Here is a 54,330-nt window from a genome sequence, read left to right as displayed (position 1 = left end):
CACGGCGCCCGAGACGACGGTGAACAGGGCGAAGGCGAACAGGGCCACGAAGAAGGCGAGCAGGTTGAATTTGAGGAAGCCGTGCGGCTCCGTTTCGTCATGGATCAGATTAAGTCCAGCCAGCAGCGCCTTGAATCCACGGTGGGCCGCGTATCCGCCGATGATCAGGGCGAAGGCGCTCTGGGCCGAGACGGTGCGCGCCGACGCGTGCGCCAGGCGGTCGATCTCGGTCATGAAGATGGCCCGCGCCGCGTGCGGCATGACATCGGCCAGCGCCGCGGCCTGCTCGCTGACCTGCCCGATCGACAGCACCGCCTTGTAGAAGCCGATCAGGATGGCGATGGCCGGAAACACCGCCAGCAGGGCGAAGAAGGACACGCCGCCCGTATAGAGCATGACGTCACGACCCCAGCTGCGGGTGAACGCCCGGACGGCCAGCCGCCCCCACAGCGACGGCGTCGCCCAGCGGGCCGCCTGCTCAATATCCGTCCTGGCCTGCAAACCTGTATCCCGTCCCGCCCCTGATGCGCTTCCCTTTAACCCAATTCGCGGCTGGGGAAAGGATGGCCGCGCCGGTTGCCTCGCCCCGGCGACCCTCGCTATGGTCCGCCCGCTTGAGAGCGCGGCCCGGGTGGGGGGCTGCTGGAGACGCCGTCTTGACTTCCGATCCGCGCATTCTGGTCGTCGCGCCCGATGACGACCTGATCGGGTCCCTGTGCCAGGGGCTGGATGCGCTGGGCTGGCGCACCGTCACCGCCCGCTCCCTGGCTGGAGCCGTCCAGGTTCTGATCGACTGGCCGCTCGAGACCGTGATTCTGGACGCCCGCATGCCGGAGGCCGCCGAAGGCGTCGCCGCCCTGCGCCAGACGGTTTCGCCGCGCCGCCTTCCGGTGATGGCCATTGGTCCGGAGGCGGTCGCCTGGGCGCCCGGCGTCGCCGACATCGCCATGTCCGGCCCGCCGCACGCCGCGCAGGCCGCCCTGCGCCTGGAGAACCTCGTCCGCGCCGCCATCGCCGAGGAAGAGGTCACCCTGCGTGAGGCGACCTTCGCGGCCCGGGGCGAGCCCCTGCCGGTCGCCGAGGAGCACGCCAGCCCGCTACGCGTCCTGGCCGCCGGCAAGCCCGACCGCCATTTCCTCGGCCTGTCCAACGCGCTGATCGCGCTCGGATGCGAGGTCGTGGCCGCGCCGACGCCCTACACCGCCTTCGACTACCTGCACGAGCGGCCGTTCGACGCGGCGGTGCTGTGGGGCGCCGAGGATCACGCGCCCGCACTGTCGATCGCCTCGGGCATGAAGCGGAACACCCGCCTCTACCACATCCCGGCGGTGCTCTATCTGCGCGGTTCGGGCGAGATCAACCTGTCGGAGCTGTACAACCGCGGCTTCGCGGACGTCGCGGCCGCCGACACGCCGGAGGAAGAGACCGCCGAGCGGATCGTCGCACTGGCGCGCCATCACCGCCGGCACGTCGCCATTCGCAAGGCGCTGGAGAGCGCCCGCGGCTCCGGCCTGACCGACGCCACGACCGGCCTGTTTACGCCCGAGCTGTTCGCCAGCCATCTCGCCCGCGTCGCCGAAGGGGCGCGCCTGCGCCGCCGGCCGCTGTCGGTCGTCGTGCTGCGGGTCGCCGAGACCCCCGCCGTGGCCGAGGCCCGCGCCGGCGGCTGGCTCGATCGCGCCCTGCCCCAGATCGGGGCCATGGTGTCGCGGCTGATCCGCACCGAGGACACCGCCGCCCGCCTGTCCGCCGATGTCTTCGCCCTCGCCCTGCCCGCCACGCGCGGCCCGTCCGGACGGGTCGCCGCCGACCGGATCGCGGCGGTGATCGGCTGCACCGCCTTCGACGCCGGCCCGGACCGCTCGCCCTTCGTGGTCGAGTTCGAGGTCGGGGTGGCCGAGGTCGGCCCCGGAGAATCGCCCGCGGCGGTTCTGGAGCGGGCCTCCGCAGACATCCGCGCCAGGGCGGACTGACTAGAGCGAGCCGATGACCGACGCCGACAAGCCGCTGCAAGATCACGTCCTCGTCGAGGTCGCCGTCCCTGCCCCCGCCGACGCCGTCTGGGCGGCCCTGCGCGATCCGGAGAAGATCAGGGACTGGTTCGGCTGGGAGACCGACGGCCTCAAGGACGAGATCGACTTCATCTTCGTCACCCACGCCGAGGCGGACGAGGCCCGCGGGGTCGTCAACTTCGTCGGCGTCAATGACCGGTACGAGGTCGAGCCGCGCGGCGATGTCAGCCTCGTCCGGGTGGTTCGCTCCGCCCCGGCCGGAGAGTGGTCCGAGGCCTTCGACGGCATGATCGAGGGCTGGATCTCCTTCACCTGGCAGCTGGCCTTCGCCTTCGCCCGCCATCCCGGCCAGCGCCGCCGCACCCTCTTCTTCTCAGGCCCGCCGCGCGAGGACCGCCTCGCCCGCTCCCTGCTCGGTCTCGACGCGGCGCCGGCCGCCGGCGAGCCCTGGTCCATGCCTCTCGGGCCCGAGGGTGACGCCTCCGGGCAGGTCTGGTTCACCGCCCGCCACCAGATCGGCGTCTCCGTGGACGCCTGGGGCGACGGCCTCCTGGTCGTGGTCGATCAGCCGCCGACCGAGAACAAGCCTCGCGGCTCCACCATGCTGACCCTGACCACCTACGGCCTGTCGGACGCGGCCCTCGCCGACCTGCAGGCGCGCTGGCAAGCCTGGTGGGACGAGCGTTTCGAGACCGTCGCGCCGGGCTGCTAGGCCGCCCCCGCGACCCGCGCCAGATCGGCGGTGATGCGCTCGGCGACCTTCAGCCGGTCCTCCGGCGTGTCCCAGTCGCCCTTGACCACGATCTTCTGGTCCGGCCGGATCTTCCAGAAGGCGTGGTTCTTCTGGATCAGGCCGACCAGCCCCATCGGATTGGGGAACTCGTTGTTGCGCAGGGTCAGCACCGCCCCCTTGGGCCCGATGTCGATCCGCTCGATACAGGCCGTCTTGCAGTTGGCCTTGATGCCGACGATGCGCAGCAGCTGTTTCGCCTCATCCGGGAGCGGCCCGAACCGGTCGATCAGCTCGGCGGCCAGCGCCTCGCGGGTCTCGTTGTTCTCCGCGTCCGACAGGCGGCGATAGAGACTCAGGCGGACATTCAGGTCCGGCACATAGTCTTCCGGGATCAGCACCGCCGCGCCGACGTTGATGGCCGGCGACCAGCCGCGGTCGACCACGCCTCCGCCCTCGCCCGCCTGACGCAGCTCGGCGACCGCGTCCTCCAGCATCTGCTGGTACAGCTCGACCCCGACCTCGCGGATATGGCCCGACTGTTCGTCGCCCAGCAGGTTGCCGCCGCCGCGCTGGTCCAGGTCGTGGCTGGCCAGCTGGAAGCCGGCCCCCAGGTTGTCCAGCGACTGCAGCACCTGCAGACGCCGCTCGGCCGACAGGCTCATCGGCTTCTCGGGCGGGGTGGTCAGATAGGCGAAGGCCCGCGCCTTGGCCCGTCCGATCCGCCCCCGAATCTGGTGCAGCTGCGCCAGGCCGAACATGTCCGCCTTGTGCACGATCAAGGTGTTGGCGGTCGGAACATCAAGTCCCGACTCAACGATGGTGGTCGACAGCAGCAGGTCGTAGCTGCCGTCGTAGAAGGCGCTCATCACGTCTTCCAGCTGGGTGGGCGACATCTGGCCGTGGCCGACGACAAATTTGATCTCTGGGACCTGCTCGCGGAGGAATTTCTCGATGTCCGGAAGGTCGCTGAGGCGCGGCACGACGTAATAGGCCTGACCGCCGCGGTATTTCTCGCGCAGCAGGGCCTCGCGGACCAGCACCGGGTCCCACGGCGTGACATAGGTCCGCACCGCCAGCCGGTCGACCGGCGGGGTGGCGATGATCGACATCTCGCGGATGCCCGACAGCGCCATCTGCAGCGTCCGCGGGATCGGCGTCGCCGTCAGGGTCAGCAGGTGCACGTCGGCCCGAAGGGACTTCAGCTTCTCCTTGTGCTTGACCCCGAAATGCTGCTCCTCGTCGACGATCACCAGGCCGAGGTCCTTGAACCCGACCTGTTCGCTGAGCACCGCATGGGTGCCGACGACGATCTCGAAACTGCCGTCCTTCAGCCCCGCCCGCGTCTCCGCCGCATCCTTGGCCGTCACCATCCGCGACAGGTGCCGCACCTTGATCGGCCAGCCGGCGAACCGCTCGCTGAAGGTCTTGAAATGCTGCCGCGCCAGCAGGGTTGTCGGGCACACGACCGCCACCTGCTGACCGCTCATCGCCACCACGAACGCCGCCCGCAGCGCCACCTCGGTCTTGCCGAAGCCGACGTCGCCGCAGATCAGCCGGTCCATCGGCGTGCCCTTGCCGAGGTCCTCCAGCACGTCGCCGATCGCGGCCAGCTGGTCATCGGTCTCGTCATAGGGGAAGCGGGCGCAGAACTCGTCGAAAAGGCCCTGTGGCGGGGTGATCGCGTCCGAGGTCCGCAGCGAGCGCTTGGCCGCGAGCGCGATCAACCCCTCGGCCATGGCGCGCAGCCGCTCCTTCGCCTTCGCCTTGCGGGCCTGCCAGCCGGCGCCGCCCAGCCGGTCCAGCTGCACGCCGTCGGCCTCGCTGCCATAGCGGGTCAGCAGGTCGATGTTCTCGACCGGCAGGTACAGCTTGGAGTCGCCGGCATAGAGCAGTTCCAAGCAGTCGTGCGGCGCCTCCTGGATCTCCAGCGTCTTCAGCCCCTCGTAGCGCCCGATGCCGTGGTCCAGGTGCACCACCAGATCGCCGGTGGTCAGGGCCGAGGCCTCGGCGAGGAAGTTCGACGCCCGTCGCTTCTTCTTCGGCCGCGCCAGCCGGTCGCCGAGTATGTCGGTCTCGGAGATGACCGCGATGTCGTCAGTCTCGAAGCCGTGCTCCACCGGCAGCACGCCGCGCAGATACAGGTCCTTCGGCGCCTTCTGGACGTCGGCCCAGTCCCGCACCGCCACCACATGCTCCAGCCCGTGGTCGGCCAGCATCGAGGCCAGCCGCTCGGACGAGCCCTCCGTCCATGAGGCGAAGAGCACCCGCTTGCCGGCCGCCTTGATCGCCTCGGCGTGGCGCGCCACCGCCTCGAACAGATTGACGCTGTCCTGCGCCCGCTCGGCCGCGAAGCTGCGCCCCAGCCGTCCGCCCGCGTCCTCTCCCGGGCCCGTGAAGGGGGAAAGCCGCCGCACCCAGCGGCCCGCCAGGGCGCTGTTCCAATCGCTCTCGGGCAGATACAGCCGCTCCGGCGGCAGGGCCCGGTAGGCGGCCCCGCCCTTGCCCATGGCCGCGTCACGCCGGGCGTCATAGGCGTCCTTGGTCAGGGTCCAGCGCTCGGCCCGCGCCGCCTCGACCTGGTTGTCGAGGAACAGCTTCGCGTCGTCGGGCAGATAGTCGAACAGCGTCTCCAGCCGCTCGTAGAACAGCGGGAGCCAGTGCTCCATGCCCTGCCGCCGCGCGCCCTCGCTGATCGCCGTATAGAGCGGATCGTCGCCCGCCGCCCCGAACAGTTCCAGATAGCCGGTCCGGAACCGCGAAATGCTCTCTGGATCAAGCAGCGCCTCGGACACGGGGGCCAGCGACACGTCGCGCAGTTGCCCCGTCGACCGCTGCGTCGCCGGATCGAAGGTGCGGATCGACTCCAGCTCCGAACCGAACATGTCCAGCCGCACCGGCTCCTCGAAACCCGGCGGATAGACGTCGATGACCCCGCCGCGCACCGCGAACTCGCCGCGCTCCGACACCGTCGAGGCCCGCATATAGCCGTTGGCTGCGAAATACCGCTCCAGCGCCGCCGTATCGAGATCGAGACCCACGGTGGTCTCGAACCCGGCCCCGCAGGTCACTTCCCGCGGCGGCGTCCGCTGCATCGCCGCGCCAACGGTCGTCACCAGCAGCAGGGGCTTGGTTTCGTCGGGGGCCCGCTGCGCCAACCGCGTCAGCGCCGCCATCCGCTCGGCCGACACCGACGAGGTCGGGCTCAGCCTGTCATAGGGCAGGCAGTCCCACGCCGGAAACTCCACCACGTCAATGTCGTTGGCGAAGAAACGGAAGGCCTGCACGAACTCGCCCATGCGGGCGTAGTCGCGGGCCACGAAGGCCCCGACGCCGCCATCGGCCCGCAGGCGTTCGGCGACCGTCAGGGCGTCCAGCCCCTCGGGCGCCCCACCCAACTCCTGATCGCTGCGTTTCGAGACCTGCGCGTCCATCAGCCGGCGCCCTCCGCCACCGCCGCGGCGACATGGTCGGCCATGAAGGTCCGGATCTTCGCCATCACCGATGTCTCGTGCGTCGCCGGCGTCGGCTCCGTGCCGATGATCCAGGCGTAGAGTTGGTGGTCGTCGTCCTGCGCCAGCAGAGCCTCCAGGGAATCCAGTTCAGCCTCGGTCAGGCTCGGCCCGACCCGATCCACGAACGGCCCCAGCACGAGGTCCGCCTCGCGGAACCCCCGCCGCCACGCCCGGAAAGCGATGCGGCCCAATCTCTCTTTCAGACGTGCGTCGGTATCGGCCACAAGCTTCCTTGCCCGGTCGGTTCGGGTCGACCGCCGCCCGGAGGGACGGCTCTCGACAATGAGTGCGGTGAGATAGCGTTCCAGACCGGCTTTCGCCAGCTATGCTGTCGCCGATGCGGCCGCCGAGTCTCTTTCCCCTGTTCGCCGAGGTCTCCACCCTGAAAGGCGTGGGGCCGAAAATCCTGCCGCTCGTCCAGAAGCTGGCCGGGCCGCTGGTGCGCGACCTGCTGTTCCTGTCTCCCTCGGGCCTCATCGTCCGCCGGCCCATGACGGCTGTCAGCGCGGTGGAGGGGCTGGTCGGGGTGTTCGAGGTCGTCATCGACCGGCTGATCGTGCCCGGCAAGCCCGGCGCGCCGATCAAGGTCCGGGCTGTCGACGACACCGGCTTCGTCCACCTGATCTGGTTCGGCGGCTCGGCCCAGCACATCGACCGCCTGCTGCCCAAGGGCCAGCGCCGCCTCGTCTCGGGCAAGGTCGAGAGCTTCAACAACGAGGTCCAGATCGTCCATCCGGACATCTTCACCCCCGCCCAGGCCGACAACATCGCCGCCGTCGAACCGGTCTATCCGGCGACCCATGGCCTGACCTCGCGCGTGACCCGCAAACTGGTGCAGGCGGCTCTCGAGCACGCACCGGATTTGCCGGAATGGCAGGACCCCGCCTGGCTCGCCAAACGCCGCTGGCCCGGCTGGCGCGCGGCCCTGGCCGCCCTCCACGCCCCGGCCGCCGAGCCCGACCTCCTGCCCGACGCGCCCGCCCGCCAGCGCCTCGCCTATGACGAGCTGCTGGCCCACCAGCTGGCCCTCGCCCGCCGCCGCCGCGCCCGCCAGATCACCCCCGCTCCAATCATCACCCCCGGAGACGCTTCCGAACGGGTGCTCGCCGCCCTGCCCTTCACCCTGACCGGCGCCCAGACGCAGGCGATCGCCGAAATCCGCCGCGACCTCGCCTTGGGCGAACAGATGGGCCGGCTGTTGCAGGGCGATGTCGGCTCGGGCAAGACCGCCGTCGCGGCCCTGGCGCTCGCCGACGCCGCCGCCTCCGGCTTCCAGTCCGCCCTGATGGCCCCCACCGAAATCCTCGCCCGGCAGCATTGGCAGCGTCTCGCGCCGATGCTGGAGGCCGCCGGCGTTCCCACCGTCCTGCTGACCGGCCGCGACACCCCCGCCGAGCGCCGCGCCCGCCTCGCCGCCCTCGCCTCCGGAGAGGCCAAGGTCGCCATCGGCACCCACGCCCTGTTCCAGGACGCCGTCCGCTTCGACCGGCTGGCGCTGGCCGTGATCGACGAACAGCACCGCTTCGGCGTCAACGAGCGCCAGCGGCTCCAGGCCAAGGGCGACCCGCGCACTGGCGGCGTACACCTGCTGACCATGTCGGCGACCCCTATCCCCCGCACGCTGGAGCTGACGCAATACGGCGAGCTCGAGGTTTCCCGCCTGACCGAGAAGCCGCCGGGCCGCACCCCGGTGACCACGGCCGTCGTGCCCCAGGCCCGCATCGGCGAGGTCGCCAAACGGCTCAAGGCCGCGCTCGACAGCGGCGCCCAGGCCTACTGGATCTGCCCGCTGGTGGCCGAGAGCGAGGCTTCCGACCTCGCCGCCGCCGAGGCACGCGCCGCCGACCTGCGCCGCATCCTGGGTGTCGAGGTCGGTCTCGCCCATGGCCAGATGCCCGGAGCCGAGCGGGAGGCGGTCATGGCCGACTTCGCCGACGGCCGCACGCCCCTGCTGGTCGCCACGACCGTGGTCGAGGTCGGCGTCGACGTGCCCAACGCCTCGATCATGGTCATCGAGCACGCCGACCGCTTCGGCCTGGCCCAACTGCACCAGCTGCGCGGCCGGGTCGGACGCGGCACGGCGGCCAGCACCTGCCTGCTGCTCTACGGCGGCGGCGGCGACAGGCTTGGCGAGACCGCCCGGATCCGCCTCGAAACCCTTCGCCGCACCGAGGACGGCTTCGAGATCGCCGAGGAGGATTTCCGCCTGCGCGGCGGCGGCGACCCGCTGGGCCTGAAGCAGAGCGGCTTCCCCGCCTACCGTTTCGCCGATCCGATCCGCCACCGCGAACTGCTGCTGGCCGCCGCCGACGACGCGCGGCTGGTGCTCGGCCGCGACCCGGACCTGACCTCGGCGCGCGGCGAGGCTGTGAAGGTGCTGGAGGCCCTGTTCGACTGGCGCAACGACCGGCCGGGCGTCGACTAGGACGCCCGCTGCGCCCGCCATGCCGCCAGTCGGGCCTGAGCGTCGGCTTCAATATCGCCGTAGAACAGATTGTACGGACGCGATTTTCGGCGATCCGCCCAGCTGCCGGTCTGGCGGAAGGACTCCGACTCCGGCTCGGTGTGGCGCAGCAGGCCGTCGCGGCACTGGGTGGCGATCTCCCGCGCCAGCAGGGCCGGGTGCGCACCCCATTCCAGTCCGGTGGCGTTGGTGGCGCCGCGGTTCTGGCGCGCGTCGACCGGGTCGGTCGAAGTCGTTCCTGTGACCGGGTTGACGCACAGGGCCTGCCGGTCGCCCAGTTCCACCAGCCGCCCCCGCGCATCCCAGACCAGGGCCCGCCGCAACCGCCGGCGTGCGGCCCCGTCGTTGCCCTCGCCTACCGGGGAGAAGCCCACCACGCAGCCGACCTGCTTTCGGGTCTCGCAGGCGGGGACCAGGGACGACAGACCGTCGGCCGGGGTCACCACGTCCATCAGATAGGCGCCCACCAGCCGCGCCCGCAGCGCCGGATCGGCGGCCACCCGCTCGCGCAGCAGCCGCTCGACCAGTTCGCCGCCCTGCTCCACCCCGGCCAGCACGATCGGACCCTCCGGGTGGCGTTCGAGCCAGCTGTCGAAGGCGGCGGCGACGTCGCCGTAGGCGAAGGCCCGCGCCTCACGCGCGTCGTCCCGCAGCGTCAGGCGGGTGTAGAGGCTGCCCTGCCGGTATCGCGGCGCGCTGACCGTCCCCAGCCGGGCGAACGGTCCGGCGTAGTTGGGCAGCACCACCCGGCGCAGATAGGCGTCGGCCTTGGGCTCGCCGATCGGGCCGTTCCAGTCGCGTCCGCCGTCGAAGGTGGTCGAATGGACGAAGAACACTGCGGCCGGGCCGGCGTCCGGCGCCCGCGCGTCCCGCAGCGCCCAGGCGTCCGGCCGCCCATAGTCGGGTGCAGGCGGCGGCTGATAGGTCTGGAACGGCGCCTGCGGGTCGAGCCCGGCCCTGAGAATGTCGCCGCGCCAGACCGCCAGCGCCGCGGTCAGCAGGAAGACCAGCGCGAAGCCGATCCAGCCGGTCCACTGCCGGGCGGTCAGCTTCGGCCCCTTCATCGATACGGGTCCGCCGTGGCCAGGAAGTCCTGCACATAACGCCGGACGCCCTCTTCCAGCGGCGTCGACTGGCCGCCGAAACCGGCCGCGCGCAGTCGCTCCATCCGGGCCTCGGTGAAATACTGGTATTTGTCGCGGATGCTCTCGGGCGTGTCGACGTATTCGACCCGCGCCTCCTTGCCCGCCGCCGCGAAGGTGGCCTCGGCCAGGTCGAGGAAGGACCGCGCCTGTCCGGAGCCCGCATTGAACACGCCCGACACCGCCGGCGTGTCCAGCAGCCAGTCGACGATGTCGACCACGTCGTCCACGAACACGAAGTCGCGCAGCTGGCCGCCGTCGGCGTAGTTGGGATTGTGCGAGCGGAACAGGGTCACCGGCTCGCCGGCCGCGACCTTGGGCCAGATCTGCGCCACGACCGACTTCATCCCGCCCTTGTGGTACTCGTTCGGCCCATAGACGTTGAAGAATTTCAGCCCCGCCCACTGGCTCGGCGACTGGCCCCGGTCGGACTGCCGCGCCGCATACTGGTCGAACAGCATTTTCGAATAGCCATAGGCGTTTAACGGTCTCAGCGAAGCCAGTCCCTCAAGACTGTCGTCATCCTCGAACCCCTGTTCGCCGTCGCCGTAGGTCGCCGCCGATGACGCATAGACCATCCGGGCGTCCCGCAGGGCGCACCAGTCCCAGATGTCCCGCGACAGGGTGAAATTGGTGCGGATGATCAGGTCGGCGTCCGCTTCGGTCGTCGACGAGATCGCGCCCATGTGCACCACGGCCTCGATCCGCTCGGCATGCCGCTCCAGCTGTTCGAACAGCTCCCCCGGCTGCCAGAAGTCGGCGATCGGGTGTTTGGCGATGTTCTTCCACTTGCCGAGGGCCGCGTCTTCCAGCCGGTCGCAGACGACCACGTCGCGCCGGTCCTCGGCGCACAGCCGCGCCACGATGTTCGAGCCGATGAAGCCGGCCCCGCCGGTGACCACGATCATCCGCCGGCTCATCGCTCGTCCTTCATCTTCTCGATCGTCTTCGTGGTGGAATAGCCGTCTTCGAACGTCGCCAGCCGCACCTCGCCGCCCCAGCTCTCGACCAGGTCGCCGCCGACCACGCCCTCGCGGGTGTAGTCCGCGCCCTTGATCAGCACATCCGGCCGCAGCCGCTCGATCAGCCCCAGCGGCGTCGGCTCGTCGAAGCTCGTCACCCGGTCCACGCTCTGCAGCCCGCCGATGACCACGGCCCGGCTGTCCAGGTCGTTGATCGGCCGCCCCTCGCCCTTCAGCCGCCGCACCGAGGCATCGGTGTTCAGCGCCACCACCAGCCGGTCGCACCAGCTGCGCGCCTGGGCCAGATAGGCCACGTGGCCCCGGTGCAGGATGTCGAAACAGCCGTTGGTGAAGCCGACCTTCAGCCCCTGCCGCCTCCAGCCCTCGACCACATGCGCCAGCTCCTCCAGCGGCATGACCTTGGCGTGGGCCCCAGCCGCGTGCTGGCTCATCTCGGCGTCGATCAGCTCCGCCGGCGTGACCACGGCCGTGCCCGCCTTGCCGACCACCACGCCCGAGGCGAGGATGGCGAACTCCACCGCCGTCTCCAGCGAGGCGCCCGCCCCCAGCGCCAGCCCCAGGGCCGCCAGGCCGGTGTCCCCGGCCCCGGAAACGTCGAACACCTCGCGCGCCCGGCCCGGGAAATGCTTCACGGCCTCGCCGCGCCGCATCAGGCTCATGCCCTTGCCGGCCCGCGTCACCACCACGGCCTTGGCCGTCGTGGCCTGCAGCAGCGCCCTCAGCGCCGCCTCGACCTCCGCGTCGTTATCGACAGGCAGGCCCGTGGCCCCGGCCAGCTCGCTGGCGTTCGGCTTGATCAGGTCGACGGCGCCGTAGCGGGCGAAGTCGCGTCCCTTTGGGTCGACCACGACCGGCGCGCCGCTGTCCTGCGCCGCCTTCAGCGCCTGGCCGATGACCAGATCGCTGACCACGCCCTTGGCGTAGTCCGACAGCAGGTAGACCGAAGCCCCGGTAAATGCGCCGCTTTCCTCGCCCATCAGGGCGGCGGCCTCCTCGTCCAGCCGCAGCAGCTGCTGCCCGGCGGCGACGAAGCGCGTCTTGACGATGGTCGCCACCCCCGCGCGCCGCTCCACCGCATCCTCGATGCCGTCCTCCGCCGCGATCAGCGCCGCCAGTTCGTCTCCGGCTGCGTCCTGTCCGGCCACGGCGCCCAGCCGCGCCACGCCGCCCAGCGCCGCCACGTTGCGCGCCACATTGCCGACCCCGCCCGGCATGGCCGTGGTCCGCCGCGTCCGCAGCACGGGAATCGGCGCTTCCGGCGAGATCCGGCTGACCTCGCCATAGACGTAGCGGTCCAGCATCAGGTCGCCGACGCACGCCACCTTCAGCCCGCGCACGCGCTCCAGCAGCGCCTGCAATCCGCCGAGATCGAGTGTCCGTTCAGCCATCCCCTTGGCCTATCGGATTCACGCGGCCTTCGCCATCCGCGCCTTGGTCAGGTCGTCATAGGCGATCAGGTCCGCGCACAGCGCCTCGAACTGGTCCAGCGGCACCATGTTCGGCCCGTCGGAGGGGGCGTGGTCAGGATCCTGGTGGGTTTCCATGAACACCGCATCGACGCCCACGGCCACGGCCGCCCGCGCCAGCACCGGCACGAACTCGCGCTGGCCGCCCGAGGAGGTGCCCTGCCCGCCCGGCTGCTGCACGCTGTGGGTGGCGTCGAACACCACGGGGCAGCCGATGTCGCGCAGCACGGGCAGGGCGCGCATGTCGCTGACCAGGGTGTTGTAGCCGAAGCTGGCCCCGCGCTCGCAGGCCATGACGTTCGGATTGCCCGCCCCGACCACCTTGGCGATGACGTTCTTCATGTCCCAGGGCGCGAGGAACTGGCCCTTCTTGATGTTGACCACCTTGCCGGTCGCCGCCGCGGCCAGCAGCAGGTCGGTCTGGCGCGACAGGAAGGCCGGGATCTGCAGCACGTCCACGGCTTGCGCCGCCTCGGCGCACTGCGCCTCATTGTGCACGTCGGTCAGCACCGGCAGGCCGACGCTCTCGCGGATTTCGGCGAAGATCGGCAGCGACCCGGCCAGCCCCAGCCCCCGCGCCGCATTGGCGCTGGTCCTGTTGGCCTTGTCGAAACTGGTCTTGTAGATGATGCCGGCGTTCAGCCGCTCGCCGATCTCCTTCAGCGCATGCGCCATCTCCAGCGCGTGCTGGCGGCTCTCCAGTTGGCACGGTCCGGCGATGAAGACGATGCGCTGCCCGCCGCCGATGCTGACCGGGCGCTTCAGCCCGTCCTTGATGTCGATGATGGCGTTCGGCTTGGACACGGCGTTGTTCCCGGACTGAATGGCTTGGCGACGCGCTCCCTGAGCCGCGTTCAAGGCGATCAGGTGGCGTTCGACGGTCGGCTTGGCAAGCTACACGGCGGCCGCGCGCAAGGCCACCGGCCAGCTTCGCCGGGGGGATTGACGATCCGGGCCTTCCGACCCCACCTTTGCCTCCATGACGACGGTGACCGTCGACCGCCAGCAGGCCGCCGCCCGCACGCCGCGCGGGTTCGGCCTGCTGTTGCGCCTGCTGGCCTCCAACTGGACCGTCGGCCGCCTGACCGTGCTGCTTCCCGGCGGCGCCAGCCACATCCTCGAGGGACGTGACCCCGGGCCCTCCGCCACGCTCGACATCCGCGACTACCGATTCGCCGGCCGCGTCCTCGCCTCGGGCGATATCGGTTTCGCCGAGGGCTATATGGCCGGCGAGTGGGAAACGCCGCATCTCGCCCATCTGCTTGAGGCGCTGGCCCGCAACGGCGAACACATCCGCCGCCTGATGGTCGGCAACCGGGTCATGAAGACCCTCCACTGGCTGTCCCACCGGATGAACCGCAACAGCCGCTCTGGCTCGCGCAAGAACATCCACGCCCACTACGACATCGGCAACGCCTTCTACGCCGCCTGGCTCGACCCCTCGATGACCTATTCGTCGGCCCGGTTCACCCGCGCCGGAATGGCGCTGGAGTCGGCGCAGCGCGAGAAATACGCCGCCCTCGCCCGCACCATGGACCTGCAGCCCGGCCAGTCGGTGCTCGAGATCGGCTGCGGCTGGGGCGGATTCGCCGAGTTCGCGGCGAAGGAGATCGGGGCCCGCGTCACCGGCATCACCATCTCGCGCGAACAGTTCGACTTCGCTCGGCGGCGGATGTTCAACGCCGGCCTGTCCGACCGGGCCGACATCCAGCTGATCGACTACCGCGACGTGCAGGGCCGCTTCGACCGCGTCGCCTCCATCGAGATGTTCGAGGCCGTCGGCGAGGAGTACTGGCCCGCCTATTTCGGCAAGATCCACGATGCGCTCGAGCCCGGCGGCCGGGCCGGGCTGCAGATCATCACCATCGAGGATTCCGCCTTCGCCCGCTACCGGACGCGCACGGACTTCATCCAGAAATACATCTTCCCCGGCGGCATGCTGCCGTCCGAGGCGGCCCTCAAGCCTGTGGTCGCCGCCGCGGGGCTCGACTGGCGCGGCCTCGACCGCTTCGGCCAGGACTACGCTGAGACCCTGCGCCTGTGGGACGAGCGCTTCCAGGCCGCCTGGGACGACATCCGCCGCCTCGGCGGCTTCGACGAGCGCTTCCGCCGCCTGTGGCGCTTCTACCTGGCCTACTGCGAGGCCGGTTTCCGCACAGGGCGGACGAATGTGGTCCAGCTCGGCCTGTCCCGCGACTGAGCCGGACCTGCTAGACTGGGCCCATGCCCGACCTGCCGCCGCTGATCTCCACCGCCGACCTCGCCGCCTGCCTCGGAGAGCCGGACCTGCGTCTGGTCGACGCCAGCTGGCATCTCGACGGGCGCGACGGCCGCCACGATTTCGAGGCCGCGCGACTGCCCGGGGCGGTGTTCTTCGATCTGGAGGCCAGCTCCGACCCCGACAGCGATCTGCCGCACATGCTGCCCTCGCCCGCGGCCTTCGAAGAGCGCATGGGGTCGCTGGGCCTGAGAGAGACCGATCATGTCGTCGTCTACGACACCGTCGGCATCCGCTCCTCCGCCCGCGCCTGGTGGATGTTCCGCGTCATGGGCGCGCCGCGGGTGCAGGTCCTCGACGGCGGCCTGCCGAAATGGCTCGCCGAGGGGCGGCCGGTGGAGTCCGGACCGCCGGCCCCGGTGCGCCCCGCCGCCTTCGCCGCCCGGCTGGTCCCGGAGTTACTGGCCGACAGCGAGGCCGTTCGGGCCGCCCTGGCCGGCCAGGCCCAGCTGGTCGACGCCCGCGCCGCCGACCGCTTCCACGGCCGCGCCCCGGAGCCCCGGCCCGGCCTGCGCCCCGGCCACATGCCCGGCGCCCTGAACCTGCCCTTCCCGCGCATCCTCAGCTCCGACGGGACCATGAAGCCGTCCGGCGAACTGGAGGCCGCCTTCCGCGCCGCCGGCGTCGATCCCGATCGGCCGATCGTCACCAGCTGCGGCTCCGGCGTCACCGCCGCCATCCTCAGCCTCGGCCTCGCCGCCCTCGGCCGCCCGTCCCGTGTCTACGACGGCAGCTGGGCCGAATGGGGCGGGCGAACCGATACGCCGGTCGTCGCGGACTAGGACACGACAGCCGGGCTTGTCAGGGGAGGCGTTCCTCTCCAGCCTGCCTTGACCCGCGCAGACATCGGAGACGGCCATGAAGGTCATTGCGATCGCAGCCTGCATCGGCCTGTTGGGTCAGGTCGGAGGCGCGCCGGACGACGGGACCGGATCGAACGGCGTCGGACCGGGTGCGGCGCGGATCATCGCCGCGGACACCATCGAGGTGGAGGGTGCGCGCATCCGGCTGTGGGGTGTGAGCGTGGCCCGGTCAGCCGGCCCCTGCCCGGACTACGGTCCCGGCATGGACTGCATCGCCGGCGCCCTGTGGGAGCTCGAGAACCTGATCAAGGACTATGATGTCCGCTGCGACCGGATGGGTCCCGAAGAGCCGGACGGCCGCAGGGCCGGGCGCTGCGAAGTGGGCTACGACGAATGTTACGGCGTCACCTGCCAGATCCGGTGGCGCGACGTTTCGGAGGAACTCGTCGCCGTCGCCGTCGTGGTCCAGGACCGGACCGAGAGCGGCGGGCGCTACGACGAGGTCGAGCAAACCGCCCGATATGACGGCGGCGGCGTCTGGACCGGGGACGACAGCGCCGGCCAGTCGCGGCGTCGGCGAGACTAGGCTCCGGCGGCGACGGCGTCGCCGCTGCGATCCCGGGCCTCGGCGCTCAGCCGCTCCACCACGGCCGTCACGAAGCCGCGTTCCTCCGCCGGCTCCGCGAAATGGCGCGCGGGCGACAGCACCCAATAGGGATCGACTGGGAATGTCTCCGTCACCGCCGCCAAGCGGGTACCTGCATCGCCCTAGGCTTTCGGGGCGACGGGCTCGGCCAGTCCGGGCGGCACGATTTCGTCGCTCTCGCCGCGCGACACCACGGTCGCCGCCACCAGGTCGCCGGTGACGTTCAGGGTGGTCCGGCACATGTCGAGGAAGCGGTCGACGCCGAGGATCAGGCCGATGCCTTCGGCCGGCACCCCGACCATCACCAGGATCATCGCCACGACCGGCAGCGATCCGGCCGGCACGCCCGCCGTGCCGATGCCGCCGAGGATGCAGACCAGCATCACGATCACCTGCTGCCACAGGGTCAGGTCGATGTTGAAGAACTGGGCCAGGAACAGCACCGTCACGCCTTCGAACAGGGCGGTGCCGTTCTGGTTGGCCGTGGCGCCGACGGTCAGCACGAAGCGGGCGATCTTGCGCGGCAGCTTGAGCTCGAACTCGGCGGCGCGCAGCGACACCGGCAGGCTGGCGTTGGACGAGGCGGTCGAGAAGGCGACCACCATAGGCTCCCGGATGGCCTTGAAGAAGCCCAGCGGCGAGCGGCCGCCCAGGGTCCAGACGGCGATCGGATAGACCACGAACATGTGGATCAGCATCGCCCCGACGGCGACGCCGACATAGGCCGCGAGACGCACCAGCAGGTCCCAGCCGAACAGGGCGGCGAGGTTGAACATCAGGGCGGCGATGGCGAACGGGGCCAGTTTGATCACCAGGTTGATCAGCTTCATGGTGATCTCGAACAGGCCCAGCACCACCTCCTGCAGCCGGTCGGTCGCCGGGCTGCGCGCCATCACCAGACCGATGCCGAACAGCAGGGCGAACACCATCACCGGCAGGATCTGGTTCTCGGCCGCCGCCGTGAAGACGTTGGACGGGATCAGGTCGAGGAAGAACTGGCCCAGATTGATGGTCTCGGGCGCATTGCCGACGATGGAGGCGGCCCCGGCCCGGCCCTGCTCCAGAAGCGCCTGGGCGAGATCCGGGTTCACACCGTCGCCCGGCCGGAACACATTGACCATGATCAGGCCGATCAGCACGGCCACGGCCGAGATCAGCACGGTGAAGGCCAGGGTCTTCCACCCGGCCCGGCCCAGCGCCTTCAGGTCGCCCATCTCGGCCACGCCGATGACAAGGGCCGAGAACAGCAGCGGAATGACCAGCATGAACAGCAGGCGCAGGAAGATCTGCCCGGCCGGTCCGGTGATGTTCGACGTCAGCCACACCACCCACGGCGCATCGGCGCCGACCGCTAGGTTGACGAACAGCCCGCCGGCCAGGCCGACGATGAAGCCGATCAGCATCAGCCAATGCAGGGCGATCCCGCCGCGTTTCGTCGTTTCCATGCGTCCCCCCGGCCCTCGGCCGTGTCGTTAGCGGATCGGCAGGGCGTAGATCAGGCCGCCCGGCCGAGCGTTCCATTGTGCGTTAAGGCCCCGCGCCAGGTCGAGAGATGAATCGGGTCCGATGTTGCGGTTGAAGATTTCACCATAGTTGCCCGTGGCTTCAATGGCGTTCTTCGCCCATTCCTTTGACAGACCCATCGTCGGGCCGAGATCACCCTCGACGCCGAGCAGCCGTCGAATCTGCGGATCGCGCGAATCTTCGGCGAGGGCGTCGGCGTTGCCCGCCGTCACCCCCAATTCCTCCGCCAGAATCAGGGCGTTGAGGGTCCAGCGCACGATCGACGTCCACGACTCGTCGCCGCGCTTCACCGCCGGTCCCAACGGCTCCTTGGAGATGACATCCGGCAGGATGGCGTGCTGCTCGGGGTTGGACAGCAGGGTCCGCGCCGCGGCCAGGGCCGAGATGTCGGCGCTGAACGCGTCGCAGTCCTCGCGGGCATAGGCGTTGCGCGCCGCCTCCTCGTTGGCCGTCACGACGGCGCGGTAGGCGATGCCGCGGGCCCGGAAGAAGTCGGCGACGTTCAGCTCGGAGGTCGTCGCCCGCTGCACGCAGATGCGCGCCCCGTTCAGCTCCGCCGCGCTGGCCAGGTCCAGCGAGCGCCGCACCAGGAAACCCTGACCGTCGTAATAGTTGACGCCGGCGAAGCGGACGCCTTCCGACAGCTCCCGCGACAGCGTCCAGGACGTGGCGCGCCACAACACGTCGATCCGGCCGCCGCGCAGGGCGTCGAAGCGCTGGCTCGAGGTCAGGGGCACGAAGCGAACGGCGTTGGGATCGCCCAGGACGGCGGCGGCCAGGGCCCGGCAGAAGTCGGCGTCGAAGCCGCGCCACTCCCCCCGGTTGTCGGTATAGGCGAAGCCGACCAGCCCCTCGTGCACGCCGCAGTTCAACCGGCCGCGCCGCTTGATCGCCTGCAGGGTCGGACTGGTGAATTCCGGGGCCTTGGTGGCGGCGACGACAGGGGGACTGTCGGTTTCGGTCTTGCGATCGCCGCCGCCGCACGCCGCAGCGGTCAGGGCGAGCAGCAGGGCCACGCCCGCCGCACCGGCTCTCCGAATCCCCTCTGTCCGCATCCTGTTCCTCGCCCCGGCGATTCCAGACCTTGCGCCCCCGGCAGCTTTAGAGGCTTTTGAGCCGCGAACCGCAACCCTCGACCGGCCGCCGACCGCCTCATGCCCGACCGTTCCGATCGTACCCGCCTGATCGCCTCCGCCACCCGGCGCGGGGCGGGTCGCCGTCCTGTCAGCCCGCCGGTGGAGCGGGCCTCGACCCTGCTCAACGATGCGCCGGGCGCGATGCGCGACGAGGCCGCGGGTCCCGTCTACGGCATTGAGGATCTGACCGCCGCCCGCGAGCTGCGCGCCGCCCTCGCCGATCTGGAAGGCGCGACGGACGCCTGGCTGGTTCCCTCCGGCCTCGCCGCCGTCACCGTGCCTCTCACCGCCCTGCTCCGCCCCGGCGATCATGTCCTGGCCAGCGACGCGCTCTACGGCCCCAGCCGCCGCTTCCTGAACCGCCATCTGAAAGCGCGCGGCATCGCGCCGGCCTTCCACGCGCCGGACGCCTCCGTCGCCGAAATCCTCGCGGCCATGACGGACCGCACCCGCCTGCTGCTGATCGAATCCCCCGCGTCCCTGACCTTCGAGCTCGTCGACGTGTCGGCGCTCGCCGTCGCATGCCGTGAGCGGGGCGTGATCACCGTCATGGACAACACCTGGGCCGCGGGCCTCGCCTTCCGCCCCCTCGCCCACGGCGTCGACGTCAGCGTCCAGGCCGTGACCAAATACGTCGGCGGCCACTCCGACCTGCTGATGGACTCCATCGCCGTCTCCCGGCCCGCCATAGCCCGCCCGATCGCCGAAACCATCGAGGACCTCGGCTGGCGCGTCTCGCCCGACGACGCCTGGCTGGCGCTGCGCGGCCTGCGCACCCTGCCGCTGCGCTACGCCGAACAGGCCCGCTCCGCTCTCGCGGTCGCCCAATGGCTGCGGACCCGCCCCGAGGTCGCCCGGGTCCTCTACCCCGCCCTTCCCGGCGCCCCCGGCCACGACCTGTGGGCCCGCGACTACACAGGAGCCGCCTCCATCTTCGGCGTCGTCATGACCGGCGGATCCGAGACCGCCGCCCACGCCCTGATGTCGGCGCTGGAGCTGTTCGGCCTCGGCTATTCGTGGGGCGGCTTCGAAAGCCTGATCACCCACGAGACCGGCCAGCTCGCCTTCCGCAAGACCGCACCCGCGCTCGCCGGCGAACTGCTGCGCCTCCACATCGGCCTCGAGGACCCGACCGACCTGATCGCCGACCTCGAAACCGGCCTCGCCGCCTGGAACCGGGCCCGCTAGCCATGCCTCGCCCCGTCCACTCCGCCTGGATCACGGATCAGGCGTCGGGCGCGTCCGCCGGGGCCTTCACCTCTCTCTTCCCGTGGTGGAGCTTCACCAAGACGGTCCTCGCCGTCGCGGCCCTGCGCCTCGTCGAAGCCGGCGAACTGGACCTGGACGTCCCGCGCCCCGGCCGCGCCTACACCCTGCGCCAGCTGCTGGCCCACCGCGCGGGGGTGCCGAACTACGGCGGCCTGCCCGCGTACAGCGAGGCCGTCGCGCGCAACGAGGACGCCTGGAGTCGCCGGCAGCTGCTGGATGCCGCCGGCGCCGATCGTCTCCTGTTCCAGCCCGGGACTGGCTGGGCCTACAGCAACATCGGCTACCTGTTTGTCCGCGAGGCCATCGAGGAAGCGACCGGGCGACCGCTGGCCGCGGCCCTGCGCGATCTGGTGCTGGACCCGCTCGGCCTGAAGTCCGCACGGCTGGCCGTCACCCGGTCGGACTTCCGACAGGTTCAGTGGCCCGCCCCCGGTTCCTACGACCCGGCCTGGGTCTATCACGGCTGCCTGATCGGTTCGGCGCCCGATGCGGCCGGGCTGCTGCACGCTGTCTTGGGCGGCGCCTTGCTGGAGTCGCCCTCCGTCCTGCTGGAGCGCCGCACGTCGCTGGACACCGCGTCGCGGGCCGGTCCGTGGACCGAGTGCGGCTATGCCCTCGGCCTGATGATCGGGCGCATGGGCGAGGCGGGCCGCGCCATCGGCCATTCCGGCGCCGGGCCGGGCGGCACGGCCGCCGTCTATCACTTCCCCGACCTCGATCGGCCGGTGACGGTCGCGGCCTTCACGGACGACCCGGACGAGGGCGTCGCCGAAGCCGAAGCGCTCGCCGTCGCTGTCCTCGCCCAGGCCTGAGCCCCGCCTCAGTCCAGCTTCGCCCGCGCCGCCTTCAGCTTGGCCTTCAGATCGTCCCGCGCCTTGCGCTGCCGCTTCGCCAGCTCCCGCGCCCGCCGCTCCAGCGCCTCCCGCTCGGCCTCCAGCGCCGCCGTCTGCTCCGCCTGCGCCTCGTCCAGGGCGTCGAGCTCCGCCTCCAGCGCCGCGACCTTCGCCCGCGCCTTTTCGTCCGATTTCGCCCTCTCCGGCTTCGGTTTCGCCTTGGGAGCCCGGGTCCGCTCCACCTGGCCGATATCGACCGACAGCCCGCGCTCGATCAGCTCCCCCGGCGAGGCCAGCGCCGCCGCCTTGTCCGGTCCGACGTCGATCTCCCGCGCCGAGCCGTCCTTGAACAGGTCCCGCTTGACGCCCCAGGCCTCCAGCGCCTTGGCCCGCGACGGCGCCGCCACGGTCCACGAATGGAAGCCGTCGGAATAGCAGAACACCTTCAGCTTGCGCGCCATGGCTCAGTCCAGTTCGATCCACGCCGGGGCATGGTCGCTGGCCCGCTCGCGCCCGCGCACCGCCTTGTCGACCCCGGCGTCGGTCAGCCGCGCCGCCGCCGCCGGGCTCAGCAGCAGGTGGTCGATGCGCAGCCCCGCGTCCCGCTCCCACGCCTGCCGGAAATACTGCCAGAAGGTCCATGGCGGCGGGTCCTCCGGGTATCGCTCGCGCAGCGCGTCGGTCCAGCCCTGCTCCAGCAGCCGCGCGAACGCCGCCCGGCTCTCCGGCTGCAGCAGGGCGTCCTTCTTCCACGAACGGCTGTTGTAGATGTCGGCCTCGGTCGGCACGACGTTGTAGTCCCCCGCCAGCACCACGGGCGCGCCGCTCTCCAGCAGCGTCGCCGCATGGGCGTTCAGCCGCGCCATCCAGGCCAGCTTGTAGTCGAATTTCGGCCCCGGCTGCGGATTGCCGTTGGGCAGGTACAGCGACGCCACCAGCACCCCGTCGACCGCCGCCTCCAGATAACGGCTCTGCAGGTCCTTCGGGTCGCCGGGCAGGCCGCGGCGCGTGACCACGGGCTCCGCGTCCCGCGCCAGGATCGCCACCCCGTTCCAGCGATGCTCGCCCAGCCAGACCGCGTGGTAGCCCAGCGCCCGGATGGCGGCGGCGGGAAACTGCGCATCGGTCGCCTTCAGCTCCTGCAGGCAGGCCACGTCGGCCCGCGCCGCCTCCAGCCATTCCAGCAGGTTGGCCAGCCGGGTGTTGACCCCGTTGATGTTGAAGGTGGCGATCTTCACCCGTCCTCAACGGCGCCGCTCGCCGTCGGTTGCCGGCGCTCCGCCCGGGCTGGACGGAGCGCCGGCCGGGGCTCAGTCGCTTTCGCTGTCGTCCTCGGTCACTTCGGAGAAGATGAGGAAGCTGGCGACGGTGACGGCGGCGAACACCAGGCCTGCGGGAATTCCGCCGGCCAGTTCGTCGCTCGCCCCCGCAGCCGGTCCGACGCGGTCGGCGACGCGGGGTGCGGCGTCGGCCTGTGCGAACGCCTGGGTCGCGGCGAGGCTCAGGCCGACCGCCGCGGCGATCAGGGTCTTCTTCATGAAGGGCTCCGGTCTGGCCCCCGCAGCCCTCAGGAAACCGGTCCGACGCGACATGGTTGCGGAACAGCGCTCGGCGAAGGCCGCTGGCAGGCGTCGGTTTCCGTCGCCTGCGAAGTGGCGCGCCCAGCAGGACTCGAACCTGCAACCGTCCGCTTAGAAGGCGGGTGCTCTATCCGGTTGAGCTATGGGCGCCCGGTCAGGGCAAGTAGCGCGGCCCGGCGCTGGCGCAAAGCCTGCGGCTCAAGCAGCGGGCGTCCGCGGCGCGAGCGATAGCCGCGCCTACGACCTCAGTGCGTCCAGGAGACCTTGCGGTTGGTGGCGAAATTATCGGCGTAGGCCTTGATGATCACCGGCGGCTCCTGCGGCTCGTGCAGGCGGAACGGGATGCCGTAGCGCTCGGCGTAGGCGATCGCCTCTTCCCTGGAGTCGAAGTCCAGCCGCACCTGGCCGTTCATGTCCGCCGAACTGGTCCAGCCCATCAGCGGATCGATCGTCCGCGCCGACGCCGGCTCGAACTCCAGCCGCCACTGTCTGGTCTTGGCCTTGCCCGACTGCATGGCGGTTTTGGCGGGGCGGAAGATGCGGGCGAGCATGCGAAACCTCTTCGAACCGGCCGTCGCCGGGACGTCCGGCTCTAGAAGCCTTCAGTCCGCCGATCAAGACTCAGGCCTCTCGACCCCGACGACGCCAGTGTGGCCGGGCACGAAATCCGTCCGGTCCCGAACACAGGAACCATCCCGGTGATCATGCTCTTTGCAGGCGGGTCGGGAGGACAGCCTGTGATTGTAAACGAGTACAAGGGCGGCGGCCGCCAGGCTCGCCTGGCCGCGCGGACCGGCAAGGGCGGTCTGCTCTACCGCCTGTTCATGAGGTGGTTCGGCGCGTCGAAATTCCGCGCCTAAGCGTTCCCCTACTGGTCGGGGCGAGAGGATTCGAACCTCCGACCCTCTGCTCCCAAAGCAGATGCGCTACCAGGCTGCGCTACACCCCGATCCAGAGCGGCGCTCTTTGCCACGCGCCGACCCGGGCCGCAATGTCGGTGGCGGCCGATGGCTGGCGCTAGCCACTAGCGACGAGCCACTCGTCACCTCACTCCGACGCGAAGAAGGGATGCCGCACCCGGTCGCCGGCCCTGGCGCCGATCTCGTCGGCGCGGCCGCCGCGGATTTCCAGCACCCCCGCCGCCGGCCCGTTCGAGGGAATCACCGCGTCCGAGTTGGGCGTGGCGTTGCGGGCGATCGAGACGATGCGGCCGTAGGAGTCGATGTAGATGATGTCCAGCGGGCTGGGCGTGTTGTGCATCCAGAAGCCGCGCTCGGCCACGTCCGGGAACTGGAACAGCATGCCGCGGTCGTCAGCCAGGGGCTCCCGGTGCATCAGGCCGCGCTGGCGCTCCATGTCGTCGTCGGCGATCTCGACCATGAAGGCGTGCTCGCCGGTCGAGGTGACGACGGTCAGCGCCTCGAGCGGTTCGCCGTTGGGACCCTGTCCCGATCCCGCGCCCGCGCAGCCGGCCAGCAGAACCAGACCGGCGAGGCCGGCCAGAAAGCTACGACGAAGCAACATCATTCCACCCTCGAAATCGTTCCGCTGGGGATTTGCGCCGATCATCGCGGCCGCGGCAAGTCCCGGCGTCACCGCGGTCTACCGCCGGAACGCGCGGGGCGGGATACCGGTCAGGCGCTCGGGCGGATTTCCGCGACCACCAGCCCCTTGGGGCCCTCGGCGAAGCGCACCGCCACCGCCTCGCCCGGCAGCAGGTCGTCCAGGCCGCAGCGCCGCAGCGTCTCGACGTGGACGAAGATATCTCCGGGCTGGCCGTCCCGGACCACGAAGCCGTAGCCCTTGGTGCGGTTGAACCATTTGACCACGGCCGTCTCCATGACGCCGCCGCCGTCCTCGAGGGGGGGATGGGCCCGGCTGTCCCGCTTCAGGCCGTCATAACCGCCCCGCCGCGGCGCGCTGACCGCGTCGGGATCCCCTTCGCCGAGGTCGTGAATCTCGGTCGCCTGCCAGCCCTTCGGCCGGCGCGCGCAGTCGCAGCTGATGGGCGCGCCTTCCGCCGCCGTGTCGCGGCCGCTGTCGCGCAGGCTCGAGATGTGCAGCAGCACATCCTTCATGTCGGTCAGACTCGGGTCATCGGGCACGATGAAGCCGTATCCCTTGCCGGGATCGAACCATTTCACCCGGCCGGCGATACGCACCGTCTCGACCGTCTCAACGCCCTCGTAGTCGGACACAGCCTTCCCCCAGCCCGCGCGCGTTGCGGACAGGCTTGTTTAACACGGTTCTGCGAAGCCCGGAAAAGGCAAAAACACGGGTTTCGGGCCAAAGCCGAACATTTTTTTCTACTGATGCCAAAAACCGCCTCGACCTGCGTGCCGCCGGCCTTGAGATCGCTACCGCAGAGGTGGGATCGTGCCGCAAGGGCTCCGCGGCGGACGTGCGGCGCCGCGCAGACGCGCTTCCCGCCGGGAGGGCGGCCTGCGCAGGCTGGCGATATGAGGGAAGGCCCCGCGTGGCAGTCCCTAGGGGAGTCGAACCCCTCTTTTCAGGTTGAAAACCTGACGTCCTAACCGATAGACGAAGGGACCGCGGCGCGGGGAAGCGGCGATATAGCCGCCGATTCCGCGGGGTGCAAGCGGCTTTGCCGTAGAAAATGGTCGCGGCGACCGGCCTTTACGCCATGCGCGGATCGGCGATGTCCTCGATCTCGAACTGGACCCCCCGGCGGCCGTTCCAGTCGTCCGCCTTCAGGCGGCCCGCGACGCTCAAACCGCCCTGCCCGGCCAGCAGCGCCTTGCCCGAGGGCAGGTCGGCGCAGCGCCAGGCGATGGCCTTCACCGCCGCGCCGTCGGCCCCGACCAGCCGGCAGCGCACATGGCCGCCATTCATGGCCACGGGCTCGCGTACGGCGACATGTTCCAGCGCGAACAGCGGCTCGGGATTGGCGGGTCCGAACGGCGCCAGCTGCTCGAACTGTTCGAACAGGGCCCGCGTCGCCGCGCCCGGATCGATCAGGGCGTCGATCTCGACCCCGTCCAGCGCCTCCGCCGCCGCCTGTTCGCCCGCCATTCGCTCGTTGAGGAAGTCGCGCAGCCGGCCGATCCCGTCCGCCCTGACCGTCAGCCCGGCCGCCATGGCGTGGCCGCCGCCGGCCATCAGCACCCCGGCCTCCCAGGCGGCCTGCACCGCCCGGCCCAGGTTCATGCCCGGCTGCGACCGGCCCGAGCCCTTGCCGACGCCGTTGATCGCATCGACCCCGATCACCACCACGGGCTTGCGCCAGCGCTCACGCAGCCGCCCGGCCACGATCCCGACCACGCCGGGGTGCCATTCATCGCCCTCGATCACCACCACGGCCGAGCCGTCCGCATGGGCGCCCGAGGCCTCGACCATCCGCGTGGCCTGCTCCGTCACCTGCCGCTCGACTTCGCGCCGGGCGATGTTCAGCGCGTCCAGCTCCTGCGCCAGAGCCATCGCCTCCTCCGGGTCGTCCGTCGACAGCAGCCGCGCCCCCAGGTCCGACTTGCCGATCCGGCCGCCGGCGTTGATGCGCGGTCCCAGAATGAAGCCGGCATGATTGCTCTTGGCCGGGCCGGCTTCGCTCCCCGCCGCCGCCAGCAGCGCCCGCAGTCCCGGATTGCCCCACGCCGACATCCGCCTCAGCCCGAGGCTGGTCAGGGCCCGGTTGAACCCGGTCAGGCCGGTGACGTCGCAGATCGCCCCCATGGCCGCCAGATCCAGCCACTGGCGAATATCCGGCTCCTTGCGGTCCCCGAACATCTCCCGCCGGCGCGCCTCGCGATTCAGCGCCGCGAGCAGGACGAACACCACGCCCGCCGCCGCCAGATTGCCCTGCCCCGAGTTGCAGCCCGGCCGGTTCGGATTGACCACGGCGGCGCAGACCGGCGGATGCTCGCGCATCATGTGGTGGTCGATGACCACGACCTTCAGCCCGATCGCCGCCGCATGGGCCACCGCCTCATTGGCCGCCGCGCCGCAGTCGACGGTGATGACCAGCTCGGCGCCCGACGCCTTCAGCGTGTCGAAGGCCTTCGGGCTCGGCCCATAGCCCTCGGTAACCCGGTCGGGCACATAGATCGGCAGGTCTGCGCCCATGGCCCGGAACCAGCGCACCAGCAGGGCCGCGCTCGACGCCCCGTCGACGTCATAGTCGGCGAACACATGGATCGCGGCCTGCGCCTGCAATACGTCGAGGATCGCCTCCGCCGCCGCATCCATGTCCATGAAGCTCGACGGGTCGGGAAACAGCGCCTTCAGCGTCGGCTGCAGGAAGTCCGCGCCCTGGTCGGCCCGCACCCCGCGCGCCGCCAGCGCCCGCGCCAGCGGCTCGTCGAGGTCCAGCGCCTGCATATGGGCGCGGATCAGCCCCGCCTCGGCCGGCCTCTGCCGCCAGGCGCGCCCGGACAGCGAGCGGGAAACCCCCAGAAACGCGGGCAGGCCTCCCCCGTCGGCCATCAGAACGGCCGTCGTGTATGGATGCGCTGGATGGTCCGGGTCGAGGAATCCATCACCAGCGTATGGGTCGTGACGAAGCCGTCGCGGACCTGCACCCCGTCCAGCATCGCGCCCTTGGTGACGCCCGTGGCCGCGAACACCGCATCCTTCGAGACCAGTTCGTGCAGGTCGTATTTGCGATCGAAATCCTTCACGCCCGTGCGCTCGGCCCGGGCCCGCTCGTCGTCGTTGCGGAAGATCAGCCGGCCCTGGAAATGCCCGCCGACGCATTTCAGCGCCGACGCGGCCAGCACGCCCTCCGGCGCCCCGCCGGATCCCAGATACAGGTCGATTCCCGTCTCCGGTTCGGCGGTGTGGATCACGCCGGCCACGTCGCCGTCCGTAATCAGCAGCACCTTGGCCCCGACCTCGCGCAGGGCCGCGATCAATTCAGCGTGGCGCGGCCGGTCCATGACGCAGACGGTGATGTCGCGCGGATCGACGCCCTTGGCCGAGGCCAGCGAGCGCACATTCTCCTGCGGCTTCATATCCAGGTCGACTGTGCCCGGCGCGTAGCCCGGCCCGATGGCGATCTTGTCCATATAGGTGTCGGGGGCGTGCAGCATGCCGCCGCTCGCCGACATCGACAGCACGCACAGGGCGTTGGCCATGGCCTTGGCCGTCAGGGTCGTGCCTTCCAGTGGGTCCAGGGCGATGTCGATCGCCGGGCCCTTTCCGGTCCCCACCTTCTCGCCGATGTACAGCATCGGCGCCTCGTCGCGCTCTCCCTCGCCGATGACGATCTTGCCGTCGATATCGAGCTTGTTCAGCGCCGTGCGCATGGCGTCGACGGCCAGTTGGTCGGCCTGCTTCTCGTCGCCGCGGCCGATCTGGGCGTAGCTGGCGATGGCCGCTAGTTCGGTGACCCGGGCGGCGTCGGCGGCCAGCGTGGAAGCGTAGGGGGCCGGTCCGGCCATGGGCGTTCTCCTGAGACGATGATCCCGGGATTCTGTCGTCCCGGCGACCGTTAGTGGGAATTAGCGGCGATCGACCGGCGGCGGGGCGCGACCGCGCTCGCGGGCCTGGCGGGCGAAGGCCTCGATCTCGGCGGCGGTTTCCTGCGTCACCGGCGCCACCTGCACCGCCTCGACCCGCGCCTGCACGGCCTGGGCCCACTCGGCCGGATTGCCCGTCAGGGTCCACTCGAGCCGGGCGGCGTCCTCGGCCAGGGCGCCGCTCGCCCGGTTCAGCGTCGTCACCCGCGCCGCGATCTGCGCCGGCGCCGGCTCCGGCTCCAGCGACCGGGGGAAGTCGGCCCAGCGCGGATACTCGCGATTCGCATCGACCAGCGCCTGCACCCGCGCCGCCACCGGCGAGGTCGGGTCCGTTTGCGGATCGAACGCCCCCGCGCAGCCCGTCAGAGCGGCCGTGGCGACGGCGGCGGCCAGGACCGCTGCGAATTTCCGGATCGGCGCGTTCATGTCAGGGGCGGTCATATGCCATGATCATCCCCGGCGGAAGGGCGACGGCCGCCCCTACGACCGATCCTGACGTCTCCCGGAGCCTTTTCGCGCATGGCCAAGCGTCCGCCCTCCCCGCCCGCTCCCGCCGCCGCGGCGGCGCGTCCGCCCCGCAAGCCCGGCCGCCCGACCTCGGCCAAGCCGCCCCGCCCCCGCGCCAGGCCGGCCGCCGCCGCTGAAGAGCCCCTGCCCGAGCCGCCCCAGGCCGCGCCGGAACCGCCCTTCGCCTTCCCCGGCGAGGACCAGCGCCAGATGATCGAGACCCTGTCGCTGAACCTGGCCCGCGCCGCCATGACCGCCCAGTCGGCCATCGCCGAGGCCGCCCTCGCCCAGGCCGACCGCCCCGCCGCCCTGTCCCCCGACCCGTTCAACGTCGGCCCCGCCATGACCCAGGTGATGAGCGGCCTCGCCTCCCGCCCGGACAAGCTGTTCGCCGCCCAGGCCGACCTGTTCAACCGCTACATGGACCTGTGGGCCTCCACGACCCGCCGCGCCGCCGGCGAGGAGCCCGCCGCCCCGTCGAAGGACAAGCGCTTCAGGGACCCGGCCTGGTCCGAGAACCCCATGTTCGACGTCATGCGCCAGTCCTATCTGGCGACCGCCGACTGGATGAACGGCCTCGTCTCCAGCGTCGAGGACATCGACCCGCGCACCAAACGCCGCGCCGAATTCTTCACCAGACTGCTGACCGACGCCTTCTCCCCCGCCAACTTCCTCGCCTCCAACCCGGCGGCCCTCAAGGCTCTCGCCGAGACCAACGGCGAGTCGCTGGTCAGGGGCATGCAGAATTTCGCCGCCGACCTGGAGCGCGGCCACGGCAAGCTGAAGATCAGCCAGGCCGACTACGGCCGCTTCGAGGTCGGCAGGAACGTCGCCACCGCCCCAGGCCAGGTGGTCTGGCGCGACGAGCTGTTCGAACTGATCCAGTTCGACCCCGCCACCGACGAACAGCGCCAGATCCCGCTGCTGATCTTCCCGCCGTGGATCAACAAATACTACATCCTCGACCTCCAGCCCGAGAACTCGATGATCCGCTGGCTGTCCGGCCAGGGCTTCACCGTCTTCGTCTGCTCCTGGGTCAATCCTGACGTCGACAAGGCCGGCTACGGCTTCGACGACTACCTGCAAAAGGGCATCTACCGCGCCGTCGAAAAGGCGCTGGAACAGTCGCAGGCCGACCACATCAACACCGTCGGCTACTGCATCGGCGGCACCCTGATGGGCGCGGCCCTGGCCCATATGGCCGAGCACGGCGACGACCGGATCACCGCCAACACCTTCTTCGCCGCCCAGCACGACTTCGCCGAGGCCGGCGACCTGCTGCTGTTCACCGACGACCACTGGCTCAACGAGGTCGAGCAGCAGATGGACGCGGCCGGCGGCGTCCTGCCCGGCGCGGCCATGGCCGAGACCTTCAACGCACTGCGCGCCAACGACCTGATCTGGTCCTTCTTCGTCAGCAACTATCTGATGGGCAAGGACCCGCCCGCCTTCGACCTGCTGTTCTGGAACGCCGACCAGACCCGCATGCCGAAGAAGCTCCACCTCGACTACCTGCGCTCGATGTACGGCAAGAATGCTCTGTCAAAGGGCGAGTTCGAGATCGGCGGCGTCCGCGCCGACCTGTCGAAGGTGCGCATCCCCCTCTATTTCCAGGCCAGCCGCGAGGACCACATCGCGCCGATGAACTCGGTCTACCGCTCGGCCCGCGCCTTCTCCAACGCCGACGTCACCCTGACCCTGGCCGGCTCGGGCCACATCGCCGGCGTGGTCAATCCGCCGGCCGCGAAGAAATACCAGCACTGGATCAACCCCGCCCTGCCCGCCTCCCTCGCGGAATGGCAGGCGGGCGCGCAGGAGCATCCCGGCAGCTGGTGGAACCACTGGGCCGACTGGCTCCACGCCCGCTCCGGCGGCTGGGTCCCCGCCCGCAATCCGAAAAAGGGCCCGCTGCCGCCGATCGAGCCGGCCCCGGGATCCTATGTGAAGGTGAAGTCGTGAAGCGTTTCGAACCCAACCTGCTGCTGGCCCTGTCGACCGGCCTGGCGCTCGTCCTCGTGGTGGTGACCACCAGCTTCTACGGCGCCTCGGCCCAGCTGGCCCGCAACCTGCTCCTGGCCGGGGTCTGCTCGATCGGCTTCGTCCTGCTCAACCCGGTCCTGCAGCGGCGCATGAAGCTGCCGAAGCGCCCGCCGATGATCCATGCCGACAGCCCCGGCACGGCCGCCTGGGCCGGCCTGTTCCCGATGGCTGTGATCTGCGCCGCCGCCGTGCCGATCTTCTGGCCCGGCCATGACTACGGCCTGCTGGTGATCATCGCCGCCGTCTGGTTCGGCGTCACCCTCGAGTCGGCGATCAAGGCCTCCCGCGCCGGCTAGGCCGGCGTAAATCTCAGCGCCACGCCGTTGTTGCAGTAGCGCTTGCCCGTCGGCCGCGGCCCGTCGTCGAAGACATGCCCCTGATGCCCCAGGCAGCGGGCGCAGTGGTATTCGGTACGCGGAAAGCCGATCTCATAGTCCGTCTTCGTGCCGATGTTGGCCGCGATCACGTCATGGAAGCTCGGCCAGCCGGTGCCGCTGTCGTATTTCCACTGCGAGCGGAACAGCGGCAGGTCGCAGCCGCGGCACACGAAGGTCCCACGCCGGTGCTCCCCGTTCAGCGCGCTGCTCCCCGGCCGCTCCGTCGCCGCATGCCGCAGCGTCTGATAGCTCGCCGCCGGCAGCCGCGCCCGCCACTGGGCGTCCGTCAGCCGCCGGAACGGCGAGTTCGCGTATTGTCGCTCGGAGGCGTCAGCCGCATCCGGCGAGCAGCCGCTCACGGCGACCGCGCCGGCGGTCAGCATCAGATGGCGGCGGGACAGCTGGGTCATGATGCTTGATAGGTCGGGAACCGCGCGGCGGTTTCAAGCCCTCGATGAATGAGTGACAGTGTCAGTGAGCGAGAGGTGAGCCAGATCGCCGGGCTTCCTGCTCACCCCTTGCTCACTAGCACTGGCACTGTTCAAGAGGGCCCTCCATGAGGGAGTGACAGTGTCAGTGAGCGAGAGGTGAGCCAGATCGCCGGACTTCCTGCTCACCCCTTGCTCACTAGCACTGGCGCTTTTCAAGAAAGGCCGGTCTCTTCCGCCAACCCCAGCATCAGGTTCAGGTTCTGCACCGCCGCCCCCGACGCGCCCTTGCCCAGATTATCCAGCAGCGCCACCAGCCGGACCTGCGCCCCGCCCCGGTCGCCGAACACATGCAGCCGCATCCGGTTGGTCCCGTTCAGCCCCTCCGGATCGATCCCGGTCATGGCCTCGGTCGTCTCCAGTTCCGCCACCTCGACGAACCGCGCGCCCGCATAGGCCTCGGCCAGCGCCCCGTGCACCACCTCCACCGACGGCGATCCCGGCAGCGCGCCCAGGTGTAGCGGAACCTCCACCAGCATCCCCTGCCGGTAGGCCCCCACCGCCGGCGCGAACAGCACCGGCCGCTCCAGTCCGGTGTGCGTCGTCATCTCCGGCACATGCTTGTGCTTCAGGGTCAGGCCATAGGCGCGGAACGCCTCCGCCCCCGCCTCGAACTCCGCGATCATCGCCTTGCCGCCGCCGGAGTAGCCCGACACCGCATTGACCGTCACCGGCCACCCCGCCGGAATGATCCCGGCTGAAACGAGGGGCCGCACCAACCCGATGAAACCGGTCGGATAGCAGCCCGGGTTCGACACCCGCGTGGCGCCCGCGATCTTCTCCCGCTGCCCCGGCGCCATCTCCGCGAAGCCATAGGTCCAGTCCGGATCGACCCGGTACGCCGTCGAGGCGTCGATCACCCGCACCCTGGGGTTCTCGATCATCGCCACGGCTTCCCGCGCCGCCTCGTCCGGCAGGCACAGGATCACCGCATCGGCGGAATTCAGCGCCTCACGCCGCGCCTCGACATCACGCCGCCGGTCGCCCAGCAGGATCAGCTCCAGATCGGAGCGCGCCTCAAGCCGCTCGCGGATCTCCAGCCCCGTGGTCCCGGCCTCGCCGTCGATGAAGATCGTGTGGGTCATCGAACGCTCCTGTCCCTTCTCCCCTTGCGGGAGAAGGTGGCCCGCGCAGCGGGTCGGATGAGGGGTCGCACTGACCCGACAATCTGGCGTCTTTCCGGACGCGACGCACGAGCGGCCGGAGCGACCCCCCATCCGTCGGCCTTCGGCCGCCACCTTCTCCCGCAAGGGGAGAAGGAAACCAGAAAAGGAAAAGGGCGCTCCGGTTTCCCGAAGCGCCCCCATCCATAACCGCTTTCGCGATCCGCTTAGCGCTTCGAGAACTGGAAGGACTTGCGGGCCTTGGCGCGGCCGTACTTCTTGCGCTCGACGACGCGGGCGTCGCGGGTCAGGAAGCCGTGCGGCTTCAGGACCGGGCGCAGCGCCGGCTCGTAGTGCGTCAGGGCGTGCGACAGGCCGTGGCGGATGGCGCCGGCCTGGCCCGACAGGCCCGAACCCTCGACCGTGCAGTCGACGTCGAACTGGGTCGTGCGGCCGGTCACTTCCAGCGGCTGGGCGATCATCATGCGCAGGATTTCGCGGGCGAAATACTGCATCTGATCCTTGCCGTTGATGGTGATCTTGCCGGTGCCCGGCTTGATCCACACGCGGGCGATCGCGTTCTTGCGCTTGCCGGTCGAATAGGCGCGGCCCTGCGCGTCCAGCTTCTGGACATAGACCGGGTGCTCTTCGCCCGCGCCCGGGGTCTGCATGGACTTCAGGGCGTCGAAGCCGGTCAGGGCTTCGGTGGGCGCGGCTTCGGCGGCGGTGTTTTCAGCAGTCACGTCGGTCATGCTCAGACGCTCCGGGTGTTCTTGGGAGAAGCCGACTTGAAGTCGATCGTCTCGGGCGACTGGGCTTCGTGGGTGTGGGCCGGACCGGCGAACAGGCGCAGGTGCGTCATCTGCTTGCGGGCCAGCGGGCTTTCCTTGGGCAGCATGCGCTCGACGGCCTTCTCCAGCACGCGCTCGGGGAAGCGGCCGTTCAGCACCTTCTCCGGGGTCGTCTGCTTGACGCCGCCCGGGTGGCCGGTGTGACGGTAGTAGATCTTGTCGGTGTTCTTCTTGCCGGTGAACACCACCTTGTCGACGTTGGTGACGACGACGTAGTCGCCGCAATCGACGTGCGGGGTGTAGTCGCCGCGGTGCTTGCCGCGCAGACGGTTGGCGATAAAGGTCGCGAGGCGGCCCACCACGACGCCTTCGGCGTCGATATGGATCCACTTCTTCTCGACCTCGGCCGGCTTCAGCGAAGCCGTGGTGCTCTTCAGCATGACGAGGGTTCCTGGGGAGACGAACGAAGGGCCCGTCCCGAAGCCGGGATGAGCGGAAGGCGCGCTGATAGAGGAAGCGGCGGGCCAGGTCAATGCGGGTCGTGGGGCGCGCAGTCGCGTAGTCGGTTGTTTTCACACCGTTTATCGGGTGAGGTAGTAAAATACCGCATATAATTCCCTTCTCCCTCAAGGGGAGAAGCAAGCGATGCTGCGCTGCAAATCCCGCCTCAACCTCCCTATCTTCAGAGCTCAACCCGCTGTTTCCGCTCCACATCCTTCCGGACCCAGCGTCACGAACCCGCCGCAGGGCGGGACTCCCGCATAATGCGACTTCGCACGGCGCCCTACCGTACCGGTCTTTGACAATCGAACTCCCGTAAGCGCCGACCAGGCGCATCGGCCGACCCGACCCACCGCAATCTGTGCACTCTGCGCACTCAACGCACTCTATGCACTCTGTGCACTCTTCGGACGCTTCGGACTGATTTTTGAGTCCGGATCCCGCCGCCGCCCATCGTCACAGAACCCTGATGACCTTCGGCCCCGACCCCGCCATAACGGCGCCCAGCCCTCCGGAGAGTCCCATGCGCCTGCCCCGCCGCCACCTTCTCGCCGGCTCGGCCGCCGCCCTCGCCTTCGGAGGCCTCGCCCGCAACGTCCAGGCCCAGGCGGCCACGGAGGAGACCTACCTCAATGAGGTCCCCGGCTACGGGCCGCTGGTCCGCGATCCCGAACGTCTGCTCGACCTGCCCGAGGGCTTCACCTACCAGGTCATCTCCCAGACAGGCGACACCATGGCCGACGGCCTCTACGTCCCGGGCCAGCCCGACGGCATGGCCTGTTTCGATCTCGGCGACGGCCAGGTCGCCCTCGTCATCAACCACGAGCTCAAGGGCTCCAGCGGCCTGCATCGCAACCTCGGCCCCGGCGGCTTCCATCAGGAGCGCATCGGCCTGCTCGACCCGTCGAAGGCCTACGACACCTACAAGGACGGCCGCGCCCTGCCCGGCGGCACGACCACCCTCGTCTACGACCTTGCGACGCGCCGCACCGTCCGCCAGCACCTGTCGCTGGCCGGCACCTCGACCAACTGCTGCGGCGGCCGCACCCCCTGGGGCAGCTGGCTGAGCTGCGAGGAGACGGAACAGACCCCCGCCAACGCCGACGTCGCCAGGCCCCACGGCTTCGTCTTCGAGGTCCCCGCGACCGCCGCCGGCCTGGTCGACCCGGTCCCGCTCAAGGCCATGGGCCGGTTCGATCATGAGGCGGTCTGCGTCGATCCCCGCACCGGCGTCGTCTATCTGACCGAGGACAAGACCGACGGCCTGTTCTACCGCTTCCTGCCGACCACGCCCGGCCGGCTGGTCGACGGCGGCCGCCTCCAGGCCATGGCCTTCCGGGGCAGGCCCGGCGCCGATTCGAGCAATCAGGACGGCCGCGAATGGTCCGTCGGCGACTGGCGCGAGGTGGTCTGGATCGACCTGGAGGACGTGGAGTCCCCCAACGCCGACCTGCGCATGCGCGGCCACGCCGACGGCGCAGCCCTGGTGGCGCGCGGCGAGGGCGTCGTCTGGGGCGAGGGCGAACTTTACCTGACCGCCACCGCCGGCGGCCCGCTGAAGCGCGGACAAATCCTGCGCTACGTGCCCTCGGCCGACGAGGGCCGCCCCGGCGAGGCGGTCCGGCCGGGCCGTATCCAGCTGTTCCTCGAAAGCGAGGACATCCGCAGCCTGAACATGGGCGACAACCTGACCGTCGCGCCGTGGGGCCATCTGATCGTCTGCGAGGACAACTACTCCACCGAGACCCGCAACCATCTCAAGGGGGTGACGCCCGAAGGCCGCACCTACACCATCGGGCGCAACGCCTTCACCGGAAACTCCGAGTTCGCCGGCGCCTGCTTCTCGCCCGACGGACAGGTGCTGTTCGTCAACATCATGTACCCGGGCGTGACCTTCGCGATCAGAGGACCGTGGACCTCGGTCCGGACATGAACAGCCGCGGCTGTGAGCGGCGGACCAGCCACAGGTTCACCGTCGCCGTCGCCAGCACGAGCACAGCTCCCGCCTGATGCAGGGCTCCAAGCCATAGCGGCACGGCGTTCATCAGGGTGGCGATCCCCAGCCCGGCCTGCAGCCACAGCACCGCCGCCAGCACGAAGGCCGACAGGCCCAGCCCCTCGGCCAGCCGCCAGCGCCACGCCTGCACCGCATAGATGCTCCCGCCCAGCAGCAGCCCGTAGGCGACCAGCCGGTGATTGAACTGCACCAGCGCCTGGTCATGCAGGAAGGCCAGCGCCCCCTTGCCCCACTCGACCGGCGCCAGCAGCTCGCCGTTCATCATCGGCCAGTCGGTGTAGACGAAGCCCGCCTTGGCCCCCGCGACCAGCCCGCCCAGCAGGCACTGCAGGAAGACCGCGCCCAGCAGGATCGCCGCGCCGCGGCTCCACCCGACCGGATGACGCGAATGCTCCTCGCCGTTCCAGGCCTCCAGCCCGGTCCAGATCAGACCCATGAAGATCAGCAGCGCCAGTCCCAGGTGCGTCGCCAGCCGCTCCGGCGCCACGTCGACGCGCTCGCTCAGCCCGCTGGACACCATCCACCAGCCGATCAGCCCCTGCAGCCCGCCCAGCGCCAGCAGCGCCGCGCAGCGCCAGATCAGCCGCCGCGGAATCTTGCGCAGCACCAGCAGGACGAGGAACGGCAGGGCGAACACGGCGCCGATCAGCCGCCCCAGCAGCCGGTGGAACCACTCCCACCAGAAGATCCCCTTGAACTCGCCCAGCGTCATGCCGGCGTTGACCTGCTCGTACTGCGGAATGGCCCGGTATTTCTCGAACGCCTCGGCCCAGTCGGCCGCGCTCATCGGCGGCAGGGCCCCCATGATCGGCTTCCACTCGGTGATCGACAGCCCCGATCCGGTCAGGCGGGTGACGCCGCCGACCACGACCATGGCGAACACCAGCGCCGCCGTGATGAACAGCCAGATCGCGACCGCCCGGCTCTCCTCGCCCCCGCTGAAACGCTTCATTCGACGCCCGCCGTCCCGACCGTTACACTAAGCCGCGCGCCGCTGGTCCGACGCCCGACTGAGCGGTATGCCCGCCCGTGGCGGCGAGATCGAGTCGCTTTTGGACGCCTGAGCGTCGCAGGTCAGGAGAAGCCGGGTGCAGTACGCGGAGATCATCGTCGCCGTCCTCGGGGCTTTCGCCCTGGCCTGGACCGCCGACCAGCTGACGGGCCGGCGCGGCCTGTTCGCCACCTCCCTGGTCTCCGGCGTCGCCGCCGTGGCGGGGTGGTTCCTGGCTGTTCGCGTCTTCGCGGTCTCGACCACGGACCAGTGGACCTGGGTCGGGTGGTCGCTGGTCGCCTCCGCCCTCGCCCTGGCGACCTTCTTCCTGTTCCGCAACAAGCGCTGACATGGGCCCGCGCACCCGCCGCTTCATCGCCATGCTCGGCGTTCTGGCCTTCCTCGTGGTCTGGATCTGGGGCGCGATCGCCATCCGGGGCCTGTTGCCGCCGGGCCCGATCATCGACTTGGTGGTCTTCGCCGTCGCTGGCATCGGCTGGGGCGTGCCCCTCTACCCCCTGTTCAAATGGGCCGAGCGCCCCCGCGACTGACCCGGAATTGCCAAGGCCCGTCCGTGATCGAGCGTGCCTGAGGGTACCTGTGCGACTGCGCTATTCGCTTGGCAGCTGTTCCGGGCTGTGAGCAAATTCACGGTTATGGGACCCGTCGATCAGAGAGCGCAGGTCAACCCGTTCGCTCCCGGGTATTACGAAACGGACGAGCTGCGGGGCTTCGGTTTCCGACGCGTTGGCGAAGGCGTCCGGGTCGCGAAGAACACCACCATCGTCGGCCTGGAGAACGTCACCCTTGACGATCATTGCCGGATCGACGGTCACTGCACCATCGTGGCAACCGGCGGAACGCTTCGCCTGGGCCGTTACGTTCACGTTCACACCAGCGTCGTGATCGGTTGCCGGGGCGGCGTCGTGCTTGACGACTACAGCGGCGTTTCCCACGGATGCAACATCCTGTCGGCCAGCGACGACTTCAGCGGCCAGTGGATGCACAATGGGACCGTCCCGGCTCATCTGTGTCGCCCAACGATTGAGCCCGTCTGGATCGGGCGGCACGTGGCAGTTGGGGCGGGCTGCACCTTCCTTCCCGGAGTAACGCTTGGCGACGGGGCGGCTGTCGGCGCTCATTCGCTCGTCCAAACGGATGTCCCGCCGTGGGTCATCGTGGCGGGTACGCCGGCCCGGCAGGTCGGCGTGCGCTCGCGGCGGCTCCTCGCGCTTGTGCCCCGTGAAGATGCCGCGGCCTAGACCCTCGTCGCGGCCCTTGTGGACGCCGCCCAAAATGAAGGCCCGCCAACCACACCTAAGTAGCCGACGGGCCTCGCTCTTCTCTGGTCGGAGCGACAGGATTCGAACCTGCGACCCCTTGACCCCCAGTCAAGTGCGCTACCAGGCTGCGCCACGCTCCGAGAGGGGCCCCCTATAGACGGGGCGCCCGCCCCCCGCAAACCCAAAAACGAAGGCTCAGGCGGTTCTCGAAAGAACCGCTTCCAGACGCGCCCGCGCGCCCTCCAGTTCGGCCAGAACCTGACGCAGCCGGATCGACGACGCACCGCTCTGCGGCCTCGGCGCGGCCTCCGCCGGAGCGCCGCCTTCCGGCTCGAACGCCACCGTTCCGTCCGGGTCGCCATAGACCGCCAGCCGCTTCAGGCCCTGCTCGCGGTGCAGGCGCTGGACGCCCTTGATGGTCAGCCCATCCTCGTGCAGCAGCCGCTTCACGGCTTTCAGCAGGACCACGTCCTGCGGCCGGTAGAAGCGGCGTCCGCCGGCCCGCTTCAGCGGGGTGATGAACGGAAATTTGGTCTCCCAGAAGCGCAGCACGTGCTGCGGCGCGCCGACCTCGTCAGCGGCTTCGGAGATAGTTCGGAAGGCGTTCGGGCTCTTGGCCACGGCGCGTCAGGCGCTCACGACGGCGTCGTGAACCCGGCCCTTCATGATCTGCGAGGCGCGGAAGCTGATCACCCGACGCGGATGGATCGCCGCCGGCTCGCCCGTCTTCGGATTGCGGCCCATGCGGGCGCGCTTGTCGCGCACCTGGAAGACGCCGAAGCCCGACAGCTTGACCGTTTCGCCGCGCTCAAGGGATTCGATGATCAGCTCCAGGGTCCGCTCGACCAGGGCCGAGCACTCCTGGCGCGACAGGCCGACCTCCTCGTGGACCGCCTCACACAGGTCCGCCCGCGTCAGGGTCTGGTGCTGAGCCAATGGTCCGCTCCCCTTGAAAAGTCCGTCGGGCCCATAAAAGAGCAAGCGCCTTCAAATGGAAAGGCGAATTGCGCCCTACAGGCGAAAGGCGCAGGCGCCCCAGGTCAAGCCGCCGCCCATGGCTTCGGCCAGAACGAGATCGCCGCGCTTGATGCGCCCGTCCTGAATGGCCGCGTCCAGCGCCAGCGGGATCGACGCCGCCGAGGTGTTGGCGTGCATAGCCACGGTCGAGATCACCTTGTGCTCGTCCAGGCCGAGCCGGTCGCCGACGCCCTTGATGATCCGCTGGTTGGCCTGGTGCGGCACGAACCAGTCGACGTCGGCCACCTCGATGCCCGAGGCCGCGCAGCAAGCGGTGATCGCCTCGGCGATGTTGACCACGGCGTGACGGAACACCTGGTTGCCGGCCATCCGCAGATGCCCGACCGACCCGGTCGTGGCCGGCCCGCCGTCGACGTAGAGAAGGTCGGTCTTGGACCCGTCGCAGCGCAGGGCGAAGCCGAGCAGGCCGTGGTCGGCCTTGGTCCCCTGCCCTTCCCGCGGCTCGACCACCACGGCCCCGGCGCCGTCGCCGAAGAGCACGCAGGTCGACCGGTCGGTCCAGTCCATGAGCCGGGTCATCTCCTCGGCCCCGATGACAAGGGCGCATTTCGCATTCCCCCGGGCCACGAAACCGTCGGCCACGCTCAGCGCATAGACGAAGCCGGAACACACCGCCTGGACGTCGAAGGCAATGCAGGTCGGGATGCCCATCTTGCGCTGGACGATCGAGGCGACTGACGGGAAGGTCATGTCGGGCGTGGTCGTCGCCACCACGATCAGGTCGACGTCCGCGGCTTCACGGCCGGCGTCGTGCAGAGCCCGTTTCGCCGCCTCGACCGCCAGGTCGCTCGTCGGCTGGTCGTCCCGCGCCTTGTGCCGCTGGCGAATGCCGGTGCGCTCGACGATCCACTCGTCCGAGGTGTCGACGATCTTCGCCAGATCGGCGTTGGTGACGACCTGTTCCGGCAGGAAGGAGCCGACGCCGGTCACGGCGCTGCGAATGACGCTCACTGGGGAGTCTCCATGGCCGCGCTGCCCGCGGCCGGTTGTTCGAGCACGACGGTCAGCCGGTTCAGGCTGTCGCTGACGGTCTTCAGATAGTCGCTGCGAGCCAGATCGACAGCGATGCGGATCGCATTTCCGTAGCCCTTGGCGTCGGCGCCGCCGTGGCTCTTCACGACGATGCCGTTCAGCCCCAGCAGCGGGCCGCCGTTGACGGCGCTGGGATCGATCTTCTGGCGCATCCGCCGCAAGGCCGGCAAGGCCAGCAGGGCGCCCGCCTTGGCCGGCACGCTGGAGGTCAGCGCCTCCTTCATCAAGGCCGAGATGAACCGCGCCACGCCCTCGGCGGTCTTCAGCGCGATGTTGCCGGTGAAGCCGTCGGTGACGACCACGTCGACCGTGCCCTTGGCGATGTCGTCGCCCTCGACGAAGCCCTTGTAGTCCAGCCCGAGTCCGCCCTCGCGCAGGATGCGGGCGGCCTCGCGGACCTCTTCATGGCCCTTCATGTCCTCGGAGCCCACATTCAGCAGGCCGATCGTCGCGCGGCCGCCGCCGTGCACCGCGGCGTGGAAGGCCTCGCCCATGATGGCGAACTCGACCAGCTGTTCGGCGTCGCTCTCGATATTGGCCCCGACGTCCAGCACCGCCGTGACGCCCCGCAGGGTCGGCCAGCTGGCGACGATGGCGGGTCGCTCAAGCCCGTGAGCCGACATGCGCAGGATCAGCTTGGAGATCGCCATCAGGGCGCCGGTGTTGCCGGCCGAGACCACGGCGCCGGCCTCGCCGGTCTTCACCGCCTCGATGGCGTTCCACAGGCTCGAGCCCTTGCCGCGCCGCATGGCCTGGGCCGGCTTCTCGTCCATGGCCACGACCTTGTCGGTGTGGCGCACGACACAGATGTCTTCCGTCAGGCTGCATTTCGCCATCTCGGCGCGGATGGCCGCCGAGTCCCCATGCAGCAGGAACCGCACGCCGTCGCCGCCGTGACGCCGGCGATAGTCACGCACCCCCGCCACCACGACCGGCGGGCCGTGGTCCCCGCCCATGGCGTCGAGCGAAATCAGAACTGGGGATGGCAAGCCGTTTCGACTCCGTCGCGCCGTCAGCCCGGCGCTCGTCTGGGGCGACGATAGCGCCGCACCGGGGGGATGCAACCGCGCCGCCCCGGCGTCAACCTTCGTCGGAAGGCCGGAGTTGCTTCAGCACCGCGAAGGGCGAGATTTCCGTCGGCTCCGGCGGCTGCACGAACTCGGCGCCGGGCTTGCGTGGGAACGGGTCCAGCAGCAGGGCGAGCTGCTCCACCGCATACTGCCCCAGATCGACCTGCCCGCCTTCGATCGGATCGGGCGATTCGTCGTCGAGGGTGATGACGATCTCGTCGGAGTCCTCGTCCACCGCCTCAGCCAGCGCGATGCTGAACGGCGCATCGATCTCGACCGGGAGCGGGTCGAGGGTGATGCCGCAAACTTGCGCCAGGCTGGCCTTCACCCGTCCCGACAGCCGCCAGCCGCCCGGCGACGGCGCCAGCGTCATCTCGGCCACGAAGGCGTCCAGCGAGGCGAGGTCGAGCGCCTTGGCGATCCGGGTGCGGGCCGCGGCGTCAGGCTCCAGGGTCCGCGTCACCCCGCCGCCGACCTGATGCAGCCGGACGGGTTCGCTATAGGGCAGGTCCACGCCGCTCATGCCTTGATCTCCGCCCAGTCGGGAGCCGTCGTCACGGCCTTGAAGTCCTGCGCCGCCAACCGCGCCCGGCTCGCCAGCGCATACGCCGCCAGCGTCTCGCCCGCGGCCGGATCGTCCCGCTCGAACACGTTCCGCGCCAGTCCCTCCGCCAGTGCGGCGTGGTCGCCGGCCCGCAGCGGCGGTTCGTACGCGGTCATGCGTCCGTACATCGCCTCGCCAAGCTTGCGCATCTTCTTGCCCACCGAGATGTCGCCCACGCCCAACTCCCTCAGCGCATGATCCAGGGCCGAGACATAGGTGTCGAACAGGAGCTGGGCCGTGTCCGCCCCGCCCTCGCCTTCATCGCGCAGCCGCATGACCAGCAGCAGCACATGCAGGGTGTAGAGCTCGAATCGGGCGTCGATCCGATCGGCGACGCCCAGTTGAGTGTAGAAGCGGGGATCGCGGGCCTGCCGCACCGCCAGCTCATACAGGGGCTCGCCGAGGCGCTCGCGAGGACGGGTCCGGAACAGATTCTGAAGCATGATCATGCGGCCCCTTTTCCGCCGCGCCGTTGAACTAAGGCTCGGGTCCGGTTAGGTCAAAGACCTTGTTCTCTCGCAGGCGCCGTCCATGCTCCGTACCAAGCTCCTCCTCGCCGCCCTTTCGGCTGCCGCGCTGACCGCGGCCTGCGCCCCCGTGGTGGGCCAGAACGGCTTCCAGGCGATCGACGCCAAGCCGACCGACATCGTCGCGGGGACGGACACCAAGCAAACCGTGCTGACCAAGCTCGGCACCCCGTCCACGACGTCGACGTTCGAGCAGGACAACATCTGGTATTACATCAGCCAGGTCACCGAGAAATACACCTACAACCGCCCGCACGTCACCCAACGCACCGTCACCGAGATCACCTTCAACGACGCCGGCCAGGTTGCGGAGGTGCGCACGCTCGGCCTCGACGATGGGCAGCAGATCGCCATGAACAGCCGCGAAACGCCGACCCGCGGCCGCCAGCTGACCATCATCGAACAGCTGCTCGGCAACGTCGGCCGCGGTCAGCTGCCCCGCACGGACGAGGACGAGCCCGGCCAGCGCCGCCCCGACTGATCGCCCCCCGGCTCGCCCGACACGAAAACGCCCCGGAGATCGCTCTCCGGGGCGTCTTTCGTTGCGCGCCGCCGCGCCCGTGAAGGACGCGGCGGCCACGCGGGGATCAGAAGATCTTGCCGCTCGCCAGCACCGCGAGAAGCAGCAGGGCCACGATGTTGGTGATCTTGATCATCGGGTTCACGGCCGGGCCGGAGGTGTCCTTGTACGGATCCCCGACCGTATCGCCGGTCACCGCGGCCTTGTGAGCCTCGGAGCCCTTGCCGTGGACGACGCCGTTGCGATCGGTGAAGCCTTCCTCGATCACCTTCTTGGCGTTGTCCCAGGCGCCGCCGCCCGAAGTCATCGAGATGGCCACGAACAGGCCGGTCACGATCACGCCCATCAGCATGGCGCCGAGGGCGGCGAAGGCGTCCGCCTTGTCCGACAGGAACAGGATGGCCACGAACAGCACGATCGGCGACAGGACCGGCAGGAGCGACGGCACGATCATCTCGCGGATCGCCGCCCGGGTCAGGATGTCGACGGCCCGGCCGTACTCGGGCTTGACCTCATAGGTCATGATGCCCGGGTTCTCGCGGAACTGTCGACGCACCTCGGCGACGACCGACTCGGCCGCGCGGCCCACCGCCATCATCGACATGCCGCCGAACAGGAAGGGCAGAAGCCCACCGAACAGCAGGCCGACGACCACATAGGGGTTGGTCAGGGCGAAGTCGACGACGCCCATGTTGGCGAAGAACGGGAACTCCGCCGCATTGGCCGAGAAGTATTGCAGATCAGACGTATAGGCCGCGAAGAGGACGAGGGCGCCGAGGCCGGCCGAACCGATGGCGTAGCCCTTGGTGACGGCCTTGGTGGTGTTGCCCACGGCGTCGAGAGCGTCGGTCGAGTGGCGGACGTCCGAAGGCAGTCCGGCCATCTCGGCGATGCCGCCGGCGTTGTCGGTGACGGGTCCGAAGGCGTCCAGCGCCACGATCATCCCGGCGACGCCGAGCATGGTCGTGGTGGCGATGGCGATCCCGAACAGGCCCGCCAGCTGGTAGCTGGCGATGATGCCGACGATGATCGTCAGCGCAGGCAGGGCCGTCGACTCAAGCGAGACGGCGAGGCCCTGGATGACGTTGGTGCCGTGACCGGAAACCGAGGCGTTGGCCACCGACCGCACGGGGCGGAAATTGGAGCCCGTGTAGTATTCAGTGATGACCACGATCGCCGCCGTAACGGCCAGGCCGACGAGGCCGGACCAGAACAGGTCCATGGCGTAGATGGCCTCTCCGCCGGCGGGGGTGACGACCGCGTTGTCCGGCAGCAGCTGGGTGATCACCAGGTACAGGGCCCCGATGGAGAGCACGCCGGTGACGATCAGACCCTGATAGAGGGCGCCCATGATGTTCTGCTTCTTGCCGAGGCGGACGAAGAAGCTGCCGATGATGGAGGTGACGATGCAGACGCCGCAGATGGCTAGCGGCAGCAGCATCATGGTTTCGACATAGGGCAGGTCGCGGAAGAAGATCGCCGCCAGCACCATGGTGGCGACCGTGGTCACCGCATAGGTCTCGAACAGGTCGGCGGCCATGCCGGCGCAGTCGCCGACATTGTCGCCCACGTTGTCCGCGATGGTCGCCGCGTTGCGGGGATCGTCTTCGGGGATGCCGGCCTCGACCTTGCCCACCATGTCGCCGCCGACGTCGGCCCCCTTGGTGAAGATGCCGCCGCCCAGACGGGCGAAGATGGAGATCAGCGAGGCGCCGAAACCAAGGGCGACCAGACCGTCGATGACTTCGCGGCTGGTGCTGTCGAAGCCCATGCCCTGGGTCAGGATGGCGTAGTAGCCCGCCACGCCCAGCAGGGCGCCGCCGGCGACGAACATGCCGGTGATGGCGCCTGAGCGGAAGGCCAGGTCGAGACCCCTGGACAGACTCTCGGACGCGGCCTGGGCCGTGCGCACGTTGGCGCGGACCGAGATCAGCATGCCCGCGAATCCGGCGAGGCCCGAGAGGACCGCGCCGATCACGAAGCCGAAGGCGGCCCATTGGCCGATCAGGAACCAGGCGGCGATCAGGATGACGACGCCGACCATGGCGATGGTCATGTACTGCCGCCGCAGATAGGCCGAAGCGCCTTCCTGGATCGCGGCGGCGATCTCGCGCATCTTGTCGTTGCCGGTCGAGGCCTTCATCAGCGAGGCCGTCTGGACCAGTCCGTAGAGGACCCCCAGCGCGCCTGCGGCGATGACAAGCCACAGATAGTTACTCATGGCGTTTCCAAACCCTGTGTTTCTAGAGGCGCCCGGACCCTTGGCGCGGCGGGCGTTTTCGCCTCTCTCCGCCTTCCGGTCCCCCCGTGCGCACCGGACGCGAGTCTGCGTCCCTGGGGAAATGCGGCGGAAACGTGCCAAATGCGCCGGGGCGACGCAACAGGGTTAGTGAAGGCGGCTCAACCCGAGGCGACGCCGGTGCGGCGGCGGGGCGCCTGGCTGATGACTTCGACCCGCGTCACGGCTCCGCGTCCGGCGATGGGAACGGCCGCCCGCATCAGGCTGGCGGACAGGGCGGCCGCATCGATCCGGGTCCAGTCGTTCTCGACCACAAAGGGCGTCCGGTGCCCGGCGCGGACCAGGGCGTCGCGCAGATAGGCCTCTTTCGGCCGCATCGATTCGGGCGTCGCGGAGCCGCCGAGATGCAGCCGCAGCGAAACGAAGACGTAGTTGCGGATGCGCCCGCCGGAGATGATCGGCAGGCCCACGCCGGCGATGCCCAGGCTGGCGCCGGGAGCTGGCGCATGTTGGGCGTTCGCGTCCGCGCCGGCGGCGACGGCCGGCAAGGCGACGGAGGCGGCGATAAGGTCACGACGGCGCATGCGGCGATCGTCGCGCCCACGCCTTGAGATTTCGTTGTCAGCCGTGGGTGAAGCCCGGCCGATCGATGGCGATGGGCTGGCCGCCGAAGCGGGCGACAATTCCCTGCCCCGCCACGACACGGCCGATCCGGGTCAGGCGGAGGTGGCGCTTGTCCGCCTCGCGGCGCAGGGCGGCTTCGTCGGCGGCGCGGGCCGTGAAGGCCAGTTCGTAGTCGTCGCCTCCCGTGGCCAGGCTTTCCAGCGCCGCCTGCTCGTCGACCCGGCCATCGAACCAGGCTTGGCCGGCGGCGGAGCGCGGCGTGAGTTCCAGGTCAATCTCGATGCGGACCCCGCCCGCCTCGGCGATGTGATCGAGGTCGGCGATCAGACCATCCGAGACGTCGATCGAGGCGCTGGCGAAATCGCGGATGGTCCCGGCGAATTCGACGCGGGGATTCGGCGCCCGGTACTGCTCGATCAGCGCGGCCAGGCGATCCGGTTCAAGGGACAGCTTCCCCTGCGCCGCCTGCAGGCCAAGCCAGCCGTCGCCGACCGAGCCGGTGACGAAGACCAGATCGCCGGCGCGGGCTCCGGCCCGGCCGACGGTGCGGCCCTTGGGCGTCCAACCGAGCAGGGTCATCGAGAAGCTCGCGGGCCCGGGCGTCACCACGGTGTCGCCGCCGAGCAGTGCGACGCCGAACGCCTTCTGGTCCGTCCGCAGGCCATCGACGAAGGTCATCCGCTCGGGCCAGCCGCAGCGCTCGGACCAGTGGCAGGCCAGCAGGTAGCCGAACGGCTCCGCGCCCTTGGCCGCCAGATCCGACAGGTTCACCCGCAGCAGCTTCTTCGCGACCGTGTCCAGAGGATCGGTCGGGAGGAAGTGGACGCCCTCGACGATGGCGTCCTTGGTCAGGACCAGATCGTGGCCGGGTTTCGAGGGGACGACGGCGACATCGTCCCTCAGGCCCCGCCCCCACTCCGGATGGGCCAGAGGCGCGAACAGGCGCCGGATGGTCTCGAACTCTCCGGCGACGTCGACCGCGGCCATCAGGAGGCGCGGGCGTCCCTGGCCACGCCGTCCAGCGCGGCGTTGACGAATTTGGCCTCGGCGTCATCGAAGAAGGCCTTGGCCAGTTCGACATATTCGTCGATGACGATCTCCTTCGGCACGTCCTGACGCTCGCGCAACTCCCAGGCGCCGGCGCGCAGCAGGGCGCGCAGGGTCGAGTCGAGCCGTTCCAGCCGCCAGTTGGACGCCAGCCGGGACTTGACCGCCGCGTCGATGTCGCGCTGACCGCCGACCACCCCGCGCACGATCTGCGCAAAATAGTCCTCGTCGGCCTCGGCGAGCGGTTCGCCCTCGATATCGGCGTCAAACCGATGGTGCGAGAATTCGGTGATGACGGTCTCGACGCCCTCCCCGGCCAGTTCCATCTGGTACAGGGCCTGGACGGCGGCGAGGCGGGCCACGGTGCGGGCGCGGCGCTGCTTGCTGGTCAGCTGCGGCTCGGCGCGCTGTTTTTCGGCCTCGGCGAGTTGCTCGAGCACGGACTGGAGGCTGGCGGGTTCGGTCACGACGCCAGTCCTACGCGCAGGCGCTTGCGCAAGGCAATCAGGTCGAGACACGCGCGGGCCGCGCCGCCGCCCTTGTCGCCCTCGCTGAGGCGGGCCCGGGCCCAGGCCTGGTCCTCGTCCTCGGTCGTCAGAATGCCGTTGCCGACGATGACGCCCTTGAGGCCGAGGTTGCGGAGCCCCGCCGCCGACTGATCGGCGACGATCTCGAAATGATAGGTCTCGCCACGGATGACGCAGCCCAGCGCCACATAGCCATCATAGCGCGGCGCAGTCGGGAAGCGGCCGGCTTCCTCGGCAAGGGCGATGGCAGTCGGCACCTCGAGCGCGCCGGGCACGGAGACCACATCGAACTCGGCGCCTTGGGCGCGCAGGGCGTCCTTCGCCCCTTCCAGCAGGGCGTCCGCCAGGTCGTCATAGAAGCGCGCCTCGACGATGAGGACGCGGTAGGGGTCGCTTACGATTGGTCTTCTCCGTCCATGTCGCGCCAGCCGACGATGCGCAGGCCGTAGCCTTCCAGCGCGGTGGGATTGGGGCGGGTCGAGCTCATCACGATCATGTCGCGGACTCCGAGATCCAGGAGGATCTGGGCCCCGACGCCGTAGTTTCGGATCGCCCGGTCCACCGCCTTGGGCTTCTCGACGCCCGCCAGCCGTTCGGCCAGCCCGTGCAGTTCGGGATCGCGCAGGAAGACGGTCACCCCGGCGCCGGGGTGGTCGCTGATCGCCTTCAGCGAGCGCGGCACATAGTCCTGCCGCGCCTCGACGTGGCCGAGCAGATCGGCGGCGAAATCGACCTGGTGCATCCGCACCAGCGTGGGCTTGCCGGGCTCGATCTTGCCCTTGACCAGGGCCACGTGTTCCACGCCCTCGATGGCGTTGCGGTACAGCATCAGGCGGAACGGGCCGCCGTGGATGCTGTCGAACGGCGTGTCCATGACCCGCTCGACCAGTCGCTCGGTCCGGCGGCGATAGGCGATCAGGTCGGCGATCGTGCCGATCTTCAGGCCGTGCAGCTGGGCGAAGGCGACCAGGTCGGGCATGCGCGCCATCGTGCCGTCTTCGTTCATGATCTCGCAGATGACCCCGGCGGGCGTCAGGCCGGCCATGCGGCTGATGTCGACGGCCGCCTCGGTGTGGCCCGTGCGGACCAGCACGCCGCCGTCGCGGGCGACCAGCGGGAAGACGTGGCCCGGCGAGACGATGTCGTCGGCGCCCTTGCCGGGGTCGGCGGCGATCTGCACCGTCCGCGCCCGGTCGGCGGCCGAAATGCCTGTGGTGACCCCCTCCTTCGCCTCGATCGAGACGGTGAAAGCGGTGCCCATGCTCTCGCGGTTTTCCGCAGCCATCGGCGGCAGGCGCAGCTGGCGGGCGCGTTCGGCGGTGATGGCCAGACAGATCAGGCCGCGGGCGTGGCGGGCCATGAAGTTGATCTGGTCCGGCGTCGCGAACTGGGCCGGGATGATGACATCGCCCTCGTTCTCGCGGTCCTCGGCGTCGACGAGGATGTAGGGCTTGCCGTTGCGGGCGTCCTCGAGGATGTCCTCGATCGGACTGATCGGGCTGTCGTTCATGTTGGCCGCCAGTTGCATCACGCCGTCTCCTGCCACCGCGCGAGGTATCGCGCCAGCATGTCGATCTCGAGATTGACCGCGTCGCCGGGATTCAGGCTCCCGAGCGTCGTGGCCTCCCACGTGTGAGGGATGATGTTGACCTCGAAACAGCTGCCTTCGACCGTGTTCACGGTGAGCGAGACGCCGTCGACGGTGATCGAGCCCTTGGGAGCGATGTAGCGGTGCAGGGGCGCGGGCGCCTCGATGCGCACCCGGTGCGAGCCGGCCTCCCGCTCGACGGCCATGATCCGGCCGAGGCCGTCGACATGGCCGGAGACGATATGGCCGCCCAGTTCGTCGCCGAGCTTCGCCGCCCGCTCGAGATTGACGCGCCGGCCTTCGGTCCAGTCGCCGAGACTGGTCTTCGACAGCGTCTCGTTCGAGACCTCGACCGCGAACCAGCCCGGCCCCTTCTCCGTGACGGTCAGGCAGCAGCCGGCATGGCTGATCGAGGCGCCGAGGTCGATCGTCGCCGTATCCCACGCCGTCTCGATCTCGTAGCGCCGATCCCGATCGGTCGGCCGGACCGAGCGGACCCGGCCGATGTCTGTGACAATGCCTGTGAACATTCAGAGTCTCTCGTAGCGCTCCCACAGGTCGTCGCCGCAGGGCTCCGCCGCAAGACGGCGAAAGCGCCGCGCCTGACCGAGCTCGTCGATGGCGAGCGAACCGATGCCAGGACGCCCCTCTGCGCCGAGCAGGATGGGGGCGCGGAACCATTCGATGCGGTCGACGGCGTCGGCGCGGAGGAAGCTGCCGGCGACCTCGCCGCCGCCCTCGACGAGCAGGGAGATCAGGCCACGGTCTCGCAGGGTCGTCAGCGCATGACGCAGCGAGACCCGCCCGTCGCGCCCGGTGTGGATCTGAATCACCTCGACCCCCGCCCGGACCAGCGCCGGCGCCGGCAGCTGGATCGTCAGGACGATCACGGGGGACTCCCCCGCCGAGCGGGCCAGCTTCGAATCGGGATCGAGGCGCTGACGGCTGTCCATCACGACACGGACGGGCTGACGGTCCTCCAGCCCCGGTTCGCGGACGGTCAGCAGCGGATCGTCGGCCAGGGCCGTGCCGATGCCGACGAGGACAGCGTCGTGGGTTGCCCGCAGCCGATGGCCCTCGGCGCGGGCCGCTTCGCCCGTGATCCACTGGCTCTCGCCGGAGGCCGTGGCGATGCGGCCGTCGAGCGAGGTGGCCAGTTTCAGGGTGACCCGCGGGCGCATCAGCTCCGCTCGTCGTCCAGACCCTCGTCGCCCAGGAATTTGGCGAAGTCGTTGGTGTGGCGGAAGTCCTTGTAGACCGAGGCGTAGCGGACGTAGGCGACCTCATCGACGCCCTTCAGCGCCTTCATGATGAAGTCGCCGACGGTCGAGGAAGGGATCTCGGTCTCGCCGAGGCTTTCCAGCTGGCGGGTGATGCGGCTGACCAGCTGTTCAATCTGTTCGGGCTGCACCGGCCGCTTGCGCAGGGCCACGGCCAACGACCGCTCGAGCTTGTCGCGGTCAAAGGGCGTGCGGCGCCCGTTGCGCTTGAGGATCATCAGCTCGCGCAGCTGGACCCGCTCGAAGGTGGTGAAACGCCCGCTGCACTGCGGGCAGGACCGCCGGCGGCGGATGGCGGCGCCGTCGTCGGACGGGCGGCTGTCCTTCACCTGGGTATCCGGATTTCCGCAGAAGGGGCATTTCATCGGCGCGTCATCCGTAGATCGGGAAGCGGCGCGTCAGCTCGCGCACCTCGCCGGCGACCCGTTTCGAGACGCCGGCGTCGGCCTCGTCGCCGCCCTTCATCGAATCGATGACGTCAGCGATCCAGTGGCCGACCTGCTGGAACTCGGCGACGCCGAAGCCGCGGGTTGTGCCGGCCGGGGTGCCGAGGCGGACGCCGGAGGTGACGGTAAAGGGCGCCGTATCGAACGGGACGCCGTTCTTGTTGCAGGTCATCAGGGCGTGTTCGAGCGCGGCCTCGGTGGCCTTGCCGGTGACGCCCTTGGGCCGCAGGTCGACCAGCATCAGGTGGCTGTCGGTGCCGCCCGAGACGATGGCCGCGCCGCGCTCGACCAGCACCGCGGCGAGGGCTTGGGCGTTGGTAACCACCTGCTGCGCATAAGCCTTGAACTCGGGCTTGAGCGCTTCGCCGAAGGCCACGGCCTTGGCGGCGATGACGTGCTCCAGCGGGCCGCCCTGAAGGCCGGGGAAGACGGCCGAATTGATCTTCTTGCCTAGCTCGATGTCGTTGGACAGAACCATGCCGCCGCGCGGGCCGCGCAGGGTCTTGTGGGTGGTGGTGGTGACCACGTGGGCGTGCGGCAGCGGGTCGGGGTAGACGCCGCCGGCGATCAGGCCGGCGTAGTGGGCCATGTCGACCATCAGGTAGGCGCCGACGCTGTTGGCGATCTCGCGGAAGCGCTTGAAGTCGATGTGGCGGCTGTACGCGCTGGCGCCGGCGAGGATCAGCTTCGGCTTCTCCTGCTCGGCCATCTGGGCGACGTGGTCGTAGTCGATCAGGTGGTCGTCCTCGCGGACCTTGTAGGTCACCGGGCGGAACCATTTGCCGGACTGGTTGGCGGGGGAGCCGTGGGTCAGGTGACCGCCGGCGGCGAGATCCATACCGAGGAAGGTGTCGCCGGGTTGCAGCAGGGCCTGGAAGACGGCCTGGTTGGCCTGGGCGCCAGAGTGCGGCTGGACGTTGGCGAAGGCGCAGTTGAAGAGCTGCCTGGCCCGGCTGCGGGCGAGGTCCTCGGTGACGTCGACGTATTCGCAGCCGCCGTAGTAGCGGCGACCGGGGTAGCCCTCGGCGTATTTGTTGGTCAGGACGCTGCCCTGCGCTTCGAGCACCGCCTTCGAGACGATGTTCTCGGACGCGATCAGCTCGATCTGCTCCTGCTGGCGGCGCAGCTCACCCTGGATGCCGCCGAAGATGTCGGGGTCAGCCTCGGCGAGGGGCTTCGAGAAATAGGCGTCGTGGGTGAAGGCGGTCACTGCAGGTCCCCGGGATTGGCGGCGATCCATTTAGGCCCGGGGGACGGTAACCACAACATCTTGTGGTCAGCGGGCGGCGAGCGCCCGTTTCAGCTTGGCCAGGGCGATGCGCTTGAGACCTTCGGGCTCGGCGGCCGGGCCGAGGGCGGAAACCTCGAGGCCGCTGGCGACGTGGATGGCGGCGCATTTCAGATACGGGCCGTTGCGGGTCAGTTCGAAGATGACCTCGCCGAGCTCCGGATCAGGCGACGGCAGGGAGGCGCGCCACGTTGCAGTGGGTCCACAGCCTGTCCATGGCGGCGACGAGGTCGTCCATCATGGCGTCGGTGTGGTTCGGCGACGGCGTGAAGCGCAGGCGCTCGGTGCCCTTTGGCACGGTCGGATAGTTGATCGGCTGGACGTAGACGCCGTGGTCCTCGAGCAGCATGTCCGAGATCATCTTGCAGTGCACGGGGTCGCCGACGTGGACGGGCACGATGTGGCTGACCGAGGGCAGCACCGGGATGCCGGCGGCGGCGAAGCGGGCCTTGAGGGTGGCGGCGCGCTCCTGATGGGCCTCGCGCACCTCGGGGTGGGCCTTGAGCCAGCGCACCGAGGCCAGGGCGCCGGCGGTCAGGGCGGGCGGCAGGCTGGTGGTGAAGATGAAGCCGGAGGCCCAGCTGCGCACGGCGTCGATGATCATCGCGTCGGCGGCGATGTAGCCGCCCATGACGCCGATGGCCTTGCCGAGGGTGCATTCGACGATGTCGATGCCGTCCAGCAGGCCGTCCCGTTCGGCCACGCCGGCGCCGGTTGCGCCGTAGAGGCCGACGGCGTGCACCTCGTCGAGGTAGGTCAGGGCGCCGTATTTTTTCGCCAGGGCGATGGTCCCGGCGAGGTCGGCGATGTCGCCGTCCATCGAATAGACGCTCTCGAAGGCGATCAGCTTGGGCGCGCCGGCGGGGGCGTCGCGGAGCAGGCTTTCGAGGTGTTCGAGGTCGTTGTGCGCGTAGATGTGCCGCTCGCAGCCGCCGTTGCGGATGCCGGCGATCATCGAGGCGTGGTTCAGCGAGTCGGAGAAGATGATCAGCCCGGGCAGGATGCGCTGCAGGGTGGTCAGGGTGGCCTCGTTGGCGACGTAGCCGGAGGTGAAGAGAAGCGCGGCTTCCTTCTGGTGCCAGCTGGCCAGCTCGGCCTCGAGGTCGACCGCCGAGCGGGTCGTGCCGGAGATGTTGCGGGTGCCGCCCGCTCCGGCGCCGACCTGATCGATCTCGGCCTGCATGGCCTCGAGCACCGCGGGGTGCTGGCCCATGCCGAGGTAGTCGTTCGAGCACCAGACCACGACCTCCTGCTCCGAGCCGTCGGCGCGGCGGCGGATAGCCTTGGGGAACTGGCCGCGCACGCGCTTCAGGTCGGCGAAGACGCGGTAGCGCCCCTCGCTCTTGACCTGCTCAACGGCGGTCTGGAATGCGGCCTCGTAGTCGAACAAACCGGCGGCTCGTCTGGTCATGGTGGATGCCCGGGTTTTGCGCCGCGGGCGGGCGAAAGTCTATCAGCCGGAGCGGTTAAATCGTCGCAACCTTCCAATTGATAACGGTTCTCAGGTCAGTTCGTGCTCAGCCCTTCGGCAGCTCGTCCAGCTTGCCGCGCAGCATCTGCAGGATCGCCGAGAAGTCGCGGCCGCCGTAGCCGAGGCCGTTGAACATCTGGAACAGGGCCTCCGTCTGGGCGCCCAGCGGGGTCGAGGCGCCGGACTTCGCGGCGGCGTCCTGGGCCAGTTTCAGGTCCTTGAGCATCATGGCGGCGGCGAATCCGCCGTCGTAGTTGCGGTTCGAGGGGGCGGTCGGCACCGGGCCGGGCCAGGGGTAGTAGGTGGTGGTCGACCAGCTCTGGCCCGAGGACTTGGCGACGATGTCGAACATCCTGACCGGGTCGAGGCCCAGCTTCTCGGCCAGGCCGATGGCCTCGCAGGTGCCCAGCATGGTGATGCCGAGGATCATGTTGTTGCAGATCTTGGCCGCCTGCCCCGCCCCGTGGTCGCCGGCGCGGAAGGTCGCGCGGCTCATGGGTTCGAGCGCCGCCTCGATGCGGGCGAACTCGGGCTCGTCGCAGCCGACCATGAAGGCCAGGGTGCCGGCGTCGGCGGCCATGGTCCCGCCCGAGACGGGAGCGTCGGCGAAGGCGTAGCCGGCGTCCTTGGCCAGGCCGGCGACCTTGCGGGCGGTGTCGACGTCGATGGTCGAGCAGTCCAGCAGCAGGGCGCGGGTCGGGGCGTGGCCGATGATCTGCTGCGTATAGACCGAGTGCACGTGCGGGCCGGCCGGGAGCATGGTTATGACGACGTCGGCGTCCTTCACCGCCTCGGCCACGGAGCCGACGGGGGTGCAGCCGTGTTCGGCGGCGCGGTCGAGGGCGGCCTGCGACAGGTCGAAGGCGAGAACCTTGTGGCCGGCCTTGGCCTGGTTGGCCGCCATGCCGCCGCCCATGTTGCCGAGGCCGATGAAGGCGATGGTGTGGGTCATGGCGTCGTCTCCTGGATTCCGTTGGGGCGGGATTAGCGGCTTGGCGGCGCGGGCGCCAGACGCGGGACGTCGCACACACCAGGCCACGGCGTGGGGCTTTCTGGACCGAAAATGCCGTCCGTAG

The 54,330-nt window shown here is 69.8% G+C and carries 59 protein-coding genes and 4 tRNA genes (2 of these 63 only partly in view); 16 read left to right on the top strand and 47 right to left on the bottom strand.

Going from position 1 to position 54,330, the window contains the following annotated elements:
* A protein-coding gene (locus VEA98_RS12285; RefSeq protein ID WP_324814785.1) for a YihY/virulence factor BrkB family protein crosses the window boundary here: on the bottom strand, positions 1–501 show its 5' portion. It extends 453 nt beyond the left edge of the window; 501 of the gene's 954 nt are visible here — the first part of the coding sequence; the start codon lies at positions 499–501; its stop codon lies beyond the left edge, outside the window.
* A 155-nt stretch (positions 502–656) separates the two neighbouring features.
* Between VEA98_RS12285 and VEA98_RS12280 the strand changes: the two genes are divergently transcribed.
* Together VEA98_RS12280 and VEA98_RS12275 are read left to right on the top strand one after the other, a co-directional pair.
* Entirely contained in the window at positions 657–1,973 is a 1,317-nt protein-coding gene (locus VEA98_RS12280) for a diguanylate cyclase domain-containing protein (protein ID WP_324814783.1), read from the top strand.
* A gap of 13 nt (positions 1,974–1,986) precedes the next feature.
* Positions 1,987–2,724 (top strand): hypothetical protein, encoded by a 738-nt coding sequence (locus tag VEA98_RS12275; RefSeq protein WP_324814780.1) that lies wholly within the window; start codon positions 1,987–1,989, stop codon positions 2,722–2,724.
* On the opposite strand, the gene mfd is transcribed toward VEA98_RS12275, so the two are convergent.
* Both mfd and VEA98_RS12265 read right to left on the bottom strand, forming a co-directional pair.
* On the bottom strand, positions 2,721–6,176 hold the full coding sequence (gene mfd / locus VEA98_RS12270) for a transcription-repair coupling factor (RefSeq protein ID WP_324814778.1): 3,456 nt from the start codon (positions 6,174–6,176) through the stop codon (positions 2,721–2,723). The genes VEA98_RS12275 and mfd overlap by 4 nt on opposite strands.
* A complete protein-coding gene (locus VEA98_RS12265) occupies positions 6,176–6,448 on the bottom strand; it encodes a succinate dehydrogenase assembly factor 2 (protein WP_324814775.1) in 273 nt (90 codons plus the stop codon). Before VEA98_RS12265 ends, mfd begins: the two co-directional genes overlap by 1 nt.
* Before the next feature lie 146 nt (positions 6,449–6,594).
* Here VEA98_RS12265 and recG point away from each other — a divergent pair, with 146 nt between their 5' ends.
* On the top strand, positions 6,595–8,682 hold the full coding sequence (gene recG, locus VEA98_RS12260) for an ATP-dependent DNA helicase RecG (protein ID WP_324814773.1): 2,088 nt from the start codon (positions 6,595–6,597) through the stop codon (positions 8,680–8,682).
* Here the strand turns inward: recG and VEA98_RS12255 are convergent.
* From VEA98_RS12255 to kdsA, 4 genes are read right to left on the bottom strand one after another with little or no spacing between them, the layout of a single operon-like run.
* Positions 8,679–9,785 carry a DUF3089 domain-containing protein gene (locus VEA98_RS12255; RefSeq protein ID WP_324814771.1) on the bottom strand — a complete coding sequence of 369 codons (1,107 nt, stop codon included), beginning with the start codon at positions 9,783–9,785 and terminating at the stop codon, positions 8,679–8,681. The genes recG and VEA98_RS12255 overlap by 4 nt on opposite strands.
* Positions 9,782–10,783, bottom strand: coding sequence for an ADP-glyceromanno-heptose 6-epimerase (gene rfaD / locus VEA98_RS12250; RefSeq protein ID WP_324814769.1), 1,002 nt, complete (start codon positions 10,781–10,783; stop codon positions 9,782–9,784). Before rfaD ends, VEA98_RS12255 begins: the two co-directional genes overlap by 4 nt.
* Complete coding sequence (rfaE2, locus tag VEA98_RS12245; protein ID WP_324814767.1) at positions 10,780–12,234, bottom strand: D-glycero-beta-D-manno-heptose 1-phosphate adenylyltransferase; 1,455 nt, start codon at positions 12,232–12,234, stop codon at positions 10,780–10,782. Before rfaE2 ends, rfaD begins: the two co-directional genes overlap by 4 nt.
* 18 nt (positions 12,235–12,252) lie before the next feature.
* Positions 12,253–13,116 (bottom strand): 3-deoxy-8-phosphooctulonate synthase, encoded by an 864-nt coding sequence (kdsA, locus tag VEA98_RS12240; protein WP_414642173.1) that lies wholly within the window; start codon positions 13,114–13,116, stop codon positions 12,253–12,255.
* A 175-nt stretch (positions 13,117–13,291) separates the two neighbouring features.
* Here kdsA and VEA98_RS12235 point away from each other — a divergent pair, with 175 nt between their 5' ends.
* The 3 genes from VEA98_RS12235 (at position 13,292) to VEA98_RS12225 (ending at position 15,979) form a co-directional block, all read left to right on the top strand.
* Positions 13,292–14,512 carry a cyclopropane-fatty-acyl-phospholipid synthase family protein gene (locus VEA98_RS12235; protein ID WP_324814765.1) on the top strand — a complete coding sequence of 407 codons (1,221 nt, stop codon included), beginning with the start codon at positions 13,292–13,294 and terminating at the stop codon, positions 14,510–14,512.
* A gap of 23 nt (positions 14,513–14,535) precedes the next feature.
* Complete coding sequence (gene sseA / locus VEA98_RS12230; protein ID WP_324814762.1) at positions 14,536–15,372, top strand: 3-mercaptopyruvate sulfurtransferase; 837 nt, start codon at positions 14,536–14,538, stop codon at positions 15,370–15,372.
* Positions 15,373–15,448: 76 nt separating this feature from the next.
* A complete protein-coding gene (locus VEA98_RS12225) occupies positions 15,449–15,979 on the top strand; it encodes a hypothetical protein (protein WP_324814759.1) in 531 nt (176 codons plus the stop codon).
* On the opposite strand, the gene VEA98_RS12220 is transcribed toward VEA98_RS12225, so the two are convergent.
* Genes VEA98_RS12220 through VEA98_RS12210 form a run of 3 tightly spaced genes read right to left on the bottom strand, consistent with a single transcriptional unit; the run spans position 15,976 to position 18,579 of the window.
* Complete coding sequence (locus VEA98_RS12220) at positions 15,976–16,134, bottom strand: hypothetical protein (RefSeq protein WP_324814756.1); 159 nt, start codon at positions 16,132–16,134, stop codon at positions 15,976–15,978. The two genes, VEA98_RS12225 and VEA98_RS12220, sit on opposite strands and share 4 nt — an antisense overlap.
* 27 nt (positions 16,135–16,161) lie before the next feature.
* Positions 16,162–17,484, bottom strand: a complete 1,323-nt coding sequence (locus tag VEA98_RS12215; RefSeq protein ID WP_324814753.1) for a dicarboxylate/amino acid:cation symporter — start codon at positions 17,482–17,484, stop codon at positions 16,162–16,164.
* 27 nt (positions 17,485–17,511) lie between these two features.
* Positions 17,512–18,579, bottom strand: a complete 1,068-nt coding sequence (locus tag VEA98_RS12210) for an amino acid ABC transporter substrate-binding protein (RefSeq protein WP_324814751.1) — start codon at positions 18,577–18,579, stop codon at positions 17,512–17,514.
* Between the two features lie 138 nt (positions 18,580–18,717).
* On the opposite strand from VEA98_RS12210, the gene metC reads away from it, so the two are divergent.
* Together metC and VEA98_RS12200 are read left to right on the top strand one after the other, a co-directional pair.
* Positions 18,718–19,887 (top strand): cystathionine beta-lyase, encoded by a 1,170-nt coding sequence (metC, locus tag VEA98_RS12205; protein ID WP_324814748.1) that lies wholly within the window; start codon positions 18,718–18,720, stop codon positions 19,885–19,887.
* 2 nt (positions 19,888–19,889) lie between these two features.
* Complete coding sequence (locus VEA98_RS12200; RefSeq protein WP_324814745.1) at positions 19,890–20,780, top strand: serine hydrolase domain-containing protein; 891 nt, start codon at positions 19,890–19,892, stop codon at positions 20,778–20,780.
* An 8-nt stretch (positions 20,781–20,788) separates the two neighbouring features.
* On the opposite strand, the gene VEA98_RS12195 is transcribed toward VEA98_RS12200, so the two are convergent.
* The 5 genes from VEA98_RS12195 to VEA98_RS12175 form a co-directional block, all read right to left on the bottom strand.
* Positions 20,789–21,262 carry a hypothetical protein gene (locus tag VEA98_RS12195; protein ID WP_324814743.1) on the bottom strand — a complete coding sequence of 158 codons (474 nt, stop codon included), beginning with the start codon at positions 21,260–21,262 and terminating at the stop codon, positions 20,789–20,791.
* Positions 21,263–21,265: 3 nt separating this feature from the next.
* On the bottom strand, positions 21,266–22,039 hold the full coding sequence (locus VEA98_RS12190; RefSeq protein ID WP_324814740.1) for an exodeoxyribonuclease III: 774 nt from the start codon (positions 22,037–22,039) through the stop codon (positions 21,266–21,268).
* A gap of 72 nt (positions 22,040–22,111) precedes the next feature.
* Positions 22,112–22,339 carry a hypothetical protein gene (locus VEA98_RS12185; protein ID WP_324814738.1) on the bottom strand — a complete coding sequence of 76 codons (228 nt, stop codon included), beginning with the start codon at positions 22,337–22,339 and terminating at the stop codon, positions 22,112–22,114.
* A gap of 115 nt (positions 22,340–22,454) precedes the next feature.
* Positions 22,455–22,531 (bottom strand) — tRNA-Arg (locus tag VEA98_RS12180).
* A 95-nt stretch (positions 22,532–22,626) separates the two neighbouring features.
* Positions 22,627–22,932 (bottom strand): ETC complex I subunit, encoded by a 306-nt coding sequence (locus VEA98_RS12175; RefSeq protein ID WP_324814735.1) that lies wholly within the window; start codon positions 22,930–22,932, stop codon positions 22,627–22,629.
* 186 nt (positions 22,933–23,118) lie between these two features.
* Between VEA98_RS12175 and VEA98_RS12170 the strand changes: the two genes are divergently transcribed.
* On the top strand, positions 23,119–23,241 hold the full coding sequence (locus tag VEA98_RS12170; RefSeq protein ID WP_324814733.1) for a hypothetical protein: 123 nt from the start codon (positions 23,119–23,121) through the stop codon (positions 23,239–23,241).
* Positions 23,242–23,253: 12 nt separating this feature from the next.
* Here the strand turns inward: VEA98_RS12170 and VEA98_RS12165 are convergent.
* The 7 genes from VEA98_RS12165 to VEA98_RS12135 all read right to left on the bottom strand — a co-directional run bounded on the left by VEA98_RS12165 (position 23,254) and on the right by VEA98_RS12135 (position 28,296).
* A tRNA-Pro gene (locus VEA98_RS12165) sits at positions 23,254–23,330 on the bottom strand.
* 98 nt (positions 23,331–23,428) lie between these two features.
* The gene (locus VEA98_RS12160) at positions 23,429–23,908 is read right to left on the bottom strand and encodes a DUF192 domain-containing protein (protein ID WP_324814731.1); all 480 of its coding nucleotides are present in this window, start codon (positions 23,906–23,908) and stop codon (positions 23,429–23,431) included.
* A 107-nt stretch (positions 23,909–24,015) separates the two neighbouring features.
* Positions 24,016–24,579 (bottom strand): cold-shock protein, encoded by a 564-nt coding sequence (locus VEA98_RS12155; protein ID WP_324814728.1) that lies wholly within the window; start codon positions 24,577–24,579, stop codon positions 24,016–24,018.
* 279 nt (positions 24,580–24,858) lie between these two features.
* Positions 24,859–24,933: transfer RNA gene (locus VEA98_RS12150), tRNA-Glu, on the bottom strand.
* Between the two features lie 85 nt (positions 24,934–25,018).
* Positions 25,019–26,821, bottom strand: coding sequence for a single-stranded-DNA-specific exonuclease RecJ (recJ, locus tag VEA98_RS12145; protein ID WP_324814726.1), 1,803 nt, complete (start codon positions 26,819–26,821; stop codon positions 25,019–25,021).
* Positions 26,821–27,777, bottom strand: coding sequence for a class II fructose-bisphosphatase (glpX, locus tag VEA98_RS12140; protein ID WP_324814723.1), 957 nt, complete (start codon positions 27,775–27,777; stop codon positions 26,821–26,823). Before glpX ends, recJ begins: the two co-directional genes overlap by 1 nt.
* A 60-nt stretch (positions 27,778–27,837) precedes the next feature.
* Complete coding sequence (locus tag VEA98_RS12135; protein ID WP_324814721.1) at positions 27,838–28,296, bottom strand: hypothetical protein; 459 nt, start codon at positions 28,294–28,296, stop codon at positions 27,838–27,840.
* Positions 28,297–28,374: 78 nt separating this feature from the next.
* Here VEA98_RS12135 and phaC point away from each other — a divergent pair, with 78 nt between their 5' ends.
* Together phaC and VEA98_RS12125 are read left to right on the top strand one after the other, a co-directional pair.
* Entirely contained in the window at positions 28,375–30,321 is a 1,947-nt protein-coding gene (phaC, locus tag VEA98_RS12130) for a class I poly(R)-hydroxyalkanoic acid synthase (RefSeq protein ID WP_324814719.1), read from the top strand.
* Positions 30,318–30,698 (top strand): hypothetical protein, encoded by a 381-nt coding sequence (locus VEA98_RS12125; protein WP_324814716.1) that lies wholly within the window; start codon positions 30,318–30,320, stop codon positions 30,696–30,698. Before phaC ends, VEA98_RS12125 begins: the two co-directional genes overlap by 4 nt.
* Here VEA98_RS12125 and msrB read toward each other — a convergent pair.
* From msrB to rplM, 4 genes are all read right to left on the bottom strand, one after another.
* Entirely contained in the window at positions 30,695–31,189 is a 495-nt protein-coding gene (gene msrB / locus VEA98_RS12120; protein ID WP_324814714.1) for a peptide-methionine (R)-S-oxide reductase MsrB, read from the bottom strand. The genes VEA98_RS12125 and msrB overlap by 4 nt on opposite strands.
* Before the next feature lie 233 nt (positions 31,190–31,422).
* Complete coding sequence (gene argC, locus VEA98_RS12115) at positions 31,423–32,352, bottom strand: N-acetyl-gamma-glutamyl-phosphate reductase (RefSeq protein ID WP_324814711.1); 930 nt, start codon at positions 32,350–32,352, stop codon at positions 31,423–31,425.
* A gap of 245 nt (positions 32,353–32,597) precedes the next feature.
* On the bottom strand, positions 32,598–33,122 hold the full coding sequence (gene rpsI, locus VEA98_RS12110) for a 30S ribosomal protein S9 (protein ID WP_324814708.1): 525 nt from the start codon (positions 33,120–33,122) through the stop codon (positions 32,598–32,600).
* A gap of 2 nt (positions 33,123–33,124) precedes the next feature.
* Positions 33,125–33,601 (bottom strand): 50S ribosomal protein L13, encoded by a 477-nt coding sequence (gene rplM / locus VEA98_RS12105; RefSeq protein ID WP_324814706.1) that lies wholly within the window; start codon positions 33,599–33,601, stop codon positions 33,125–33,127.
* A 584-nt stretch (positions 33,602–34,185) separates the two neighbouring features.
* Here rplM and VEA98_RS12100 point away from each other — a divergent pair.
* Complete coding sequence (locus tag VEA98_RS12100) at positions 34,186–35,595, top strand: alkaline phosphatase PhoX (protein WP_324814703.1); 1,410 nt, start codon at positions 34,186–34,188, stop codon at positions 35,593–35,595.
* Here VEA98_RS12100 and VEA98_RS12095 read toward each other — a convergent pair.
* The gene (locus VEA98_RS12095) at positions 35,564–36,631 is read right to left on the bottom strand and encodes a COX15/CtaA family protein (protein WP_324814701.1); all 1,068 of its coding nucleotides are present in this window, start codon (positions 36,629–36,631) and stop codon (positions 35,564–35,566) included. The two genes, VEA98_RS12100 and VEA98_RS12095, sit on opposite strands and share 32 nt — an antisense overlap.
* Before the next feature lie 136 nt (positions 36,632–36,767).
* Here VEA98_RS12095 and VEA98_RS12090 point away from each other — a divergent pair, with 136 nt between their 5' ends.
* From VEA98_RS12090 to VEA98_RS12080, 3 genes are all read left to right on the top strand, one after another.
* Entirely contained in the window at positions 36,768–37,019 is a 252-nt protein-coding gene (locus tag VEA98_RS12090; RefSeq protein ID WP_324814698.1) for a transglycosylase, read from the top strand.
* A gap of 1 nt (position 37,020) precedes the next feature.
* The gene (locus VEA98_RS12085) at positions 37,021–37,221 is read left to right on the top strand and encodes a DUF2842 domain-containing protein (protein ID WP_324814693.1); all 201 of its coding nucleotides are present in this window, start codon (positions 37,021–37,023) and stop codon (positions 37,219–37,221) included.
* 87 nt (positions 37,222–37,308) lie between these two features.
* A complete protein-coding gene (locus VEA98_RS12080; protein ID WP_324814690.1) occupies positions 37,309–37,932 on the top strand; it encodes an acyltransferase in 624 nt (207 codons plus the stop codon).
* An 84-nt stretch (positions 37,933–38,016) separates the two neighbouring features.
* Here VEA98_RS12080 and VEA98_RS12075 read toward each other — a convergent pair.
* The 7 genes from VEA98_RS12075 to VEA98_RS12045 form a co-directional block, all read right to left on the bottom strand.
* A tRNA-Pro gene (locus VEA98_RS12075) sits at positions 38,017–38,093 on the bottom strand.
* A gap of 55 nt (positions 38,094–38,148) precedes the next feature.
* Complete coding sequence (locus VEA98_RS12070; protein WP_324814687.1) at positions 38,149–38,574, bottom strand: MerR family transcriptional regulator; 426 nt, start codon at positions 38,572–38,574, stop codon at positions 38,149–38,151.
* 6 nt (positions 38,575–38,580) lie between these two features.
* Positions 38,581–38,889, bottom strand: a complete 309-nt coding sequence (locus VEA98_RS12065; RefSeq protein WP_298746214.1) for an integration host factor subunit alpha — start codon at positions 38,887–38,889, stop codon at positions 38,581–38,583.
* Between the two features lie 75 nt (positions 38,890–38,964).
* On the bottom strand, positions 38,965–39,942 hold the full coding sequence (locus VEA98_RS12060; protein ID WP_324814685.1) for a beta-ketoacyl-ACP synthase III: 978 nt from the start codon (positions 39,940–39,942) through the stop codon (positions 38,965–38,967).
* A complete protein-coding gene (plsX, locus tag VEA98_RS12055; RefSeq protein ID WP_324814683.1) occupies positions 39,939–41,012 on the bottom strand; it encodes a phosphate acyltransferase PlsX in 1,074 nt (357 codons plus the stop codon). Before plsX ends, VEA98_RS12060 begins: the two co-directional genes overlap by 4 nt.
* A 91-nt stretch (positions 41,013–41,103) precedes the next feature.
* Positions 41,104–41,616 (bottom strand): DUF177 domain-containing protein, encoded by a 513-nt coding sequence (locus VEA98_RS12050; RefSeq protein ID WP_324814679.1) that lies wholly within the window; start codon positions 41,614–41,616, stop codon positions 41,104–41,106.
* The gene (locus tag VEA98_RS12045) at positions 41,613–42,146 is read right to left on the bottom strand and encodes a ubiquinol-cytochrome C chaperone family protein (RefSeq protein ID WP_324814677.1); all 534 of its coding nucleotides are present in this window, start codon (positions 42,144–42,146) and stop codon (positions 41,613–41,615) included. The genes VEA98_RS12050 and VEA98_RS12045 overlap by 4 nt, the downstream gene beginning before the upstream one ends.
* Positions 42,147–42,228: 82 nt before the next feature.
* Here VEA98_RS12045 and VEA98_RS12040 point away from each other — a divergent pair, with 82 nt between their 5' ends.
* Positions 42,229–42,705: an outer membrane protein assembly factor BamE gene (locus tag VEA98_RS12040; RefSeq protein ID WP_324814675.1), complete on the top strand. Its 477-nt coding sequence runs from the start codon at positions 42,229–42,231 to the stop codon at positions 42,703–42,705.
* 106 nt (positions 42,706–42,811) lie between these two features.
* Here VEA98_RS12040 and VEA98_RS12035 read toward each other — a convergent pair whose 3' ends face one another.
* The 13 genes from VEA98_RS12035 to mmsB form a co-directional block, all read right to left on the bottom strand.
* Positions 42,812–44,965 carry a sodium-translocating pyrophosphatase gene (locus VEA98_RS12035; protein WP_324814672.1) on the bottom strand — a complete coding sequence of 718 codons (2,154 nt, stop codon included), beginning with the start codon at positions 44,963–44,965 and terminating at the stop codon, positions 42,812–42,814.
* A gap of 179 nt (positions 44,966–45,144) precedes the next feature.
* The gene (locus tag VEA98_RS12030; protein ID WP_324814670.1) at positions 45,145–45,567 is read right to left on the bottom strand and encodes a hypothetical protein; all 423 of its coding nucleotides are present in this window, start codon (positions 45,565–45,567) and stop codon (positions 45,145–45,147) included.
* Positions 45,568–45,604: 37 nt separating this feature from the next.
* Positions 45,605–46,594: a thiamine-phosphate kinase gene (thiL, locus tag VEA98_RS12025; RefSeq protein ID WP_324814668.1), complete on the bottom strand. Its 990-nt coding sequence runs from the start codon at positions 46,592–46,594 to the stop codon at positions 45,605–45,607.
* Positions 46,594–47,121 carry a transcription antitermination factor NusB gene (nusB, locus tag VEA98_RS12020; protein WP_324814665.1) on the bottom strand — a complete coding sequence of 176 codons (528 nt, stop codon included), beginning with the start codon at positions 47,119–47,121 and terminating at the stop codon, positions 46,594–46,596. Before nusB ends, thiL begins: the two co-directional genes overlap by 1 nt.
* On the bottom strand, positions 47,118–47,582 hold the full coding sequence (gene ribH, locus VEA98_RS12015) for a 6,7-dimethyl-8-ribityllumazine synthase (RefSeq protein WP_324814955.1): 465 nt from the start codon (positions 47,580–47,582) through the stop codon (positions 47,118–47,120). Before ribH ends, nusB begins: the two co-directional genes overlap by 4 nt.
* Positions 47,576–48,709, bottom strand: a complete 1,134-nt coding sequence (gene ribB, locus VEA98_RS12010; RefSeq protein WP_324814661.1) for a 3,4-dihydroxy-2-butanone-4-phosphate synthase — start codon at positions 48,707–48,709, stop codon at positions 47,576–47,578. The genes ribH and ribB overlap by 7 nt, the downstream gene beginning before the upstream one ends.
* Positions 48,709–49,299, bottom strand: a complete 591-nt coding sequence (locus VEA98_RS12005) for a riboflavin synthase (protein WP_324814658.1) — start codon at positions 49,297–49,299, stop codon at positions 48,709–48,711. Before VEA98_RS12005 ends, ribB begins: the two co-directional genes overlap by 1 nt.
* A complete protein-coding gene (locus VEA98_RS12000) occupies positions 49,300–49,950 on the bottom strand; it encodes a RibD family protein (RefSeq protein ID WP_324814656.1) in 651 nt (216 codons plus the stop codon).
* Positions 49,950–50,414 carry a transcriptional regulator NrdR gene (gene nrdR / locus VEA98_RS11995; protein WP_324814653.1) on the bottom strand — a complete coding sequence of 155 codons (465 nt, stop codon included), beginning with the start codon at positions 50,412–50,414 and terminating at the stop codon, positions 49,950–49,952. Before nrdR ends, VEA98_RS12000 begins: the two co-directional genes overlap by 1 nt.
* Before the next feature lie 7 nt (positions 50,415–50,421).
* Positions 50,422–51,735 carry a serine hydroxymethyltransferase gene (gene glyA / locus VEA98_RS11990; RefSeq protein ID WP_324814650.1) on the bottom strand — a complete coding sequence of 438 codons (1,314 nt, stop codon included), beginning with the start codon at positions 51,733–51,735 and terminating at the stop codon, positions 50,422–50,424.
* 36 nt (positions 51,736–51,771) lie between these two features.
* Positions 51,772–51,927, bottom strand: coding sequence for a DUF6898 family protein (locus tag VEA98_RS15265; protein ID WP_414642178.1), 156 nt, complete (start codon positions 51,925–51,927; stop codon positions 51,772–51,774).
* 19 nt (positions 51,928–51,946) lie between these two features.
* Entirely contained in the window at positions 51,947–53,194 is a 1,248-nt protein-coding gene (hemA, locus tag VEA98_RS11985; RefSeq protein ID WP_324814648.1) for a 5-aminolevulinate synthase, read from the bottom strand.
* A gap of 106 nt (positions 53,195–53,300) precedes the next feature.
* Positions 53,301–54,330, bottom strand: partial view of a 3-hydroxyisobutyrate dehydrogenase gene (gene mmsB / locus VEA98_RS11980; protein WP_324814646.1) — the 3' portion only. 164 nt of this gene lie beyond the right edge of the window; only the last 1,030 of its 1,194 coding nucleotides appear in the window; its start codon lies off the right edge, out of view; its stop codon occupies positions 53,301–53,303.

The sequence above is a fragment of the Brevundimonas sp. genome (assembly GCF_035627055.1).
Lineage (GTDB): Bacteria > Pseudomonadota > Alphaproteobacteria > Caulobacterales > Caulobacteraceae > Brevundimonas.
The sequence above is the reverse complement of the archived record's forward strand: the minus strand, read 5'-3'. Positions and strand labels throughout refer to the sequence as shown.

What these genes read in the sequence shown, in the direction of transcription:
- ribB (WP_324814661.1), bottom strand. Translation starts at nt 48,709, where the DNA reads ATGCAACTGGCGGCCAACATGAACGACAGCCCGATCAGTCCGATCGAG.
- metC (WP_324814748.1), top strand. Translation starts at nt 18,718, where the DNA reads ATGCCCGACCGTTCCGATCGTACCCGCCTGATCGCCTCCGCCACCCGG.
- VEA98_RS12175 (WP_324814735.1), bottom strand. Translation starts at nt 22,932, where the DNA reads ATGCTCGCCCGCATCTTCCGCCCCGCCAAAACCGCCATGCAGTCGGGC.
- VEA98_RS12005 (WP_324814658.1), bottom strand. Translation starts at nt 49,299, where the DNA reads ATGTTCACAGGCATTGTCACAGACATCGGCCGGGTCCGCTCGGTCCGG.
- thiL (WP_324814668.1), bottom strand. Translation starts at nt 46,594, where the DNA reads ATGGCCGCGGTCGACGTCGCCGGAGAGTTCGAGACCATCCGGCGCCTG.
- VEA98_RS12235 (WP_324814765.1), top strand. Translation starts at nt 13,292, where the DNA reads ATGACGACGGTGACCGTCGACCGCCAGCAGGCCGCCGCCCGCACGCCG.
- VEA98_RS12030 (WP_324814670.1), bottom strand. Translation starts at nt 45,567, where the DNA reads ATGCGCCGTCGTGACCTTATCGCCGCCTCCGTCGCCTTGCCGGCCGTC.
- recJ (WP_324814726.1), bottom strand. Translation starts at nt 26,821, where the DNA reads ATGGCCGACGGGGGAGGCCTGCCCGCGTTTCTGGGGGTTTCCCGCTCG.
- sseA (WP_324814762.1), top strand. Translation starts at nt 14,536, where the DNA reads ATGCCCGACCTGCCGCCGCTGATCTCCACCGCCGACCTCGCCGCCTGC.
- VEA98_RS12035 (WP_324814672.1), bottom strand. Translation starts at nt 44,965, where the DNA reads ATGAGTAACTATCTGTGGCTTGTCATCGCCGCAGGCGCGCTGGGGGTC.
- msrB (WP_324814714.1), bottom strand. Translation starts at nt 31,189, where the DNA reads ATGACCCAGCTGTCCCGCCGCCATCTGATGCTGACCGCCGGCGCGGTC.
- VEA98_RS12040 (WP_324814675.1), top strand. Translation starts at nt 42,229, where the DNA reads ATGCTCCGTACCAAGCTCCTCCTCGCCGCCCTTTCGGCTGCCGCGCTG.
- rplM (WP_324814706.1), bottom strand. Translation starts at nt 33,601, where the DNA reads ATGCTGAAGAGCACCACGGCTTCGCTGAAGCCGGCCGAGGTCGAGAAG.
- rfaE2 (WP_324814767.1), bottom strand. Translation starts at nt 12,234, where the DNA reads ATGGCTGAACGGACACTCGATCTCGGCGGATTGCAGGCGCTGCTGGAG.
- VEA98_RS12095 (WP_324814701.1), bottom strand. Translation starts at nt 36,631, where the DNA reads ATGAAGCGTTTCAGCGGGGGCGAGGAGAGCCGGGCGGTCGCGATCTGG.
- VEA98_RS12100 (WP_324814703.1), top strand. Translation starts at nt 34,186, where the DNA reads ATGCGCCTGCCCCGCCGCCACCTTCTCGCCGGCTCGGCCGCCGCCCTC.
- recG (WP_324814773.1), top strand. Translation starts at nt 6,595, where the DNA reads ATGCGGCCGCCGAGTCTCTTTCCCCTGTTCGCCGAGGTCTCCACCCTG.
- VEA98_RS12045 (WP_324814677.1), bottom strand. Translation starts at nt 42,146, where the DNA reads ATGATCATGCTTCAGAATCTGTTCCGGACCCGTCCTCGCGAGCGCCTC.
- rfaD (WP_324814769.1), bottom strand. Translation starts at nt 10,783, where the DNA reads ATGAGCCGGCGGATGATCGTGGTCACCGGCGGGGCCGGCTTCATCGGC.
- VEA98_RS12160 (WP_324814731.1), bottom strand. Translation starts at nt 23,908, where the DNA reads ATGATGTTGCTTCGTCGTAGCTTTCTGGCCGGCCTCGCCGGTCTGGTT.
- nrdR (WP_324814653.1), bottom strand. Translation starts at nt 50,414, where the DNA reads ATGAAATGCCCCTTCTGCGGAAATCCGGATACCCAGGTGAAGGACAGC.
- glpX (WP_324814723.1), bottom strand. Translation starts at nt 27,777, where the DNA reads ATGGCCGGACCGGCCCCCTACGCTTCCACGCTGGCCGCCGACGCCGCC.
- glyA (WP_324814650.1), bottom strand. Translation starts at nt 51,735, where the DNA reads ATGGATCGCCGCCAATCCCGGGGACCTGCAGTGACCGCCTTCACCCAC.
- argC (WP_324814711.1), bottom strand. Translation starts at nt 32,352, where the DNA reads ATGACCCACACGATCTTCATCGACGGCGAGGCCGGGACCACGGGGCTG.
- VEA98_RS12195 (WP_324814743.1), bottom strand. Translation starts at nt 21,262, where the DNA reads ATGGCGCGCAAGCTGAAGGTGTTCTGCTATTCCGACGGCTTCCATTCG.
- hemA (WP_324814648.1), bottom strand. Translation starts at nt 53,194, where the DNA reads ATGACCAGACGAGCCGCCGGTTTGTTCGACTACGAGGCCGCATTCCAG.
- VEA98_RS12255 (WP_324814771.1), bottom strand. Translation starts at nt 9,785, where the DNA reads ATGAAGGGGCCGAAGCTGACCGCCCGGCAGTGGACCGGCTGGATCGGC.
- VEA98_RS12185 (WP_324814738.1), bottom strand. Translation starts at nt 22,339, where the DNA reads ATGAAGAAGACCCTGATCGCCGCGGCGGTCGGCCTGAGCCTCGCCGCG.
- mfd (WP_324814778.1), bottom strand. Translation starts at nt 6,176, where the DNA reads ATGGACGCGCAGGTCTCGAAACGCAGCGATCAGGAGTTGGGTGGGGCG.
- VEA98_RS12000 (WP_324814656.1), bottom strand. Translation starts at nt 49,950, where the DNA reads ATGCGCCCGCGGGTCACCCTGAAACTGGCCACCTCGCTCGACGGCCGC.
- phaC (WP_324814719.1), top strand. Translation starts at nt 28,375, where the DNA reads ATGGCCAAGCGTCCGCCCTCCCCGCCCGCTCCCGCCGCCGCGGCGGCG.
- rpsI (WP_324814708.1), bottom strand. Translation starts at nt 33,122, where the DNA reads ATGACCGACGTGACTGCTGAAAACACCGCCGCCGAAGCCGCGCCCACC.
- VEA98_RS12050 (WP_324814679.1), bottom strand. Translation starts at nt 41,616, where the DNA reads ATGAGCGGCGTGGACCTGCCCTATAGCGAACCCGTCCGGCTGCATCAG.
- VEA98_RS12200 (WP_324814745.1), top strand. Translation starts at nt 19,890, where the DNA reads ATGCCTCGCCCCGTCCACTCCGCCTGGATCACGGATCAGGCGTCGGGC.
- VEA98_RS12215 (WP_324814753.1), bottom strand. Translation starts at nt 17,484, where the DNA reads ATGGAAACGACGAAACGCGGCGGGATCGCCCTGCATTGGCTGATGCTG.
- VEA98_RS12275 (WP_324814780.1), top strand. Translation starts at nt 1,987, where the DNA reads ATGACCGACGCCGACAAGCCGCTGCAAGATCACGTCCTCGTCGAGGTC.
- VEA98_RS12225 (WP_324814759.1), top strand. Translation starts at nt 15,449, where the DNA reads ATGAAGGTCATTGCGATCGCAGCCTGCATCGGCCTGTTGGGTCAGGTC.
- VEA98_RS12135 (WP_324814721.1), bottom strand. Translation starts at nt 28,296, where the DNA reads ATGACCGCCCCTGACATGAACGCGCCGATCCGGAAATTCGCAGCGGTC.
- VEA98_RS12085 (WP_324814693.1), top strand. Translation starts at nt 37,021, where the DNA reads ATGGGCCCGCGCACCCGCCGCTTCATCGCCATGCTCGGCGTTCTGGCC.